The following is a 54,545-nucleotide window of genomic DNA, read 5'->3' on the forward strand; positions in this document are numbered from 1 at the left end:
TAGAGCTCGCAGGGGAGACCCCACGAGGAAAATCCAAGTCAAGTAGAGCGGAATTCAGTTGTCGGAACGCAGCCCGAGTCGCGCTCGAGTCGGGCCGCGTCGGGAGGGCTCAGCGGACGTAGCCGTCGCCCTCGTTGCGCCGGCGCAGGAAGGCCGGGACTTCGCGGTCGCTGCCGTTGCCGATGTCGCTGCGGCTCCAGCCGCCGCTCATGCCAGCGCCGCCGCTGGTCATGCTGGCGCCGGGTCCAGCCCCGCGCTGGTAGTGCCCGGACTCCTGGGGCTGCGCGGTGCCGTGGGGAATGGGTTGGCCCTGGGTGGGCATGGGCGCGTGGCCGCCGTGCTGGGCGTGGCCGCCGTGCTGGGCGTGGCCGCCCATGTGTCCGCGCCCGTGGCCGTGACCGCCGGCGACGGGGGCCTGCTGAGAGGCGTGGGGCTGACCGCCGAACATGGGGTTGATCTTGGGCGGCGCGGCGGGCTTTTGCTGCTGCTTGCGCTGCAAGCTGGCGCCGAGCACCGGCGGGCAGTTGGACGACTGCGGGGCGTGGCCGCGCTGTTGCTGCTGGCCCTGGCCCATGTTCATGCCGCCCATGCCGGGCAAGACCATGTTGAGCTGCTGGGACTGGCGGCGGGCCCGGTTGGCGTGGGCCGCGATGGCGTTGCCGAGCAGCTCCTCCTCGGGCTCGTGCTGGTCGAAGCCGGTGGCGATGACGGTGATCCGCAGGGCCTCGCCCATGTTCGGATCGACGACGGCGCCGAAGATGATGTTGCAGTCCTCGTGGGCCGCTTCCATGATCAGCGAGGCGGCCTCCTCGACCTCGTGCAGGCGCAGGTTGGGCCCGGAGGTGATGTTCATCAGGATGCCCTTGGCGCCCTGGATGGTGACGTCCTCGAGCAGCGGGCTGTTGATGGCCTGCTGCGCCGCGGCGACGGCACGGCCCTCGTCGGCGCCGACGCCCATGCCCATGAGCGCGCGGCCCTGGCTGGCCATGATCGTGCGCACGTCGGCGAAGTCGACGTTGATGATGCCCGGGATGGTGATGAGATCCGAGACGCCCTGGGTGGCGTGCTGGAGCACCTCGTCCGCGAGGCAAAAGGCGTCCATCAGCGTGCTGTTCGCCGAGGTGACGTGCAGCAAGCGATCGTTGGGGATGGTGATGAGCGTGTCGACGGCCTGCTCGAGGCGCTCGATGCCCATCTCGGCGAACTTCATGCGCCGGCGGCCCTCGAAGGAGAAGGGCTTGGTGACGACGCCGACGGTCAGCGCTCCGCACTCGCGGGCGACCTGGGCGATGATCGGGGCCGCGCCCGTGCCGGTGCCGCCGCCCATGCCGGCGGTGACGAAGACCATGTCGGCGCCCTCGAGCAGTTCGCCGATCTCGTTGACGCTCTCGAGCGCTGCCTCGCGCCCGCGCTCGGGGTTGGCACCGGCGCCGAGGCCTCGGGTGACGCGGCGCCCGAGCTGCAGGCAGGTCGGCGCCTGGTTGCGCTCGAGGGCCTGCACGTCGGTGTTCGCGGCGATGAAGTCGACGCCGGGGACCTTGGACGCGATCATCGTGTTGACCGCGTTGCCGCCAGCACCGCCCACGCCGATCACCTTGATCTTGGCCTGGTCGTTGAAGGCGTCGTCGAGTTCGAAGTGAGCCATTTTTGGTTCCTCTGTGGGGTTTGGGGTGGGTTCCGCGCAGCTCGCGGGGAGGGTCGGTGTTCAGGCTTTATCGGGTCCGGATCTGCGGCGCAAAAAAGCGGACAAAACCGAAACGAGCTGCGAACGCCGCTATCCTACATGCACCTACCTGTCGCCGTTGACAGTCAGCCACCTGGCCCAGGAGGCGGTTTTGCGGGACCCGCACTGCTTGGCTCGCATGCGGAACCAACCGATCCGTTCCCGAAAATGCGGATGTCTTCTCCCACATCCGAAATGCACGGCGCCGTGAATGAAAGCGCTTACGGCTCGGCACTTCCTGGATGTCATGGCTGCCACGCACAACTTCTTCGACACCCTCGATCAGGTCATCAGCGACGGCGCAGAGCGGAGGCTCGGCCAGCTCCACACCTCGAACGAGCGCCTCGACGGGCGGCAGATTCGGGTCGAAGGCCAGGACCTCATCCACTTCGGTTCGTGCAGCTACCTCGCCCTCGAGCGGCACCCCGCTCTGACGGCGGGGGTCGTCGACGCGGTCCAGCGCTACGGCACGCAGTTCTCCTCGTCGCGGACCTTCATGTCCCTGGGCCTCTACGAGGAGCTCGAGACCCTGCTCGGCGAGATGTTCAACCGTCCCGTGATCGCCACGGCGACGACGACCCTCGGGCACCAGTCCTCGCTGCCAGTCATCGTCGGGGACGACGACGCCGTCATCCTCGACCAGCAGGTCCACGCCAGCGTCCAGACCGCGGCGCAGCTGCTCAAGGCCCGCGGGGTCGAGACCCACGTGGTCCGCCACAACCGCATGGACGCCCTCGAGCGCAAGCTTCTCCAGCTCAAGGCCAAGAAGCGGCACATCTGGTACCTCGCCGACGGCGTCTACTCGATGTACGGCGACTGCGCGCCGATGGCCAAGCTGCTCGAGCTGCTCGATCGCCACGAGCAGTTCCACTGCTACATCGACGACGCCCACGGCGTCGGCTGGGCCGGCAAGTTCGGGCGCGGCTACGCCCTGAGCCAGATGCCGCTGGGCCCCGACGGGCAACCCCGCGAGCAGCACGAGCGCATGGTCGTCGCGGTCTCGCTCAACAAGTCCTTCGCGGCCGCCGGCGGGGCCCTGGTCCTGCCCAACGAGGCCATGCGCCAGCGCATCCGCAACTGCGGGCCCACGCTGATCTTCTCCGGGCCCATCCAGCCGCCCATGCTCGGGGCCGCCGTCGCCTCGGCCAAGCTCCACCTGTCCGAGGCGCTGCCGGTGATGCAGGCCGAGCTCGCCGACAAGGTCGCCTATTGCCAGCAGACCATGGACGAGCTCGGGCTCCCGCAGATCGGCGTGTCCGGGGCCCCGCTCTTCTTCGTCCCCGCCGGCTTGCCGCGCATCGTCTACAACATCGTCCACCGCATGAAGGCCGAGGGCTTTTACTGCAACACGGGCGTGTTCCCGGCCGTGCCCATGCGCAACGGCGGGGTGCGCTTCACCATCAACCGCGAGCTGTCCAAGGCCGACATCCGGTCCATGCTCGAGCGCCTGCGCCACCACTACCCCCTGGCCCTGGCCGAGGAGGGGCAGACTGAGGAGCGCTTCAAGAAGGACTTTCGCTTCTGCGGCCTCGACCGGACCCTGCAAGCGCCCATCGAGCGCGTCGAGGAGCCGACCGCCAACGCCTTGAAGATCCGCAGCTTCGACAGCATCGCCGAGCTGACCCCCGACCAGCAGGGGCGCTGGGACCAGCGCTTCGCCGACCGCGGGCCCATGAGCGTGGCGACCTTGCTCGAGCTCGAGCAGGCCTTCGCCAACCCCGACGCGCCCCGCGAGCACCTCGACTTTCGCTACGTCGAGATCGAGGACGAGCAGGGCGCGCTGGTGCTCGCGGCCCACTACGTCGTCGGCCTGGTCAAGGAGGACATGTTCGCCAAGGTCGAGGTGTCCGAGAAGGTCGAGGCGATCCGCGCTGGCGGGGACCCAGACTTCCTCGTGTCCAAGGCCGTGGTCCTGGGCTCGCCGCTGAGCGTGGGCGAGCACCTCTTCCTCGACCGCGAGCACCCCCGCTGGGCCGAGGCCCTGTCGGAGCTGACGGGCCTGCTGCAGACCGTCAAGGAGGAGTGCGGCGCGACCCAGGTGTTCCTGCGCGACTTCCCCCGCGGCGCGGACAAGGCCCTCGAGCGGCGCATGCTCGAGCTGGGCTACTTCGAGTTCGGCCTGCCCGACATGATGGTCATCGACGACCTGCGCTGGGCCGACCGCCAGGACTACCTCTCGCGGCTGAGCTCCAAGTACCGCTACAACGTGCGCAAGGAGGCCATCGCCCACGAAGAGCGCTTCGAGGTCCTGGTCGGCGATGAGGATCCCGCCGCGCCCCTCGACGAGGCCGAGCTGCGCCGCTGCTACGAGCTCTACTGCCAGGTCCACGCCGGCGGCCTGCAGATCAACGTGTTCCGCTTGCCTTACGCCGTGTTCGCGGCCATGGCGCGCCACGCAGACTTCGACGTGCTGCGCTTTCGGCTCACGGACGAGCCCCAGCGCGGGACCGTGGCGGTGATGTTCAGCTACGTCGGGCCCACGCGCTACTCGGCGCTCATCGTCGGCTTCGACAAGGCCATCGTGCGCAGCCACAAGGTCTACAAGCAGGCCCTGTTCCGCACCGTCGAGCGGGCCCACGCCCTCGGCTCGGCCTCGCTCAACCTCGCGTTCACGGCGGAGCTCGAGAAGAAGAAGCTCGGCGCCCGGCCCAGGCCGACCTGCGCCTACGTGATGCTCGACGACACCTTCTCGGCGAGCGTGCTCGAGGCCGTCTAGCCTAGCCCTGGATTCCGATCGCCCTGCCCATGGCCGCCACCGCGGTCGTGGGCAGTTCGCGTTGCAGCCACAGCTCGAGGGCGCGGACGCCCTGCCACAAGAGCATGGGCAGGCCGTCTTGGCCGGGGAGCCCGCGCGCGCGCGCCTGGGCGAGCAGGCCGTGTTCGGGCGCGGGGTAGACGATGTCGACGACGCGGGCGTCCGCCGTCAGCGCGTCGAGCTCCAGGGGCACCGGGAAGTCCGCGGGGCCCTCGGCGAGGCCGACGATGGTGGTGTTGACCAGCAGCTGGGCGTCGAGCTCGAGGGCCGCCCAGCTCGTCGGTTGGATGCGATCGGCGAAGCTCGGGAAGCGCTCGGCGAGGCCCTCGGGCCTGCGGCTGACCCAGCGCAGCTCGAGCTGCGGGGCGTGGGCGAGGAGGGCGTCGACGATGGCCCGGGAGGCGCCGCCGGAGCCGAGCACGACGGCGCGGCGCAGCTGATCGAGGGGCGGACCGGGGAGCTGGGCGAGGCCGGCGACAAAGCCCACCCCGTCGGTGTTGTGGCCGACGACGCCGAGCTCGGGGTCGAAGCGCAGGGTGTTGACGGCTCCGACGCGCGCGGCCTCGGGGGCGAGCTGGTCGCAGATCGCCAAAGCGGCGCGCTTGTGCGGGACGGTCAGGTTGACGCCGCCGAAGCCGAGGGCCGCGGCGCCGCGGATCGCCGCCTCGAGCTGCCCGGGCACGACGTGGAAGGGCAGGTAGCGGTGCGGCAGACCGAGGGTGGCGAAGGCCGCCCCGTGCATGGCCGGCGAGCGCGAGTGGGCGATGGGGTCTCCGAACACGCCGAAGGCCTGGGGCAGGATCTCGCTCATGGGTCGACCGCCCCAGCCTTGGAGCGGACCTCGACGGACAGCTGGCCCTCGCTCAGGCGCAGCGAGACGGCGTCGCCGACCTCGACCTCGCTGGCCTTGCGGATCACCCGGCCGCCCTCGTCCCGGGCCAGGGCGTAGCCGCGGCCGAGCACCGCCAGGGGCGAGAGGGCGTCGAGCTTGCCGGCGGCCCGAGCCAGGCGCGGGCGCAGCTCGGCGGTCATCGAGCGCCCGGCCCGGATCAATCGGCGCTCGAGCTCGTGGAGGGCGCGGCGCTGCTGGGCGACGCGGACCCGGGGATCGACGGCGGCGAGGCGCTCGGCGAGGGCCCGGTGGCGGCGGCGGTCGGCCTCGAGGGCGCCGCGAACCTCGACGAGCAAGCGCGCGTGGCTGTGCTCGAGCTGGCCGCGCTGCTCCCGGACCCAGCTCCGACCCCAGCGCTCGAGCCGGCGCGAGCCCCCGTGCAAGCGCGCGCCCAGGTCCACGGTCCGCCGCTCGATGTTGCGGACCATGCGGCGCTGGTACTCGTCGAAGCGGGCCGCGAGCTCGCGGCGATCGGGGACGACGAGCTCGCCCGCCTGCGAGGGCGTGGCGGCCCGGCGATCGGCGACCAGATCGCACACGGTCACGTCGACCTCGTGGCCCACGGCCGAGACCACGGGCACCGGGCAGTCGACCACGGCCCGCGCCAGGCCCTCGTGGTTGAAGGCCCACAGGTCCTCCATGGAGCCCCCGCCCCGGCCCAGGATGATCACCTCGATGTCTCGCGCCTCGGCAGCCCGGGCCAGCAGGCGCAACGCGGCGATGAGCTCGTAGGGCGCCTCGGGGCCCTGGACCTTGGCCGGGGAGAGCAAGATGGGCGTGGGCATGCGCCGACGGACGACCTTGATGATGTCGTGCACGGCCGCGCCGTTGGGGCTGGTGACCACGCCGATGCCCCGGGGCCACGCAGGCAGCGGCCGCTTGCGAGCCTCGGCGAACAGGCCCTCGTCGTGGAGCTTGCGCTTGAGCTGCTCGAGGGCCAGGGCGAGCTCGCCGACGCCCACCGGCTCGGCCCGCTCGGCGTAGAGCTGAAAGCGTCCCTGGGCGGCGTAGATGCCCATGCGGCCGAACACGCGCAGGCGCTGCCCCTCTTGCAGGCGAAAGCGGAGCCGACGAACGCTGGTCGCCCACATCGCCGTGGGCAAGGCCCCCCGACCGTCCTTGAGGGTGAAGTAGGCGTGGCCGCTGCGCGGGAGCACGAGGTTGGAGACCTCGCCCTCGACCCACAGCCCGGCGATGTGTTGCTCGAGGGTTCGGTGGGCGAGCTCGACGGCCTCGGACACGGCGAACACCCGCGGGCGTCGGCCGCCCCCGCGCTCGCCTCCGCCCGAGCTGCCCGGACCGCCGCGACCCCCGGGGGCGCCCGGTCGCTTACCGAAGGGGATGCCGCGCCTGGCCATGGCCCGCGGTTGTATCACCCGCGGCGGCGGCGGCGAAGCAGACCGCGCCCGTGGCGTGCGACAATCCCGGGTCTCCATGCCCCGAGCCGACCACGCCCTCGCCCTCGAGCAGGCCCTGCGCGTCGACCCCAACGACGCGGCGACCTGGCAAGTCTACGCCGACGCCCTCAACGATCGCGGCGACCCCCGCGGGCAGCTGATCGCCCTCCACCACCGCCGCCTCGCCGCGCCCCACGACCCCGTGGTGGCCGCGGCCTTCGCCGAGCAGCTCGCCCGCGTCGAGGCCAGGCTCGCCGAGCGGCCGCTGCCGGTCTTCGACGGGCCCCACGAAGTCGACGGGGACGACGACGTCGTCGACTGGAGCGACGTCGAGATCCGCCCGGTCCAGCTCGAGCAGCGCCACGGCTTCGTCCTGAGCCTGTCGATGGCCCTGACCCCGGTGAACCTCCAGGCCCTCGCCGAGCTCCTCGCCCACCCGGCCGCCACGCTGCTCGGGACCCTGCGCATCCACGACCCCAGCTCACACCTCGCCCAGCCCGAGGACTACGACTACGACGAGGAGTGGTTGCCCCAGGCCCTCGCCCTCGACCGCCTCGACAGCCTGTGTCGCCTCGACCTGCGCAGGCTGGCGCGCCTGGCCGTCGAGTATTCGCCCCTGGGCAAGTCGGCGATCGCGCGCCTGGCCCAGACCGAGAGCCTGGCCAACTTGCGCGCCCTCGACCTGCGCTACGCGTGCATCGGCGACGCGGGCCTCGAGCGCCTCGCTACCGCCGATGCCCTGAGCGCCGTCGACGACTGGAGCCTGCAGCGCAACCGCGTCGGCGCCCGGGGTCTCCGGGCCCTGCTCGGCGCGGGCCCGAGCGACGCCCGTGCGCCCCTGCGCCGCCTCGACCTGCGCGACAACCCCCTCGGCCCCGAAGGCGCGGCCGTGATCGCCGACTCCCCGCGCGTCGCCAAGCTCGAGCGCCTGCTCGCCTACCAGCGCGACCTCGGCCCCGCGGGCGCCCAGGCCCTCGGTCGCGCGAGCCAGCTCCCCGTCGCCATCCGCCGGCTGTGGGCCGGCGTCGCCCATGGCCTCGCCCCCGCCTCTGCCCCTGTCTGAGATCCGCCATGACCGATCCGACGCTGCCCTCCGTCCGCGACCCCGCCTTCGCCCAGGCCCTGGCCTTCGCCGAGCTGCCCCCCGACCAGCGCCGGCGCGTGGGCGACGAGCTGCGCGACTGGTTCTTCGAGCTGTGCGCGGCCGGGTCCGAGGGCAGCCCCGACCAGCGCGCGCGCCTGCGCAAGGTCGCGGCCGCCGTCGAGCTCGCCCCCGGGGAGCTCGGCTGCATCGACGGCCTGTCCCTCGCGCCCCACCCCACGGCCCGGCACCAGAGCGTGCGCTTCGTCCAGCTCGCCGAGCTCCCCGAGGCCCTGCGGCCCCGCTGCGCCCGGCCCTCGCCCGCCGCCCCCGAGCTCGCGGCCGTGTTCGTCGACCCCGAGGAGTTCAGCTTCCGCAGCTTCGAGAACATCGTCCCCCTCGACGCCCTGCTCGAGCCCCAGCTCGGCGAGCCCATGCGCCTCGCCAAGGTCCGGCGCTGCGGCGCGGCCCGGTCCGCGAGCGCCTACCTCTACCGCCTCCACGCCCCCGACTCGGCCCTCGCCGCGCTCACACGCCTGGACACCCTCGGCCTCTACCGCCCGCCCTTCAACGCCGGCTCCCGGGGCGGCGAGCGCTTCATCTTCCACTCGGCCAGCCTCGCCGCCGCGCTGACCCAGGCCCTGCGCGACGCCCTACCCCCGGCCTGGGCCCAGGGCTTCACCCACCTCAACCCGGTGTTCCGCTGCAACCGCTTCCGGCCCGGGGACGCCCCCTTCACGCGCCACGTCGACACGCCCTACTACGACCCCAACCAGCGCCAGGTCTCGCGCTACACCCTGCTGCTCTACCTGCGCGGGGGCGCCACCGAGGCCGGCCCGGCCACGCTGGACATCGAGGACCCCGCCGGGCCCATCGAGCTGCGCGCGCTCGAGGCCTTCGACTGCGTGCTCTTCCCCCAAGATCGCCCCCACGCGGGCGCCCCCTTCGACGCGGGCGACAAGGTCTTCCTGCGCACCGAGCTGATCTTCGAGCTGCAGGGCGAAGTCGTCGAGCACCGCCAGAGCATCGCCGCGCTGTTCTCCAAGGCCTGCTACCTCGACGGCGAGAGCGTGTTCGCCCCGGAGCTCCAGCGCCACGCCGCGGCGCGCTACGACCGGGCCGCGCGAGCCCACTGGGGCGTGCGCGAGGCCGCCGCGCAGTCGCGCGAGGCCGTCGAGCCCTACGTGCACAAGCGCTTTCGGGGCCTCGAGTTCGTGACCAACGGCCACGACTACTACTTCACCAAGAAGGCCGCGAGCCTGCGCGAGTGCGCGGCCGTGGCGATCCTCGACCTGCTCAACGCGCGGGTCGTGCCGCGCCCCGAAGACACCACCAACGACGAGCGGCTGGGCGACGCCCTGGGCCTCGGCTGCTTCCGCAAGCTGTGCGAGCGCGAGGTCTTCGAACTCGGCGGGGAGACCGACCCGGCCGAGGCCATCGCCGCTCGCCTGGCCGACGCCCGAGCGTGCGCCGAAGCGCCCCTGCTCCCGAGCGACGACGCCCTCCTCGACCCGCTCTTCCCCCCCGCCGAGACCCCCGCCCCCGAGCTGTGCTGCCCCTTCCACACCTGGCCAGCCTGGGACGCCACCCGCCACGACGAGACCATCGACCTCTACGAGCGCGCCCAGGGCTTCGCCCGACGTCGCATCCGCGGGGCGCCCCTGCTCGCCCTTGGCGAACAGCTCTACCTCGACCTGGACCGCTTCGTCGTCGAGGGCGACAAGATCCACGTGCTCAGCGACACCGCCCTGAGCCCGGTCAACTTCGCCGCGTGCTGGAACGACGAGACGCGCCCGCCCAACTACATCGACACCGAGCTGACCCTCGAAGCCCCGCACCTCCTGCTCCCGCCCATCGCGTTCGCGCAGCTGGGCGAGCTCGTCCACCTGAGCCTCGACTTGTTCCGCAACACCTGGATGCTTCGGGCCCGACCCCAGCCCGTCCCCGTCCCGCGGATCCGCAACCTCGGCCAGGAGGACTTCGAAGAAGTCGGCGATCCGAGCGCCCTCGCCAGCCCCTGGATGGAAGCCGCCGGGATCACCCTGAGCGGCACGACACCGTCCCTGCCGACCGGACCTTCCCCCTGGTGGGCCTACTTCGGCAGCGACCACGTCGCCGAGATCGATCCCGAGGCTGCGCTCTTGCGCGAGCTCTACGGCGATCTCCACGAAGCCGAGAGCTGACCTCTGTTTTGCCCCCACAGCCGGCTGGGACCGGGGGCGCTTCGTCGCTCCGCTCCTCCTCTTTGGCTTGGTGGGCAATGAAGTTCGTGCCTTGGAGAAGGCTCGTGGTCGCCCCCCCAAGCGGGGGCGTGGTTTTGCCCCCACAGCCGGCTGGGACCGGGGGCGCTTCGTCGCTCCGCTCCTCCTCTTTGGCTTGGTGGGCAATGGAGTTCGTCCCTTGGAGAAGGCTCGTGGTCGCCCCCCAAGCGGGGGCGTGGATTCGTTGACGGCGTGGCGTCGTCCACGACGGCGAAAGGGGAGGGGCTGTGAATTCATGCGCAGCCCCTTCCCTTCGGGCTGCGCGCAACAGCGAGGCTCGCCTTCGCCCCCTCGCTTTCCGCGCGCAGCTGCGCGCTCGGTCGAGCTTTGGACTCGGGCTGGATCTGCGCCGCGCCAGGGCCGATGATGGGGCCATGGTGAGGATCGTCGAACCCGACTCGTTGGTCGACGGCGACGACTGGTTCATCGCGCACTACCTGCGCACCCAGTGCGTCTACTTTGGTCCGCAAGTCAGCGATCAGAGCTTCGAGAAGTTCATGGCCCAGTTCGAGGCGGACATCGTCGACCGCCCCATGAGCCAGCGGATCGCGGTGCTCTACTACGTCCCCGACATCGCCGCGATGGACTCGCCCCGGCGCCGGCAGATCGCGGGCGTGCTCAAAGAGCAGGAAGAGAAGCTGACCCGGACCACCGCGGCCTTTTGCGTCGCGACCCGCTCGCCCCTGGTCCGCGGGGTGCTCAGCGCCCTGTTTTGGCTCGCCCCTCCCGGCTACCCCAACAAGATCACCAACAGCCCCGACGAGGCGCTGCGCTTTTTGGCCGAGCACCTCAGCGCCGTGAACCCCGAGCGCATCGGGCCCAGCTTCACCCAGCTCCTCGACCGACGCGCTCGCAAGGCTAGCTAGGGAGAGGCCTCGGCCGCCAGCGCGAGGGCCTGCGCCGTCTCGCCGTCGAAGCCGCCGAGGACCTCGAAGGCCGCGGACATGAAGCGCGCCCAGTCGGCGAGGGCCCGGCGCTGCTCCGCGCTCAACCACGTCACCCCGAGCTGGTCGCGCACGCAGCTCGACAAAAAGATCCACAGCTCCGCGTCGTCGGGCTCGCTCAGCATGCGCCGCAGCGCCGCCGGCAGGTAGTAGGCCACGGCCTGCGGCGTCATGTAGCGGAAGTCCTCCATGTGCAGGCCAGCGAGGAGCTGCGCCTCCATCTCGCCCCTGCTCCGACCGAGGAAGTGCTTCACCACGTAGGGCCCATCGATGCCACCAGTGGTCAGCTCTGCCGCCGTGCGCGGCATCGTCGCGCCCCCGAAGGCGGCTTCGATTCGCGCCTCGATCTCGGCCCGCGAGTGCGTCGTACGCTCGACCATGGCTCAGGGCCAGCTCGGCTCGTCCGTGTCGTCGTCGTCGCACACGGTCCGCTCGAGGCTGCAGTCGCCGTAGACCCCGGCCCGCGCGGCGATCAGGCACACGCCGCACTGCGCCGGGTCCTCGGCGCACAGCGGGTCGCAGGCCCGGTCGGCGCAGGAGTAGAGCTCGCCGAGCAGGCGCGTGGTCACGGGCGTGGTGTCGGTGAAGCAGTTCGCGGCGCAGGCCGAGTTTGGATCGCCGCACTCGCCGATGCAGGTCTCGAGCTGCGAGCAGCTCAGCAGCTTGATGGTCCCGGGGGTGACGCACCAGCACGCGTGCTGGAAGGTCTCCGTGGGCGTGCAGGTGAAGTTCATCAGCTGCGAGCCGCACTGCTCGAGGCACGAGATGGTCTCGAGCACCCCGGACTCGGGGTTGCAGTGCTCGAGGGTGTCCTGGTCCGAGCAGTGCTCGTCGAGCAGCGAGCAAGGGCCGCCGTCGTCGCCGGCCTCGTCCTCCGCCTCGTCGTCGCCCCCGTCCGTGCCCTCGTCGGTGCCTCCGTCGTCCGCCCCCTCGTCGACGCTCTCGAGCTCCTGAAAGAAGTCGCAGCCCGTCAACGGAGCGAGCCCGAGCCCCCCCAGGAAGAGGAGGCCGAGGACGGGAGACAGCCGAGCAGAGCGCGCGCGCACGCATCCGCTATGCCCCGGCCGCCGCCGCGCCCCAAAAAACTGTCGAAAGCGTGGCAAGCTCCGCCCATGTCGAGCACGGACGAGCCGAAGCAGGCGGACCTCGAGGCCCGCGTCGTCGAGTTGGAGATTGCCCTGAGCTTCGAGCGCCAGACCCGGGAGGCCCTCGACGAGGTCGTGCGCGAGTTCACCGCCCGCGTCGAGGTCCTCGAGGCCCGGCTGAGCGCGCTCGGCGAGCAGGTCCGCGGAACCGAGACCGACGAGGTCGACGACGGCTCGGGCTACAAGTTCTCGGGCTGATGGTGTGACGCGGGGTCTATGAGACCCGTGACACGTTGATTTCGTGCGCGGGATCTCTTGGAACCTGGGGACGAAGGGCAAGCGGGAGACCAGGGCGCTGGAGCTCCTCCCCGGGCTCGTCTCGGGCCTTCAGCCGGACCTTCTCGTCCTCGCCGAGTCCCCCGAAGATGGCGCGCGGCTCGAGGGCTTCGAGCGCGCCGACCCGATGCCGAGCGCCCGCGGACTCGAGACGCACTACCGCGAGACCGCGCTGAGCGTCCGGGCTCTGGGCCAGGGGAGCCACTACTCGGCCTACGAACTCGCCGCCCCGCGCACGCGCAGCAGCCTCAACCTGGTCACCGTCCACCTTCAATCGCCCCTCCGCGACCGCGGTGAGCAGGCTCGCGCGAGGAAGCGGGCTCAGCGGTGTCGAGAGTTCATCGAGGACCTCGAACATGCTGCCGGGAATACCCGGACGATCATCCTGGGCGACTTCAACATGGATCCCTTCGCTGTGGCGATGCTCGACATCGACGGTCTCAACGCCGTCAGCACGACGACTCGAACGCTCTACAACCCATGCTGGAGTCTCCTCGGCGATCGGCCGGGACCTTCTTCGTGGACAACGACGGTCCGGCAGGTTGCTTCTGGCACGTTCCCGATCAGCTGTTGATCCGCGGAGAGCTGGCCGGTTTTCTCAATCATGTGCGCGTCGTCGATCGCGTGGGCGAGCTAGACTTGGTGAGCGCTCGCGCCCGCAAGCCGGCACTGTCCGACCACCTTCCGCTCGCGTTCGAGCTCGATCCAACAATCTGGAGCAGCCACCCATGATGATTTCAGCGCCCCGCTTTTGGCCCACCAACCCCGGCTCGTCCACGCCCGACGACTCCCCGGGAGACATCCTTCGCGCAGCTGCGGCCGAGCTCGAGGGGCTGACGGCCGGTACGGTCTCCGCCGAGCTCCGCAGCCACCGCGACGGCGAGGACCTGCGCTACGACTTTTACCTGCTCGCTCGGCGCGCGGACTACCACTTCCTGTTGTTCCGAGCCAGCCTCGACCGCATCGGCTATCCCGTGACGCTCTTCGACCGGCCGGGCGACGCCAGCGAGCCCCTGCCCTCGGAGTCGACCTGCCTCACCCCCGAGGCCCTCGAGGGCGAGCTCAAGGCGCTGTTCACCCGCGCGGGCACCAACGCCATCATCGCCCAGCTGCGCAAGCTCTAGTCGTCGTACTCGAACAATGTCGAGATCAGCGGCGTCCGGAACAGCCCGCAGGCGTCGCGTCCAGCCAGGGTCTTCGCCGCCCAGGCCCAGGTGTCGTCCTCGGGCCGACCGCACGACAGCTCCCGGCGGTTCGCGTCGATGAAGCCCGCGTTGCGCCACGGGCCATCCTGCGTATAAGCCCAGCCCTTCGACCACTCGGCGATCACCCGGGCGTGGGGCGCCTCGAAGCGCTCGCTCATCCACGCCTCGAGCTCGGTGTAGAAGGCGTCGGCGTGGGCAGTGCCCGGGAGGGTGAGCACGTCGAGCCACAGGGCGACGTCGAAGCCGTGCTCGCGGGTGTCGGCGTCGGCGGACAGGCCCGAGAGGGTCGGGCGCTGCTCGGGCGGGGCCCCCTCCCAGGCCTCGTCGATGCCGGTGACGCGGATCTCGAGGGGCTGGTTGACGGGGTACTGCCCGCGCCCGGCGTACTCCTCGAGCATCTCGTTGAAGCGCTCGCTAAAGTCGTGGATCGCCTGCTGCATGTCCTCGCGCCGCATGAGCACGGCGTAGCCGTTGGCCGTGACCCGCACCGTGGTGTCCTTGACGTAGAGCAGGGTGTTCTTCGACGGGCCCCAGATGTCCCGGGACACGGGGTAGGCGTCGCGGCCTAGAGGATCCTTGCCGTCGAGGCCCTGGCCGGTGAGCTCGGCCATGAGCTTCCCGAGCTGCACGGCCGTCCCGGGGATCGCCGTGATCAGCTTGAGCAGATCGGTGACGATGTCGGGCATGTTGTCGGAGAAGGGGTAGTTGTTGGGACCGGTGACCTCCCGCGAGGCCTCGGGCTTGGTCTCGGCGACGCTCCAGACCTTGAGCCAGGGCTTGGTCGAAAAGGGGAACCAGATCACCTCGATCCGGCCGCTGCGCTCGAGGAAGTCGGCGCAGCTGCGCCGCGGGATGACGTTCTGCGCCGGGGGCTCGGCGAACAGCTTGGCCGCCGGGATGTTGGTGTAGCTGCGGCAGCGCATGGTGTAGTTGGGCACGGCCTCGAGCACTGCGGAGGTCACGAAGGCGCCGCCGAGGTGGGTCATCAGCGCGCGCGCCTCGGCGGCCTGGCGGCGGACGGTGTGCACGCCGTAGACGCCCGGGTTGTCGGCCTCGGGGTCCGTGCCGACGATCTCGAGCTCGACGATGCGGTTGCTCATCGAGCCGAAGTTGCGGCGGTCCTGGCCCTTCTCCTTGCGGTTGGGGATCGCCGTGCCGTGGCCGTTGATGGCCAGCACCCCGCCCACGCTCAGGTGACCCGGCGCGGGCGTGTGCACGAAGCCCAGGCCCTCGCCCTCGAGGAAGGCGAGCAGCTCGCCCATGGTCGCGCCGGTGCCGACCCGGACCCGGCGCCCGTCGACCATGGCCATGGCGTTGAGGAACTTGGTAGTGTCGACCAGCATCAGCTTGGGGTCGCTGTCGGCCCGCTGGGCGATGGTCAGCGGCGACCAGTTGTGCATGATGCCGCGGGGCCGGACGGAGAAACCCGCGACCTTGGCCCAGTTGCAGACCTGCGCGACCTCCTGGGCGCTCCGCGGGGCGCAGGTCCACGGGTGCGCGGCCGTGATCGTCCCGTCCCAGTTCTCGTAGGGCAGCGGCGCGACGGGGATGTCCGCGGGGAAGGCATCGGGGCGCGGGCCGTCCTCGGCCTCGTCGACGCCGACGAAGCGAACCTCGACATCGAGGGTCGTCCCGCGGACCTCGAACACCGCGGTCCGGCCGTTCATCTCGAAGCGCAGGCGCTCCCCCGCGGCCTCGCGCTCGCCGAGCACCGCCTTGACGACGGGCCAGACCTCGACGCCGGTCGCGAAGGTCGTGGCGGCGAGGTCGATGACCCCCGACCGACCGATGGCAAAATTGTGGGTGCGGTGGGAGCTGCGCTCGGGGTTGGCGACGACGAAATTCATCACGAACCAGCCTCGATTTCGACAACGGATGTTTTGGACGGCGTGCATGGCGAGCGCCCAAAACTAGCACCCACGCCATGGTTCCCTGGGCTCCGAGGCCGGTCGCGCTACCATGACGACATGGCTGCCACGCCCAAACCCAGAGTACCCATCCTCGCCCTCGCCCTCGTGTTTGCGAGCGCCTGCCCGGACACGAGCGAACCCGAGCGAACCGGCGGCGAGACCCCCGGGACGGATGACGAGGCTGGAGACTCGAGCGAGGACTCGACGGGAGAGCCGGAGACGGAGACCGAGACCGAGACCGGGACCGAGACCGGGACTGAAACCGGGACTGAAACTGAAACTGAAACTGAAACTGAAACCGAGACCGAGACCGAAGGCGAGGAGTCGACGGGGCCGGGCCAACCCTGCGGCGAGGACCCCGATCCCTTCCAGGTCGAGACCACCCTCGGCCTCGTCGAGGGCCGCGACGCCGTCGACGGCCAGGGCCTGCGCTACTGGGGCATCCCCTACGCGGCGCCGCCCGTGGGCCCGCTGCGCTTCGCCCCGCCCCAGCCCCCCGAGCCCTGGGACGAGCCCCTCGTCGCGTTCACCCGCGGGCCCAAGTGCGTCCAGCCCCTCGACGCCGAGGGCAGCGGGACCGAGGGCGAGGAGGACTGCCTGCAGCTCAACGTGTGGACGCCCCAGGCCTGCGTGGGCGCGGACCTGCCGGTGATGGTGTTCATCCACGGGGGCGGCAACGCCATCGGCAGCGCCGTCGAGCCGCTCTACGAGGGCACGCCCTTGTCGCACACCCAGGAGGTCGTGGTCGTGACCCTCAACTACCGCCTGGGCGCCCTGGGCAACCTCGCCCACCCGGGCCTCGACGCCGAGAGCCCCGACGGGGTCTCGGGCAACTACGGGCTCCAGGATCAGATCGCGGCCCTCGAGTGGGTGCAGGCCAACATCGCGGCCTTCGGCGGGGACCCGGAGCGCGTGCTGGTGTTCGGCGAGTCCGCGGGCGCCGTCAACACCTGCGCGCTGATCACCACCCCCGCCGCCCAGGGCCTGTTCAGCGCGGCCCTGGTCCAAAGCGGCGCCTGCTCGCCGCCGACCCGGGCGGCCGTCGACCCCAACGCCGAGGAGCTGGCCGCGAGCGCGGGCTGTACGGGCACGCCCGAGGAGGTCGTCGCCTGCCTGCGCGCCCTGCCCCCCGAGGAGCTCGCCTTGCTCGAGCCCACGGGCTATCCGAGCGTCGCCGCCCTCGGCCGCGGCTGGGGCCCCCACGTCGACGGCGTCGTGCTGCCCGCGTCGCCCCTCGAGGCCATGGCCGCCGGCACCCCCGGGACGCCCCTGGTCATCGGCAGCAACCGCGACGAGACCTTCCGGGACGTCCCCCCGGGGCTCACCGAGGCCCAGGTCACCGCGCTGATCGACGCGACCTTCTCCGCGCTCGCGCCCCAGGTCCTCGCCGCCTACCCCTTCGCCGACTACCCCAGCCCTAGCGAGATGTACGCCCAGCTGACCACGGACCTGAAGTTCATCTGCTCGGCCCGCCGGGGCGCCGAGGCCAGCTTCGCCGGCGGCGCGCCGACCTGGCGCTACCAGTTCGCCTACGACGGCTACTTCGTCCCCCCGGACACCCCCGCCTACGCCTTCCACGGCCTCGAGCTCCTCTACCTGTTCGACAACTTCAGCATCTTCGAGGGCATCAACTACCCGAGCCTGCCCTCGGACGTGGCGCTGAGCGAGGCCATGCAGGCTCGGTGGGTCGAGTTCGCGGCGACGGGGGTGTTCGAGGGGCCGGCCTACGACGGCGCGGATCCCTACCTCGACCTCGACGACCCGATCATCGAGGGCGCCGGGCTGCGCACCGAGCAGTGCGACTTTTGGGATGCGCTGCTCTGACGGTGCCGGCAGGACCTGCGCCCCCTTGCGCCTTCGACCGTAGAGATTGCGATCCACGCAGATGCTGCGTCGGACTAGGGTGTCAGTGGCCCATGTCCGACGACACGCTCCCGACCTCCCCCGCCCTCGGCCACGACGACGCTCCTCGCTGGAGGGTGGGCCTCGATCTCCGCCCGCGAAGCCACGGCGCCGCCCGCTTCGCCGCCTGGCTGCACGAGCGCGACCCCTCCATCCACCTCGACGGCGTGCACCTCGTCGACGCGAGCTTGCTCGAGCTCCCCGACTCGGGCGCGCGGGTTCAGCTCGTCGACCGGGCCCGGCGCGCGGCCGAGGCCGCCCTCGAGTCCCTGGGGGTCCGCGAGCACTACCAGCACGTCCACGCCCTCGTGACCACGGACGTCGTCCGGGCCCTCGCCGTCAGCGGCGGACTCAGCACCGTCACCGGGCTCATCGTCGGTCGCCGCGCGGGAGGTGAGGAGCGGGCCCTCGTCCGCCTCGGCCGCATCTGCCGTCGGCTCCTGCGCCGCGCCGAGTCCCCCGTGTTCGTGGTGCCCCCCGACCTCCAGCCCGCGCACCTCGGCGCCGGGCCGATCGTGTGCGCCGTGACACCCGAGCCCGCGAGCCTGGCCGCGGCCCGCTACGCGATGCAGCTCGGCAAAGCCATCGATCGCCCCGTCGTCTACATCCAAGCCATCGCCCTGAGCGTCCCCATGGGCCTGCCCTACGTGCCCGAGAGCGCCTGGGTCGACCTGCACGAGCAACACATGGGCCGCAGCCAGGAGACGCTGGCCCAGTGGTGCGACAAAAATGGCCTCGAGGGCGAACAGAAGGTGATCTCTGGGCCCGTGGTCTACGAGCTCATCGCCACCGCCCGGCGCCTCGACGGCTGCATGATCGTGTGCGGCTCGCGGCAGCTGAGCACCGCCGAGCGGCTGTGGACGGCGAGCACGGGCATGGGGCTAGCGGCCGGCTCGCACCTCCCGGTGGCGATCGTCCCACCCGAGGAATGAGCCAGGTGGCCCGCCAGGCGACCCGCCAGTGGTGTACCGTCGCCCCGATGGGCAAGCATGGTGTTCACGCTAGTGGCCGGCGCGTCGCGCTGTCCCTCGTCGCGGCCTTCTCCCTCGCCTGCGCCGACTCCGGCGGCGACGAGGGCATGGACGAAGTCGGGATGACCGAAGACAGCGAGGAGTCGACGGCGACGGACAGCTCGGGCTCGAGCTCGGACGAGACGGGCACCGACGCCGAGACCGGCACCGACACCGACACCGACACCGGCGTAGCCTGCACCTACCCCGAGGGGGCCGTCGAGCCCATGGCCCTCGACGCCGTGATGTCGCCCTACAGCTGGCCCGGCGCCGTGCGAGCCGACGGCACCGTGGCCTTCCTCGATCTCGCCAAGGCCCCCTGCGCCGACGACGAGGCCATCGACTGGAGCATCCACGACTTACTCGTGTTCATCTCCATCCCCGCTTGGTGACCGGCCTGCGTTCAGCACGCCGGTTCGGTCGTGCAAGTGGAGCAGCAGATCGTCGACGCGGGCGCCGAGATCATCTGGGTGCTCGAGGCCAACGCCCTCTTCCAACCCGGCACGGCCCAGGCCTGCCGCGACTTCATGGACGCGCAGGGCAGCCAGCTCGGCTGGTGCGTGGGCGACGGGGAGACCATGCCGACGGCGGGCACCTTCGACAATTCGCCCTTCAGCCAGATGCGGGGCTTCGACATCATCGTGCCCCGGGAGTCCATGGTCATCGAGTTCTCGACCAGTCACGGGACGCCAGGCGGTAACGACAACATCTCCGGGTCCGATTTGCTCGCGCAGATCGAAATGATCGCGGAGACACTGTAAATGCGAACAACTGAACACTCACCACGGATCGGGCGGCTCCTCGTCGGCGGTCTGGCCCTGGCCCTCGCTGGCACGGGCTGCACCGACGACGGCGGCGGCGGCGACGAGCTCGCGGCGGACACGGGCACCAGCGCCATGGACACGGAGTCGAGCTCGGACAGCGCCGGGACGACCTCGACGGACACGGAGTCGGACTCGGGCTCGAGCTCCGACGCCGGCACCACCGAGTCCAGCACCGACACCACCACCGACGACGGCACCACCGAGTCCAGCACCGACACCACCACCGACGACGGCACCACCGAGACCACCGGCATGAGCTGCGCCTACCCGGACGGCGCCGTCGAGCCCATGGCCCTCAACGAGGTCCTGTGGCCCTACAGCTGGTCCGAGGCCATCCGCGCCGACGGGACCACGGCCGCCCTCGACCTCGAAGAGGTCCCCTGCGACACGGACGCGGTCATCGACTGGAGCATCCACGACTTACTCGTGTTCATCTCCGTACCCGCTTGGTGACCGGGCTGCGTGCAGCACACCGGTTCGGTCGTGCAAGTTGAGCAGCAGATCGTGGACGCCGGCGCGGAGGTCATCTGGATCCTCGCGCAAGACGGCTTCGGAACCCCCGGCACCGCTCAGAGCTGCCGGAACTTCATGGACAGCCAGGGCAGCGAGCTCGGCTGGTGCGTCGGCGACGGGCAGACCGCCCCGACGGCGGAGGCCTTCATGGACTCGCCCTTCGGCAACGGCAAGGGCTTCGACATGGTCGTCGTGCGCGAGACGATGGAGGTCGTGTTCGTCACCAGCCACGGCATCGGCGGCGGCTTCGAGAACCTCACGGGCGAGGAGCTCCTCGCCGAGATTCAGATGATCGCCGAGAGCCTCTGAGCCTCAGCCCGAGCCCAAGAGCTCGGCCACGCGCCCGCGCAGCACCGGCAGGACCTCAGCCTCGAACCAGGGGTTGTTGGCAAACCACCGGCGGTTGCGCGGGCTCGGGTGCGGCAGCGGCAGGTGCTCGGGCCAGCGCGCGCGCCAGCCCTCGACGACCGAGGTCAGCGTCGCGCGCCGCTCGAGCCCGAGGTGCCAGGCCATCGCGTGGCGCCCGAGCACCAGGGTCAGCGCGACGGCGGGCAAGGCCTCGAGCACGGGCTCGCGCCAACGCTCGGCGCACTCGGGCCGGGGCGGAAGGTCCCCCGACTTGCCGCTGCCCGGGAAGCAAAAGCCCATGGGCACGACGGCGAACTTGCTCGCGTCGTAGAAGGTCGCGCGGTCGACCCCCAGCCAGTCTCGCAGCCGCTCGCCGCTGGGGTCGTCGAAGGGGACGCCCTTGGCGTGGGTGAGCCGGCCTGGGGCCTGACCGGCGATCAAGATCCGCGCGCGCGCGTCGAGCTGCACGATCGGCCGCGGGCCCAGGGGCAAGCCCTCGCACAGAGTGCAGCGGCGGATCTCGGCCAGCAGCTTCGACGGTTCGGACATGGGGCTCGGGTCCGGTCGGGCTCACTCCTCGGGGAGCGCCCAGGAGGCGGAGGCCGCGTCGAGGGGGATCTCCGCGAGGTGCACGCTGAAGTTGCTCAGGGTCTTGAGCGCGAGGCCCACGACGACCTCCAGGGCCTGGGCCCGAGTGTAGCCCGCGGCCTCGAAGGCCGCGAGGGTCTCGGCGCTCGCCTTGCCCCCTCCGCTCACCAGCTCGCCGGCCAAGGCCGCGAGCGCCCCGAGCCGCGGGTCCGCGAGCGGCTCGCCCCGGCGCAGCGCCGCGAGGTCCTCGATCGCCATGCCCGCGCCCTCGGCGAGCATGCTGTGCGCGGCGACGCAGTAGCCGCACGCGTTTTGGCGGCTCGCGGCGATCAGCACGACCTCGCGCTCGACGGGCGACAGGCTCGTGCGCGCGAACAGCTTGGTGAGCTGCACGTAGCTGTCGAGGGCCGGGGGCGCGTGGGCGAGGACCCGGTGGAGGTTGGGCGCGAAGCCCAGCTGCCGCTCGATGGCCTCGAGGGTGGGCTTGACCTCGGCGCAGGCCTGGTCGACGGCCACGGGGAGCAGCGCCCTCGCCCTGTCCTCGGACCCCAGGTTGATGTCGTCATTGATGATGTCGTTCATGTCTACGGTCCATGCTCGGGTCGGCGGCGGCTCCAGGCTCAGCCGCAAGAGGAGTTCGAGAGCGCGTCGGTCTGGACCTCGACCATGTCCGCGCGCGTCGAGAGCACCGCCGGCGCGACGGCGTCGATGTCCGCCTGGCTGATCCCGGCCGCCTGCAGGCCCGCGACGATGTCCTCGATGACCGCGTCGAAGTCCCCGTTGGTGATGCCCAGGCCCGCGTGCGCGCTGACCATGTCCCGACACAGCGCCCCCGTGGAGTCCTCGGCCCCGGCGTAGCTGGCCCCCTCGCACGCGAACAGCTCCTGGACCTGGATGGTCAGGCACTCGACGAGGTGGACCTGGGCCGGCTCGGGGAGGCTCGTGAACATCGCGGAGACGCGGCAGTCGCCGGTCAGCGCCGGCACGATGTGCTCGCTGACCACCCCGCCGACCTCGCCGGGCCCGCCGTAGCGCGAGCAGGCCGAGGTCTCTGCGGCGTGGGTCTCGGCCTCGGTCTGGGCCGAAGCTTCTCCACCCCCCTCGGAGTCTGGAGATGAGGCTGCGCAGGCGCCCGTCAACGCCGCGGCGGCGACGAGCAGGCTGTGGATCGTTCGAGTCGACATACCTTCAATCTAGGCAGCGAACCTGCGCCCACCATGCGCGGGCGTCCGGGAGTCATGACCCTGCGTTCGAAGCGGGCGCCCTCGACGGTCACGCGATCGTCGAGCGGCGCCCCGCCGACGACTCGGGCCGTCTGCGAGACGCCGCTCGGACGTCATGGGCGAGCGCCCCGACTACTCGACGCGGGTCACCGTCCAGGTCGAGGCCGAGCCCTCCCAGCCGTAGTCCTCGGCGGGGAAGTCGGCGCTGCCCTCGTAGACCTCGAACACCTCCATGCTGCCCTCGGCGGTCACGACCCCGTCCTGGGCGAAGGCGCGGCTGAAGAAGCTGAGCACCGCGGGCGCGCCGTCTTGGAGGTTGACGCTGTCGAGGGGGATGGAGTCCGGGGAGTAGTTGTCCTCCTCCGAGCCGATGTCCCACTCGACGCTGGCCAGGTCGACGCTGTCGCCGAGGGCGTGGGGGAGCGGCGCCCCGCCGACGGTGGTCAGCACGTCGTTGGTGGTCACGGGCATGGCCGCGCAGCTCAGCCGCGCCCACGCGGGGCCGGACAGGCTCTCGGTCCGGGTCTCACCGGGCGCGGTCAGCCCCGGCGCGCACTCGAGCACGGCGTAGACGTTGGGGTCCGCGCGCAGCTCCTCCGCGAACACCCCGTTGAAGCCGTCCTCGGCGAAGGTCGCCGCGCCCGTGCTGGGCACCTTGCCGTCGGCGAAGACATCGACCCAGGGGTGGTGCAGGGCGCACAGGCAAGGGCTGAACCACTGCGTGGGCGTGTCGTTGCGCAGCTCGATCTCGAAGCTCCCCTGCCAGTAGCCGAGCTGGGTGAGCGCCCCCTCGTCGACCCCCGGCGGCGGGGGCAGGGGCTCGGGGTCCGCGAAGGCGCGGGGGTCCTCGAAGTCGCGGCTCGTCGCCTCGGGGTCGCAGGCGAGGGTGCCGGTCAGGGTGAGGCCGATGAGAGAGAGGGTCGGAGCGATGGCTTTGTGCATGCTTTTGCATATGCCCTGGGCACGAAACATGACCATTGCCCAGCGTCCGTGCCCCATGCTCGACGCCGGCGGCCTGCCCGAGAGGGCGGGCCCGGTCACTGCAGCCCGCTCCCCTGGGCGGCCTCGTCGGGGGCGGGCTTCCCGGTCCCGCTGCCGGCCCCGTTCGTGGTCCCGCTGCCGGTCCCGTTGCCGGCCCCGTTGGTCCCCGGATCCCCGAAGTGGTCCTCGCAGATGAACACGCAAAAGTCGAAGAAGCCGTCGCAGTCGGCCCCGCAGCTGGGCTCCTGGTAGACGCAGGCGAGGGCGTCCTCGAGCTCGCAGGCGACCTGATCGGCGGCGCAGGACTCGACGCACTCGTCGAGGCCGTCGCTCGGCCCGGCGCGGACCAGATCGAGCTCTTCCCAGCCGTCCGGGTCGAGCTCGGGGGCCTCGTCGATGCACGCTGCGCTGGACGCCACGAAGAGCGACAACATGAGGGTGGAGGTGACTCGTAACATGCCCCGAGCTACGCAGTGATTTTCTCGGCGGTTACTCGAAACTATGCGCTTTGTGGTCATGGACGCTCGGGCTCGAACTCCGGACGCTCGAGCCTGGTCGAGGCGCGCGAGCCCGGGGAAGGTGGGGGCATGCGACTTCGACGAAGAGCGGCGCTGGCGTGCGCGGGCCTGCTGGCGTGCGCGCCGGAGACCACGGGGCGCGATCCGGCCTTTGGCTGGCTCACCGACGCCGGCGGCGATGAAGCGTCGACGGGGTCCGAGGCTGACGCGGACGCTGATGACGGCGAGGGCTCCGACGAGGGCGAGGGCGAAAGCTCCAGCGAGGGCGAAAGCTCCAGTGAGGAGTCCAGCAAGAGCGAGAGCGAGGGCGAGAGCGCCGACGAGAGCGGGGGCGAGCCCGCCGGCTGCCCCAGCGTCCTGCCCGGCACCCGCGTCGCCCGCGACGACTCGCAGACGGACTTCGCCCAACTCTACGCCGAGAACGTCGACGCCGACCCGAGCAACGACGTCGCCTGGCCCGGCATGTGGGGGGTCTCGGGCGTCCCCCAGCGCCTGTTCGTCGCCCGCGACCACTACAAGGCGCTGCGCTTCGACACCAGCACCGCCGCGCCGGACCAGCTGCGCGGGCGCTTCGAGTGGGGCGAGAGCGGCGTCGGGGGAGTCCCGACCCACGCGACCTTCACGCTGTCGACGACCTGCGGGGAGTTCGAAGCCGTGGACCCGCTGTGCCGCCGCTACTCCCCGGGCAACCGCATCCCCTGGCACCTGCCCGGGGCCTCGAACGTCGAGCTGGGCTCGTGCCCGCTGACGCCGGGGCAGGTCTACTACGTCAACGTCGTGTACGCGGACTGGAGCGGGGAGCTGGGCGAGAGCACCTGCAGCTTCGACACCTGCAACCACCTGATCAACGCCGGCGGCGGCCCGCCTGCCTTCCCCTGAACCGCCGCACTCAGGCGCGCACGCCCGCCCCGTCGCGCTGCCAGCTCGCCCGGTAGCCCCCCGGCCCGACCCCGACGAGGCGCTTGAAGGCCCGGCCGAAGGCGGCCTCGGACAGGTACCCGACGGAGTCGGCGACCTCGGCGACGGAGCGCTCGGACTGGCGCAGCTGCGCCTTGGCCAGCTCGATGCGCCAGCGGGTCAGGTACTGCATGGGCGTCAGCTGGACGCAGGCGGCGAAGCGCTCGGCGAACAGGGTCCGGCTCATGCCGGCGCCCTGGGCCAGGGCCTGCAAGCTCCACTTTTGAGCCGGCCGCTCGTGGATCAGGGTCAGGGCCCGGCCGAGCTGCGGGTCGGCGATGGCGGCGAGCACGTTCTCGGCCGAGTCCTCCTCGCAGCTCTCGACGTAGGCTCGGAGCATGTGGATGAACAGGATCTCGGCCAAGCGGCTGAGCACGGCCTCCCGCCCCGCCCGGTCTCCGCCGGCCTCCTCGCCGATGTAGCGCATGACGTCGTCGAGCCAGCGAAAGTCGTGGCCCGCGTCCGCGCCGAAGTGCAGCACCCTCGGGAGGGCGTCGAGGAGCGGGTGGAGCACGCCCGGGGGGAACGCGAAGTGTCCGCAGACCAGGGTCGTCCGCGCCCCAGGCCCGCCGTAGCGAAAGGGCCCGGCGCCGGTCCAGCCGCTCGCGGCCAGGGCCGCCTCGAGCTCGACCACGGAGCGCGCGGGGGCGTCGACGAGGTGGTGGCGCGCCCCGTGGGGCACCAGGGCCAGCTCTCCCCGACGCAGGCGCACGCCCTCGCCCTCGCCCAGCTCGAGGGTGCACTCGCCCTCCAGCGCGATGTGGAAGCGAGCCGCGCCCTCGTTGCGAGGCACCGCGAGGCCAAAGGGCGAGCCGAGCTCGGCCCGGAAGTAGAGGGTCCCGTGCAGCGGGATGACCCGCAGGATGTCGCTGAGGAGGTCCATGGCGAGCTGGCGAACCCTTGGATCCTAGCCCGCCCCCACCTACCGAGCGTCCGCATTTCCTGCCCGAGCGTTCACGACCCGGCTGGCATGGCGTGGCGTGGCTACCCGACCGAGCTCGTCTGCCCCAGCTCCCCCGCCGCCTCCTCCTCGGGCTGCAGCGGGACGAAGGGCCAGGCCAGCTCCGTCGCGTGGGACTGCGGGCGCAGCCCTTCGATGCCAAAGGCCTCGGGGTAGCGCCTGGTGATGCGCGCGGTCCCAAACAGCACGTCCCAGAAAAAGAGCAGGTTGCCGTAGTTGCCCTTGTAGTGGGTGACGCCGTCGTCCGCGTGCAGCCCGTGGTGCATGGCGTGGGTCGAGGGCGTCGAGAGCACCCGCTCGACCACCCACATCACCGGCCGCAGCGCCCGAACCCGGTACAGCGGCGCGTCCCAGCGCAGGCTCGAGTGGGCGCCGATGATCACCGTGAGCTTGACGATGATGTAGACGGCGTAGACGCTGCCAAAGCCGAGGTGGACCAGGGCCCCGGCGATCCACAGCCCGGGCATCAGCGCGTAGTACAGTAGGTTGTTGCGGTAGACGATCGAGACGCTCATGTAGGGCGCGCTGTGGTGCGCCCGGTGCAGGGTGTAGAGCCAGGGGACGCTGTGGCAGGCGCGGTGCCACCAGTACTGGGTGAGGTCGTCGCCGAGCAGCAGCATCGCGACCATCGCCCACGCGGGAAGGTGGGCGAGGGCGTCGCGGCTCCCGGGCGTCACGGCGTCGAGGAGCAAGCTCGCGGCCACCGTGACGAGGGGGCCGACCACGAAGCCCACCGCGCCCCCCGAGACCACGTCGAAGGCGAGCTGGGAGCCCGTGCGGCCGCGGACCCGATCGGCCAGCACCTCGGCGATGGCGAAGCTCAGGCCCACCCCCACGATGACAGCTCGGTAGTTCAACGCCACGCCTCAGCTTGGGCCGGCCAAGCCATGCCTACAAGTGGTATTTTGTCACCAAAACATGAATAACAAGAATACTTTGGCTGGGTTCGAGCTCCGCCACCTCCGCCACCTGCTCGCCCTCGACGCCCACGGCACGCTCCAGGCCGCGGCCCGGGCCATCCACCTCAGCCAGTCCGCGCTCACCAAGTCCATCGCGTCCCTCGAGGACGGCCTCGGGACCCCGCTGTTCGACCGCAGCGGCCGGCGCCTCGCCCCCAACGCCCTGCACGCCAAGGTCCTCGCCCGCGCGCGGGCCCTGGTCCGCGCCGCCGACGATCTCCAGCGCGAGGCTGCGCTGTTCCGCGACGGGCAGCTCGAGGAGATTCGCCTGGGCGTGGGTCCCGTCGTCGCCCTGGGCCCCATGCCCGACGTGCTCGCGCGCTTTCGAGAGCGCTTCCCGACGGTGCGCCTGGTGATCCAGGTCGGCTCGACCACCGAGCTCGCCCCGGCCCTGGTCGAGGGCGAGCTCCACTTGATCGTCTCCGATCGGGAGCAGCAAGTCGTCGACGACGCGGAGCTCGAGGTCGAGGCCCTGGGCCCCGATCCCCTCGCGGGCGCCGTGCGTCCCGAGCACCCCTTGCTCGGCTCCGAGACCCCGACGCTCGCCCACCTCCTCGCCTACCCCCGCGCCGGCGCCACCCCGCCCGCTCGCATGCGGCGCTTCGCCGAGGACCAGCTCGCGCCCCTGCTCGGCACCGCACCCACGGCGGACATCCGCTGCGACAACTACGAGGTGCTCGTGAGCCTCGCCGAGACCTCGGACATGATCGTGCTCGGCCCGCGCTCGGTGCTCGATCGCTACGCCGCCATGGGCCGCCTGGTCGTGCTCCCGGTGGTCTACCCGAGCCCGCCCTCGGAGCCGGCGGTGATGCTCGCCGCAGGCCGCCCCACCGCCCCGGCCGTGCGCAGCCTCGCCAACCTCTTCCTCGGGCGCGACGCGACCGCCTGACGCGGCCTTGTCGTCACCCATGAGCCGCGTATCATGCTGCCCGCCGTGCCCCGCCGCCTCCCGCAGCTCCTCCTCAGCCTCGCCCTGCTCGCGGGCGCGAGCGGTGGTTGCGGTCCAAGCGACGAGGAGCTCATGGCCTACGGCCCCAACCTCGTGTGGCAGGCCTGCGACATGGGCATGGTGCTCGACGAGGACGGCGAGTGTCAGGGCGTGGCCGAGCTCTACGAGTGGGAGGAGGCCATCGACGCGTGCTTGATGCTCTCCGCCGAGGACCCCGGCAACTTCCGCCTGCCCACGGAGATCGAGCTGCGCGGCGAGCTGCTGCGCCACCCCGAGCTCACCCCCGCGCGGCGGTGGATCGACACCTGGGACCTCGACGCCGAAGAGCCCGGCCCCGAGGTCCTCGACCCGGCCGGCTTCAAGCGCCGGCAAAAGCCCGAGAGCAAGCGACGCGTCCGCTGCGTCCACGACGGGCCGCGCTGAGCCTGCGAGCGGGCTAAGCCTCAGACTCCAGCCGCTCCCGGATCGCTTCGAGCTCGTGGACGACCTCGATGTCCTTGCGCCGTCCAGCGCGACGCTTGACCTCGATGAGCGCGCTGAGTTCGATGACCCGGCAAGGATGGCCAAAGGCCTCCCACCGACAGCTCCGGCCTGGTCGCATGGCGCGGGTCGTGTGGTCTCAGAGCCTCGAGCAGCCGCTCGAGGTTGGGGACAGAGAACTCCATGATGACGTCCAGGTCGAGGGTCATCCGTGCGGAGCCGTGCATGACCGCAGCCACACCTCCGACGATCGCAAACTCGAGCCCACTCGCGCACAGCCCCATCGAAACGAGTCGTACACCGACTCTCCGCCAGCCTCGTTTGCTCGAGCGTGCTCGGCCTCTCCCTCGCGCTCTCGCTGCTCGCGGCCTCCCCGGCCGGCGACCTGTCCTCCGACGACGTCCCCTACCCTCGCCCCGCTCGAAGGACGCCGACCGTGACCGAGGACGCCCTCGCGCGCCGCCTCGAGCAGGCTCACCGCGCCCGAGCCAGAGCGGCCGAGCGCCTGTTCGAAGAGCCCGGCCGGCGCTTTCGAAAGTGCCGCAGCTGCACCTCCGCAGAGATCCGCGCCGAGCAGATCGCGTTCCTGACCGAGCTCCTCGCCGAGCTCGACGTCGATCACCCCGACGTCCCCGACCTGCTGTTTCGCCTCGCGGACCACCACCGCGAGGCCAAGGCCGAGCACGAGCAGCAGGCCGCGCTCGCCCGAGAGCGCCTCGACGCCCTCGACGAGACGCCTTGACCCAACCAAAAACGAGAGCGCCCCGACAGGGACGCTCTCGTCGTGCAGGCAGACGGCTCAGGGCAGGATCTGCGCGAGCTCGTCGACGATCGGGGCGCCCCAACCGGTCGGCACGTCCCAGCCGGCGCCCGCGGCCCAGTCGTCCGTGGCGCCCGTGGTGATGTCGCGGAAGCCCTGGCTCTGGGCCTGCGTCGAGTAGTAGAGCTTCGGGTTGAAGAAGCCCAGGGGCTCCATGCCGTTGTCCTCGCGGTACTCGTTCATGACCGCGGCCATGCCCGAGAAGGTCGGCGTGGCGAAGCTGGTGCCGCCGTAGAGCTCCCAGTCGCCGACCCAGTAGATCCAGTAGGCCGAGCCGATGAAGGGCGCGGCGGCGAGGGCCAGGTCCACGGTCATGGCGTTGGTTGCGAGGTCACCCGCGACCTCGACCTGCCACGGGGGCATGGGGAAGGACAGGGTCTCGCCCGAGCCCGACTCGCTCCACGCGACCTCGTCCTGGACCACGCCCTGGTTGGTCGAGTAGACCCGCGTGCCGCCGACGGCGGTCATGTAGGGGCTCGATCCGGGCGTGTCGGTCTCGCCCGAGTTGCCGCCGGCGCTGAGCAGGGTCAGGCCCTGGGCCGAGCCGATCGCCGCCGAGACGTCGTAGGACTCGCGCACGAGCTTGGGCTCGGCGTCCTCGCGGTGCGCCAGCGAGGTGGTCAGCACCTTGGCCCCGTCGACGGGCATGCGGTACATGGCCTCGTTGAAGGCCCACAGCGACGAGGTGTTGCGGGTGTCCGGCGCGGCGTACTGGATGATCTCGGCGCCCGGCGCCATGGCCCCGGCCCACGCGGGGTTGAGGGTCGCCTCGATGCCGCGGAACACCGCGGGCTCGAGCATCTCGACCACGATGGGGTTGGGGCGCACGATGCCGAAGCTCTGCCAGAAGGTCTGCATCCACTTGGTGTGCGGGCGCGAGCCGGTCATCACCGCGATGGCCTGGCCCGAGCCGTCGTAGCCCATGTCGTAGAGCGGCGTGACGTCGTAGATGTTGGCCACGCGCTCGGGGTGCAGGCCCCAGCTGAGGTTGTCCGGCGGATCGGCGATGATGTCCCCGATCTCGTTGGGCAGCGAGCCCTCCTCCGCCGGCAGGTCACAGGTGATGACGCCGGGGCTGATGCCGGCGACGAAGGCCGGCAGGGTCATCGAGTCCGTCGTGCAGTAGACGATGAAGGGCGGCTGGCCGATCTGCGGGTTCGTGCGCTCGCAAAGGCGCAGCTCGGTGTCGAAGGCCTCGTTGAACTGGCCGACGAGCCCCGAGAAGTGGGTGTACATGCCCGAGGTGGTGACCCAGTTGACGCTGAGCCCCTCGAACTCGAGCCAGGCCTCGAGCAGCTCGACGGTGTCCTGCTCTGGCAGGTGGTGCTCGACGAGCTCGTCCCAGGTCAGGTACTGGCCGTAGATGCTGCTGAGCGGATCGCTGACGTCGAACAAGAAGGCGTCGAGGCCCTCGCGGTCGCGCACGTCGAGGGCCATCAGCGCCCGGAAGGAGTCGTTGGGATCGGCCGGGCCCAGGTCCGTGTAGACGCCCGGGAGGGGCTGAGGCACGCCGTCGGGGTTGGGCACGGGCTCCCACTCCTCCTCGGGGATCTCGTCGAGGGGGCTGCCGCCGGTGTCGGTCTCGGTGTCCGTGGTGTCGTCTTCGGTGGTGGTCTCTTCCGTGGAGCCCTCGGTGGTCTCCTCCGTCGACTCCTCGGTGGTCTCCTCCGTCGACTCCTCCGTCGTGTCGGTGGTGTCCTCGGTGGCCTCGTCCGTGCTCGAGTCCGAGCTGCCGGCTTCGTCGGGGTCGGTGTCCGTGGAGCCGACCTCATCCGCCGCGGTGTCGCTCTCCCCGTCCTCGTCGGCGCTGGCCGAAGCGCTCACCGTGTCGTCGCCAGTGCAGCCGAGAGGAAGAATGCTCAGAGCCAACAGGCCCATCGATACGCAAGTGAAACGCTTCATGTCTTCGCCGCCATAGTCCACTTCGCGCCGCCCAAGTGCGGTCTGCCAAGTAGGTGACTACCTCTACATCAATTTCTCGAAATGTCCGCCTAGTCAAGTGGCGTCGCGTACGCACTGTGACCTCTACCTTGGCACAGGGACGCCCGTACAGCGGATTTGGCATAATTCGCGCTAAATCGCGCATCAGCCGGCCGCCAAGCCGAACTGTGCGTCTGACTGCATGGGTCGAAGTCACCACCCTCCGACCGAGAGGGCATCGCCCCCTCGGTCCATTGCGAGTAAGGTGCCGACCGAATCGAATCGGGACGATCGGGCGATCAATTCATGGCTGGCAACACCTTCGGCGAACGCTTCCGCGTCACGACCTTCGGCGAGTCCCACGGCGGGGGTTTGGGCGCGATCATCGACGGATGCCCCGCAGGGCACCGTTTTCCGGCCGAGGCCATCGCGGCGCAATTGGCGAGGCGGCGCCCCGGGCAATCCGCATTGACGACCCAGCGCAAGGAAGCCGACGCGTGCGAGCTGCTGTCGGGCGTGGACCCCGAGACGGGTATGACCCTGGGAACACCCATCGCGTTTCTGGTCCGCAACAAGGACTACAAGAGTGGCCACTATGCAGATCTCGCCCAGCTGTATCGCCCCAGCCACGCAGATTTCACCTACGACGCCCGCTTTGGTCGGCGAGCCGTCGCGGGCGGCGGGCGCTCATCGGCGCGGGAGACGGTCGCCCGCGTGGCGGCGGGGGCCCTGGCTGAAGACTTGCTCCGTGCCCGCCTCGGTGTCGAGGTGATCGCGTGGGTCGAGCGCATCGCCGAGCTGAGCCTGAACCGGAACAGCGTCAACGAGTCCACCGTCGATCGCGCGCAGGTCGATCAAAGCCCGGTCCGCTGCCCCGACCCCGAGGCGGCGACGGCCATGGAGGCCGCGATTCGAGCCGCCCGCAAGGACGGGGACTCGCTCGGCGGCGTGGTCCGCTGCGTGGTCCGTAACGTCCCCCCGGGCCTGGGCGAACCGGTCTTCGACAAGCTCACCGCCGAGCTCGCCCACGCCATGATGAGCCTCCCGGCGACCCGGGGCTTCGAAGTGGGTGAGGGCTTCGCGGCCACGACCATGCGCGGCTCGACCCACAACGATCCCTTCCGCGTCCGCGACGGCCAGGTCCGCGCGGCCACCAACCACAGCGGCGGCATCCAAGGCGGCATCAGCAACGGCGAGACCATCCGCTTCGCCGTGGCCTTCAAACCCACGGCGACGATCTTCAAGACCCAGCAGACCGCCACCCGCGACGGCCGCGAGATCGACTTCGTGCCCAGCAAGGGCCGCCACGATCCCTGCGTGCTGCCGCGGGCCGTGCCCATGGTCGAGGCCATGGCCGCGCTCGTCGTCCTCGACCACAGCCTGCGCCGCCTGGGCGCGCGCGCCGACGAGCTCAGCTGGCGCAGCGGCCCGGCCCTCGACGTGCTCGAAGCCAGCGAGGACACTCCCCCGTCGTGAGCGGCGAACCCAAACCAGCCCGGCCCCAGCTGCGCCTGATGCCGGCCCCGGAGGACCGCGAGGCCGTCGTCGACGCCGAGGTGGTCTCGAGCGCGCCCGCGTCGAGCAAGGGTCGCCGCCTCGCCCCCGGCGCGCCCGAGTCCCCGGGCACCGTGCCCTTTGGTCTGAGCCAGCTGCTGCGCGTCGGCGAGCCCGTGGTCTGGTGGAACGCGAAAGAAGCCATCGCCTGGCGACCGGTGGCCTGGGTGCTCGCCGCTGGCCTCGTCGTCCTGGCCCTGGCCACCGCGTTCGCGCCCCAGCTGTGGTCCCAGCCCCTCGAGGAGCTGTGGAAGCCGCTCGTGCCCACCCTCGCGCCGGCGGCCTTGCTGCTCGCCCGCGAGTGGTACAGCCGCCGCTACGTCATGGTCACCGACAACTCGGTGATCACCCTGGACATGCTCGGCAAGGGCGAGCGCCTGGCCTTCCGCAACATCCGCCGCGTCCGCAGCGACCTGCTCACCGGCGGCATCTTGCTCGAGGGCGCCGCCCACAAGCTGCGCATCCCTCCCCTGCTCGCCGAGGACACCCGGGCGGCCATCGCCACCCAGCGGCGCAACGTGATCCGCGGGCAGGAGGAGCAGGCCGACGACCCCATGGGCTGGCTGCCCTGAACCTCCCATGCCCCGCGATGGGGCGAACTCGGTCGGCGCCAACGCCCCACCCGGCCCCGGGCGGGGAGCCAGGCCCGACCCCGCTCCAGCTTGTCAGCGCGGGGTCACGTCGACTTCAATGGGCGCGCGGATTCGGGCCGATGGGGCCTGCGCCTGCGCGCTCGCCTTCGACGCGGTCACCGAAGGCGAGTCTCACCCCGATGACCGCGACGATCCGGAGTATCCGAGCATGGACATCCAGTCTTTCCACCAATCCTGCATCGAGGCTGAAGGAGGCGACGCGCTCACCCGCGCCCTGCGTGGCATCTGCGAGCACCGCCACGCGGCCGAGCCCGTCGGCTCCCGCACCTGCGAGAGCGTGGGCTGGGAGCCGTGGAGCGGAGACCCGCGCAGCACCGTCGAGGCCATGGGCTGGCAGCAGTGGACCCCAGACCTGCGCAACGCCCTCGAGGCCGTCGAGGGCTGGCAGCCCTGGAGCCCGTCCCCGGCCCTCGAAAGCTGAGCGCGCGATGGCGCTGCAGGCGATTCGATCCCTCCTCCTCGCCATGCCCGAGGCCGTGAGCTACCCGGACATGCGCGCGTTCATCGATCGCTCCGTCGCGCCCTCGAGCCTGCCGTGCTGGGACTACGCGCCCCTCGCGTGCGCCGCGGTCGGGGCTCCCCCCACCGCGGCGCTGCCCGCCGCCGCGGCGATCTTCGCCCAGCTCGCGGCCATCCACCTCGTCGACGATCTGCTCGACGAGGATCCCCGCGGCCTCCACCACCCGATCGGTGTCGGTCGCGCGGCCAACCTCGCGCTGGGCTTTTCGGCGGCCAGCCACCGCGCCCTCGCCGAGGCCGAGCTGCCAGCGGGCGTCGAGGCCGAGCTCCAGGGCCGCCTCGCGGTCATGGCCATGGCCACGGCGAAGGCCCAGGCCGAGGACCTCGCGAGCTGCGCCGACGAGGAGGCCTACTGGCGCATCGTCGACATGAAGACCCCGCCCTTGTTCGGCTGCGCCCTCGCCCTCGGCGCGCGCTGTGGCGGGGCCACGCGCGAGCTCGCCGACGCCATCGCCGAGCTCGGGCTGCCCCTGGGTCGGCTGATCCAGATCGGCGATGACCTCGGCGACGCCCTCGCTACCCCGGCGAGCCCCGACTGGTCCCGACCGCGCAACAACCTGGTGCTGCACTACGCGCTGACGGCCCCCCACCCCCAGCGCGAGCGCTTCGCGGACCTCGTCGAGGCGTCGAGCGACCCCGAGGCCCTGCGCGAGGCCCAGGCCCTGGTGTTCGCCTGCGGGGCGGCGTCCTACTGCGTCTACCGCATGCTCGAGGCCCGCGCCGACGCCCAGCGGCGCATCGACGCGCTCGCCCTCGCCGACGCGAGCCCCCTGACCCAGCTGCTCGAGCGCCTGTGCGCGCCCGTGCGGGGCTTGCTGCGCCAAAGCGGCGCCGACCCGGACGAAGCCATCGCGGCCTTCGAAGCTCGAGCGCGGCGGCCCTAACCCAGCTTCGCGCCGAGCCAGGCGTCGAAGTCCGGGTGGGCGGCGCGGGCTGCCTGGACGACGCGCGCAGGATCGGGCGCGGGCTCGATGCCACGCGCCGTGAAGAAGGCCTCCGCCGCCTCTCCCTCGAGCTCGTCGAGCTCGGGTTCGAAGCCCCGCGGAGTGATGCGCGAAAACCCGTGGGCCGCGATGGCCAGGAACTCGTCGAGGCCGTTGGCGATCACCCCGTTCCCGTCGCCCTCGTCGTCGAGGTAGACGATCGGCGCGTCGAGCATCGGGCGGCCGTCGTGGGACCAAAAGCCGTACAGGCAGCCGCTGCTGCCCTGCAACCAGATGAACAGCTGCTCGCGCATCGCCGCCGCGCTCTCGGGCGTCCCGGCCCAAGTCTCGAGGCTGTCCTCGCCGGGCTCTGCGAAGTTGCAGTCGTCGAAGGGGTAGATGCGGTCGTCGTCGACAAAGGCGAAGACCGCCGCGCGAGCGATCGCCGCAGGCACGGCATGGGGCGCGAACACCCTCTCGAGGTAGGCGTTGATGTCGTTCATGGCGGGCGCTCGTGCAAGATAGCTCCCCCGCGGCGGTGGGGGTCCTGCTACGATATCCAGGTGTTCTCCCGTTATTTTGACAGCGCGCGTGTTCCCGCCTCCCTCGCCCTGCTGAGCGCCGCGACCTTGTCGCTCTCGCTCGCCGCGTGCGGAGACAGCAGCGCCGAGGAAGGCAACGACGAGGTCGACGAGTCCGCGGACACGGACGCCGGCAGCGACTCGAGCGACGCGAGCACGGGCGAGGAGGGCAGCTCCGGCAGCGGCTCGGAGACGGCCGAGACCACCGCGGACGACACGACCACCGCCGACACCACGACCACCGAGGGCTCGACCGACGCGGGCACCGAGACCGCGGACGACACGACCACCGCCGACACCTCGACCGACACGAGCACCGAGGAGGACACGACCGAGGAGGACACCGGCATCAAGCTCGACGTCGCCGACGAGGGCTGCCAGCCGCCCCTGGGCGGCAACATCCAGTCCTTCATCTGGATCGCCAACTCCAACGAGGGCACGGTGTCCAAGATCGACACCCAGGCCCTCGTCGAGGTCGGCCGCTACCAGGTGCTGCCCGGCGGCGGCGGCTCGCCCTCGCGGACCTCGGTCAACCAGCAGGGCGACATGGCCGTGGCCGCGCGCACCGGCGGGGTCACCAAGATCATCGGCAACTCGATGACCTGCCCCGACACCAACGGCACCCCCGGCGTGCAGACCTCGGCCGGGCCCAACGACGTGGTCGCCTGGGACGACGAGGAGTGCCGGGCCTGGCACGCGCCCATGCCCTACACCAACATGCGCGCCGTCGCCTGGACCGCGAGCGTGTGGGACGACAACAACTGCCTGTGGGAGACGCCGCAGCTGTGGGTCGGCGGCAACACCTCGGCCGACGGCTCCGTCGAGGTCCGCCTCCTCGACGGCGACGACGGCACGACGATCCAGACCGTCGCCATCCCGGAGCTCAGCCTGCCCCTGGGCCACGGCGCCTACGGGGCCGTGGTCGACAGCGAGGACAACCTGTGGCTCGCGCAGATCTACGAGAACCAGATGGTCCGCGTCGACCGCGAGGACTTCAGCTACGAGCTCTACGACGAGCCCGAGCACGTCTACGGCATCGCCATCGACAGCGACGACCGGGTGTTCCTGTGCAACCGCCACGTCATGCGCTTCGACGCCATGAGCTCGGTCTTCGACACCAGCCTCATCGAGGACTGGCAGGGCTTTTACGGCCACACCGGCGGCTGCATGATCGACGACCAGGGCCGGCTGTGGAAGGGCATCGACGACGCCCTCTACGCCGTCGACACCGACACCCTCGAGATCGTCGACACCATCGCCATGCCCGAGGGGCTGATGTGGGGGATCGCCATCGACTTCCACGGCTACGTATGGTCCATCCCCAAGGGCGGCGACACGGCCTACCGCGTCGACCCGGACACCCACGACATCGAGTCCGTGGGTGGTTTGGTCGGGGCCTACACCTACAGCGACATGACCGGCTTCAGCCTCGAGCAGGTCAACCCGCAGTAGGGCGGCCGCGCGAGGGTCAGTCGTCCGAGCGCCCCGGGAAGCCGTCGCGCACGAACCGGTAGCCGCCGCAGCGGGTCTCCCCGCACTTCCCCTCGCCTTCGATCTGGGCCCCGCACGCGCCCTCGCCTTCCCCCTACTCCGTCCCCGCCCCTTCCTCGGGCTGGCTCGTCGAGCGTGCCTGCCCCTTCACGCACGCGCTCGACAGCGGCGCGGACGCGAGCACGGACAGGGCCGCGCAGATCGACGGGAGGCGAGCGCGGCGGGCCATGCCCCAGCATAGCCCGCCAGCGCGCGCTCTGGGCTCCGCTCAATCTTCCTCGCCACCCGCGAAGCCGTGGCCGAGGATCGCAAACACGGGCGCGAGGATCATCGCGGCGATGGTCGTCCCGGCTCGCACGGCGTAGGCGTCGAGGGCGAACAGCTGCGGGCTGAGCAACAGCCCCGAGCCCACGAGCACGGCGAGCGTCGCGAAGATCAGCCGCTTGGCCGAGAGCGGGCGTCCGGCCGAGAGCCACACGCCCAGGGCCGAGCCGAGCAGCCAGCACACCGTGCCCACGGCCACCAGGGGCCCGAGGGCGTCGAAGCCGGGGTCGAGGGCGTAGTTGGTCAGTCCGGCCCCGATCGCCGTGAGCACGATGGCGATCAAGATGCCCGCGCCCCAGTCCAGGAGCCACGAGATGGCGCGCTTGTGGTCGCGGGGGCCGTAGCCAGGAGGGAGCTTGGAGGGGGGCACGGGTCGGGAAGCGAAGCGTCAGCTCGCGCGTTGGAGTGGGCCGGTCGCCGTCTTGTTCCCGCCATCCTACAGCCGCCGCCCCCGAGCGTGGCCCACTTGGGCGGGTCGAGGGGCCCTCGAGCGCCCGCGTGGGCGCGAGATCTGCCGCGACAGCCGTGCTAGCGTGGCAGGACCGCCCTCGGGCACGGACCCCCACCCCAGCACGATGACGGCGACGAACGCGACGAGCACGCCCCGCCAGCGGCCCCCTGGGCGACCTCCTCGGCAGGTCCGTGTCCGGCGACGCTCCCTCGCCGGGTGTGCGGCCCTCGGGGCCTTCGTGGTCGCCAGCTGGGCCCCAGGCCAGCGCCCCGCCCGGGCCTCGACCGTCGCCGAGCAGCGCGCGCGCCTGCCCCCGCCGGCGACCTGCCAAGACCCCGTCGCCGGCGTGTGGAAGTCCCACAGCTACGACAAGATCTACCTCGACTGGACCATCTTCACCCTCGAGATGCGCCGCGTCGCCGAGGGCAGCGAAGAGTTCGAGGGCACGATCACCAACCAAAGCTGGATCGCCGAGGCCCACGAGAGCTCCCCGCCGGCCTGCCGCGGCGACCTGCACTACGTCATCTCCATGGACGCCCAGGGCAACGTCCACGACCAGACCGTCAACTTCGGGGGCGTGGGCAACTACCGCGTCGACGACGTGCCCTGCGGCACCTGGGACATGGGCTACAACCTCGACCACTTCACCGGGGTCATCGACCCGGAGATCCTCGAGTTCCAGACCGTCAACAACGACGGCGGCCGGGCGGTGAACGAGCCGGTGGTGTTCCGCCGGGTCGCCTGCCTCGACGGCGACGAGGTCGACACGGCGCCCCGGGTGGCCGTGGTCCCGCCGCCCTTTTACCCGCCCGAGGAAGAAGGAGGGGGCTGTGGCTTCCGCAGCTGAGGCCAAGACCAAACCCCGCGCGCTGGCCAAGCGGGCGCGCTGGCCCAAGCTGGCCCGCGGGCTCCGGCGCGCGGGTGAGCTCGCGACCCGGGCCATGGGCCCGATCCCGCTGACGCCCCTGGGCGTGCTCGTGCTCGGCGGCTGCGCGTGGGCCTTCTTCGGCTTCGGCCTCGGCCGCCTCGACCTCGTGCTCTTGGTCCTCGGCGCCGCGGGCCTGGGCGTCGGCGCCGTCGCCATGCTGACCACCATCCTCGCCGCGGTGCTGACCTGGCGCTGGCACCGACGCACCGATCGCTCCGGCGGCGCGCCCGGAGACGAGGGCGAGCAGGGCGCGCGCAGCATCGACGTCGAGTGCGGCTACGCCGTCGCCACGGGCTTTTGGCTGCCGCGCCTGCGCGGCTGCCTTCTGGACATCCGCTGGCCTGGCTCGAGCCCGAGGCCGAGGTCCGCGTCGAGGCTCAAGGCGGGCGGCTGCGCGAGAAGGTGCTCGCGGCCCGCCGCGGCCAGGTCGCCAAGGTCGTCCGCGAGCTCGAGGTCGGCGACATCTTCGGCCTGACCCAGATCCGCCTGCGCCTGACCGAGCACCGCAAGGTCCGCTTCGTGCCCTCCGTCGGTCGCCTCGACCGCGTCGAGGTCGTCCGCGGCATGGCCGGCGGCGAGGACATCTCCCACCCCGAGGGCCCCATGGAGGGCGAGCTCTACGACCTGCGCCACTACGCCCCCGGCGACCCGATCCGCTTCGTGCTGTGGAAGGTGTTCGCGCGCACCCGCCAGCTCGTCGTGCGCTCCCCCGAGCGCGCGCTGAGCCCGATCCGCCAGACCTGCGCCTACCTCGTGGCCGGGCCCGCCGACGAGCCCGCGGCCGGGGCCGCGCGCCTGGCCATCGAGCGCGGCGCCCTGGGCAGCGAGTGGGTGCTCGGCGCCGACGGCAGCCACGACGACGCCACGCGCAAGGACCAGGCCGTCGATCTGCTCGCCCGCTCGGCGACGGTCAGCGGCACCGAGCGCGGCGGCCGGGGGCTGGGCGAGTTCTTGCGGCGGCGCAGCCAGGGCGGCATGGGTCGAGCCGTCGTGTTCGTCCCCGGCCGGCCTGGGCCGTGGCTCGACGCCGTCGTCAACCAGTGCGCGGGACACGACGGCGCCTGTGGCCGCGGAGGCCTGCGCGGGCAGATCGAATTCGTCGTCGGCACCGACGGCATCGAGCGCGCCCGGCCGCGCAACTGGCTGGCCCGCCTGGCCCTGCGCGAGCGCAAGCCCCAGCTCCGGCGCCAGGCGCAGACCAAAGCCCCCGCCGAGGACGAGCGCGTCGAGACCCAAGACCGCGTGACCACCGAAGAGCTCGCCAAGGTCGTGGCCGCCCTGTCCAAGGTCGGCCGGGTCGTCGTCGTCGACCGCCAGGCCGGGCGCGTGTTCGCGGGCGGGCAGCTCACGGCCATGGCCGAAGATCGAAGGCGAGCGGCGTAGGACATCCCATGGCGAAGCGTTGGCGACAGCAAGACTGGGAGCGGGAGCTCGAGCGCCTCGAGCAGCAGGCCTCGGGCAAGCGCGCCCCCGCCAAGCCGCCCCGGACCTTCGGCGAGCGGGTGCTCGGCGTCGTCCGCCTCGCCCGCCACCCGATCCGCGCCGGCGCCATGGCCATGGCCGGCCTCGCCCTGGCCTGGGGCATGGCCACGGGCTCGGGCCTGGTCGCGGTCATGCTCGGAGCCGTCGCTGGCGTCGCCCTCGGTGAGCTGCTCGCGCGGACCTCGAGCCGACTGATCACCGTGCTCCTCGGCCTCGCGGCGGGCTGCGCCCTCGCGTGGTGGGCCGCCGACCGCATCACCCACTGGCGCATCATCCCCGCCCTCGTCGGCCCCGGCGCGGCCCTCAACCTCAGCTCCCTGCTGCGCTTTTTCGTGATCAGCCTGACCGCCGTGGGCGGGCTGCGGACCCTCGCGGCGCGCCACCCCGCCCTCGTCGGGCTCGAGGTCGCGGCCGTCGGCGCGAGCGTGGCCGCGATGTTCGCGACCCACCGCGACGGCGTCATCGCCCGACCCCTGTGGCTGTCCGACTGGGCGTGGCAGCACGGCTACGATCCCGCCGACGTGCTCTTGAGCGTGGGCGCGGTCGCGGTCCTGGTCCTCGCCGGCCTGCTCATCGCCGAGTCCGAGCGCCGCGTCAGCCTGGCCTCGCTGGCCGGCATCGCCGTGGTCGTCTTCCTCGAGCTCAGCCTCTTGTCCCTCGAGGGCCTGCCCGAGCCCCAAGCCAACAGCGACCTGGGCCTGACGGAGTCGCAGATGGGCGACCCTCCCAAGCCCACCGAGGGCGGCGGCCGCGGACCCGGAGCTGAGGAGCCCGACCCCGACGACGCCCAGGGCGGCCAGGGTCAAAAGCCCGACAAATCCGAGCAACAAGGCGGCGGTGGCGGCCAGCAACAGCAGCAAGAGCAAGGCGGCGGCCAGGGCCAGCAGCAGCAAGAGCAGCAGGGCGGCCAGCAGCAACAAGAGCAGGGCGGCGGCCAGGGTCAGCAGCAAGAGCAGCAGCAGGGCGGCGAACAGCAGCAGCAACAGGGCGAGCAGCAGCAGGGCGAGCAGCAACAGGGCGGCCAGCAGCAGCAGGGCGAGCAACAACAGGGCGAGCAGCAGCAGCAACAAGAGCAGCAAGGCGGCGGCGGACAGTCCGAGCAGGAGGACCAGTCCGAGCAGCCCCAGCTCGACGGCGAGTTCTCCGAGGGCACCGCGCCCGCGCCCATGGCCGTGGTCCTGCTCGGCGACGACTACAGCCCGCCGATGCAGTCCTACTACTTCCGCCAGGACGCCTGGTCCCACTTCAACGGCTCACGCCTCCTCGCCCCGCGCCGCCCGGACGTCGACCGCGACATCGTGCGCCGCTTCCCCGCGCGGCCCGTGGACGTCGCCGAGCTGCCCCCCAGCGAGGCCCTCGCCGACGAGCTGCTGACCCAGGTCCACACCGAGGTCGTGCTCCTCGCCAAGCACGCCCAGCCCTTCGCGCTCGAGTCCGCGACCGCGATGAAGCCCGAGCCCAACCCCAACCCGGCGCGCTTTTTGAGGGCCTACAGCGTCGTCTCCCTAGCCCCTGCTTGGGAGCCAGAGCAGCTCGCCGGGCGCGACGCGGGCAACCCCGAGTGGACCGACGCGCAGCTCGAGTTCTACACCCGGCCGTCCGACGACCCGCGCTTTGGCGAGCTCGCCCAGGAGATCATCGCCGAGCTGCCCGAGTCCCGCCGCGGCGATCCCTTCGTCGAGGCCCTCGCCGTCAAGCTGTGGATGGACGAGCAGCTGACCTACTCCACGGCCGAGCGCCACGCGGGCGTGCCCGACCCCACCGCCGACTTCCTGTTCGGCAACCGCATCGGCTACTGCGTGCACTTTGCCCACGCCGCGGTGTTCATGTGGCGCAGCCTCGGCATCCCGGCCCGCGTGGGCACGGGCTACATGGTCACCGAGGATCAGCGCCGCGGCTCGACCATCGTGATCCGGGGCGGAGACGCCCACGCCTGGCCGGAGCTCTACCTCGACGGCGTCGGCTGGGTGATCCTCGACATCTCGGCGGCCGAGAACCTCGACCCGCCGGGGCAGCCCATCGCCGAGGACCTCACCGATCTGCTCGGCGACATGGCCCGCAACGAGACCGACGAAGAGGGCGAGCGCGCCGAGGGCCCCGTCGAGCGGCGCAGCTTCGGCCGCGACCTGGGCCTGGCCGTGCTCAACTTCATCGTGCTCTTCCTGGCCTGGCTCTACCTGGTCAAGATCTGGCGCCGCGTCGCGCCCCGCTTCGCCCGGCAGCGCAAGCTGCCCGCGGTCAGCTACCGCGCCGTCGTCGATCGGCTCACCGACGCCGGCCTGACCCGGGCCTACGGCGAGACCCGCGAGGCCTTCGCCCGCCGCGTCGCCAAGCAGGTCCCGAGCCTCGCCGGGCTGACCTCCATGCACGTCGCCGCGCGCTTTGGGGACCCGCGCCGGGAACTCGGCGAGCGCCCCGAGTTCGACCCCCAAGTCTGGGAGAAGGGCCTGCGCGACATTCGCGCCGAGCTCCCGCTGTCCATTCCGCGCTGGCGACGCGTGCTTGGAGTGTTGGACCCGACGACGGCTCTTCGGGCGCGCTAACGAGCTACAAAGAGGCTCAGCCCGGCACCAGCAGCCCAGCCCCCGCGATGGTCTGGGCCACGTAGTCCGCCGGCGAGGTCGCGCCGTCCTCGGCGATCATCCACCACTGCTTGCGCAAGCTGCTCAGCAAGTTGGTCCGCTGCTCCTCGGTCATGTCGGGCAAGCGCTTCAACCAGTAGCGGACCTTCTTGGCGTCGAGCTGGGGGGCCCGCTCGATGGCGGCGACGAGGGTCGGGAACTGCTCGCGCAAAGCCGGATCGATCTTCGCGGCCGCCCCGGGCTCCGAGGGCTTCGGCGTGAACCGGCGCAGGATCTCGGCGTAGCCCTCGAGCGCCTCGGCGGACATCAGGCCCATGGCCAGGGTCCAGCTCGGGTCGCTCGCGCTCTGGAGCTCGATGAGCACGACGAGCTCCTTGGCGAGCTCGAGCTGGCCCTCGGCGACGAACACGGGCGCGGCGTAGGCCTGGACGCAGCGCCGACCGCAGGCCTCGCCCACGCCCGCGCTGCACATGGCCTCGGCGACCTCGTCGGCGCGCTCGCCCTGGCCCGCGGCGCAGTAGCTGGCGGCGAAGGTCGAGACCACGGACGCGGTCGGGGCGAGGACGAGGGCCTCGTCGGCCCAGCCCAGGGCCCGCTCGTCGCAACTTCCAGCGGCGCAGGCCAACCAGGCCGCGGACGCGCACCCGCGCACGTCGTGGTCGGCGCAGGCAGCCTGGGCCACGGCGCTCGAGCTCGGCGCGTCGGCGACGGGGCAGGCGAGGAATTCCCCGGCTTCGCAGCTGGCCTTGGCCTCCTCGGGCGAGGCGCCCAGGCGCAGGCCGCAGGCCGTGGGCGAGCCGAGCTCGCAGGCGCGCCCGAGCAGGATCTGGGCCTGCTCGAGGTCCGCGTGGGTCCGCCCGAGCTCGGTGCAGGCCACGGCGCAGCCCGACTCGCACTCGCGCTCGAGGCCGCCGCGCGCCTCGGCGTAGCTCGACGCCAAGCTCTCGAGGTCGGCGCTCGACTGGCTCAGGCGCTGGTCTCGAAAGGCCGCGATCATGGTGGGCGCGCACGCGCTGGGCTTGGACGAGCCGCCCTCGCCCGCGCCCTCCCCCGGGCTCGCCGAGCCTGGCCCCGGATCACAAGCGAGGCTGCCGACGAGACCCAGAGCGAGGAGGGGGAGTGCGCGTCGACCCATGACCCTTCTTACCAGCATGGAGCCACGGACTGCTACGGCCGTGAACGCGCACGCTCGAACTCACTCACCCTCTCGGCGTCAGGGCTGGCAGGCCGGTTGGTTCTTGGCCAGCAGCGGCTGGCAGTCCAGGGGCGTCTCGAGGCCGACGCAGTCGAGGGCCGAGAGGCAGGCCATGTACTCCTCGAAGGCCGCCCCACAGGCCTCGCCATACTGGGCGTAGTAGCCAAAGCTGAGGTTGCACTCGTCGAGGGACTCCCCGAAGTACTGGCTCCCGTAGCACTCGGAGACGAGCTCGGCGTAGGGCGGGCAGGCGTCGCTGTACGCGGGCTCGTCGGTGTCGGCCACACCCACGCCGTCGTTGTCGTCGCTCGAGCCGTCCCCCGTCGAACCGGTCGATCCCGTGCCCATGTCGGTCCCGCCAGTGGACCCCATGTCGGCCCCGCCGGTCGTGCCCATGTCGGTCCCGCCCGTGCCCATGTCGGTCCCGCCCGTCCCCGCGTCGGTCCCCATGTCCGTGGACCCCCCCGTCCCCGCGTCGGTCCCCGCGTCCGTGCTGCCCTCGGCCTCGTCGGCCGTGCCCACCTCGGCGCCCTCGTTGCCGGGGGTCGGGATCGGGGGCAGCTCGTCCTCGGAGCAGGCGAGGCTCAAGGGCGCGGCCAGGAGAAAGAGCAGGTTTCGCGTCGAGGGATCCATGGCGATCGCGCCGAAATGGCGGGGTCATGGTAGCAGGCGCCGGGAATCGAGCGGTGACCCCGTGCGTGTGTGAGGAGGCGCCCCAGCCCGCGGGAACGCCCCGCTCGCGGATTTGCCTGGATGTTCGTCCGGGTGCCCCCTCCGCCCCCACCTGCTACTTTCCCCGAGCAGCCACCGCTCGCCCCAAGGCACTCTCGCATGGCCGCGACCATCACCGTGACGACCGCCGACCTCTCCCCCGCTCCCTCCGTGGCCCCAGCGGCCAACCTCGACGCACCCGACTCGGGCCTGGGTACTGGTGCTGGTGCTGGTGCTGGCGCTGGCGTCGGTCCCGATGCCCACCGCGAGCTCGACCAGAGCGAGCACATCACCCACACCCTCGCACCCCCCATCGACACGGTCGAGGGCGCCGTGTCCGTGGTCCAGCGCCTGCGCGATCGCCTGCGCCTGGCCGTGCGCGGACGCGACGAGGTCATCGAGATGATCATCGTCGCGCTCTTGGCCGACGGCCACGTGCTGCTCGAGGACTACCCCGGCTCGGGCAAGACGACCCTGGCCAAGGCCCTGGGCGACTGCATCATCGACGACCAGCCCCACGACGGCATCGTGACCATCCGGCGCATCCAGTTCACGCCGGACCTGCTGCCCAGCGACGTCACGGGCACGACCATCTTCGACCCCAATACCAACCGCTTCTTCTTCCGCCCGGGCCCGATCTTCGCCCACGTCGTGCTCGCCGACGAGATCAACCGGACCTCGCCCAAGGTCCAGTCGGCCCTGCTCGAGGCCATGGCGGAGAAGCAGGTCACCGTCGACAACCGCACCCGTCAGCTCGACGAGCTGTTCTTCGTCATCGCGACCCAAAACCCGCTGGATCTGGCCGGCACCTTCCCCCTGCCCAGCGCCCAGCTCGATCGTTTCCTGTTCAAGATCGTCATGCGCCACATCGACCGGGCCTCGGAGCTCGACGTGCTGGCGAGCATCAAGAGCCGGCGCTCGGGCGCCGGGAAGGACCTGCCCCGGGTCACGCGCACGGAGATCGTCCACGCCCGCGAGGTCGTCGAGGATCAGGTCTTCGTCGCCGACGCCATCCGCGAGGCCCTGGTCGACATCGCCAACGCCACGCGCCAGCACGAGCAGGTGCTCCAGGGCGTGTCGACGCGCTCGCTGGTCCTGATGATCCCCGCGCTCCAGGCCCGGGCGCTCACCCAGCAGCGCACCTACGTCAGCGCCGACGACGTCGACGTGCTCAGCACCCTGGTGTTCGGCCACCGCCTCGAGCTCGCCCCCGGGGCCGAGGGCATGGCCGCGGTCATCCACGAGTGCAAGGCCGACGCCCTCGAGCGCCTGGCCCGGCTCAGCCTCCAACGGTAAATGGATGCGTCGTGAAGCCCGCCACGCCCCGCGTCTCCGACGACCGCGCCCGGCTCCGGGCCGGCCGCGTCTCGGTGGCCGTGGCCGCGGCGCTGGTGCTCATCGGCGCGCTGCGCTTTGCGACCGACACCCTCCACGAGCTCGACCCCGAGTACTGGCGGGCGCTCGAGGGCGGGCCGCTGCGCTACCTGGTCCGGGCGCCCAGCGACGGCAGCCTGGCCGGGGAGCTCAACGCACAATTTTTCAAGTTGTTGGCCATGCCCGCCGGGCTGGGCCTGGTGTGGCTCGGCTACCGCTTTGGCTCGGGCACCCTCGAGACCAAGGCGGCGCAGTTTCGCGATCCGGTGATCCGCGCGGTGTGGCTGGGCAGCTTCCTCGCGGGCTTCACCCTCATCGAGCTCGAGAAGCAGTTCCACATGCTCGGCATGGGCACGATGATGCTCGAGGGGGAGCGGGCGTGGCTCAACCATGTGATCCACGTGGTCGGCTTTGGCCTGGCGTGGATGCTCGGCTCGGTGCTCGCCTTCGAGCCCCTGCGCCAGGGCGAGCTGGAGCTCGAGCGCGAGCTGGACGCCCTGGTCTCCCAAGCGGAGGCGAAGCCATGATCCGCGTCGTCCGAGCGCTCGGAGGCCAGCCGTGAAGGCGTGGCGCGCCCGCTGGGAGCTCCGCCGCCAGGCCGCCCTCGCGCGCCTGTTCGGCGTCGAGCGAGGCGCCCGGGAGCTCCGCCGCGCCCGCTTCGTCGGCGCGGGCTTGGGCGCGCTGGTCGGCTCCGTCGGCCTCGGCGCCCTGGTCCTCGCCGCCCCGCCCAGCGGCGGCCCTGCACCTGGCGCGCCCGTGGCCCTGGGCGCCGCGAAGGACTTCCAGCGCACGCCGGCCGAGGACGAGGTCTGGGTGCTCTACCACGAGGACAAGCTGCTCACCGCCCGGCGCAAGGTCGAGGCGCTGCTCGAGGACGACCCCGACTCCATCGTCGGCCACTACATCCTCGGCCAGGTGCTGCGCCGCGCCGAGGCCTCCCTGCCCCGGGCCATGCGCGAGCTCGGCAAGGCCCGCGAGCTCTACGAGCGCAAACACAGCCCCAACGTCACCAACGTCCAGAGCACCCCCTGGCTGCTCCACCGCGACATCCTCTACGCCGCCCAGGCCTGCGCCGGCGAGCTCGAGCGCCACGAGTACCAGCTCGACCTGCTCGACTACCACGACTCCCTCTACGACCCGCGGCTGACGGCCGAGCACGCCTGGCCGCTGATGCTCAGCGGCGAGTTCGAGGAGGCGCGCGAGTACGCCGAGAAGGCGACCAAGAGCCGCGACGCCTTCCAGCGCTCCCTGGGCCGCAACGCCCTGTGCGCCATCGAGGGCGAGGCCGGCACCCGGACCGAGCGCTTCGCCGCCTGCCTCGAGGCCTACGATCACGCCGCCGAGGTGGCCAAGGGCGACGACCCCTTCTCGCGCCCCGACGAGCTCAGCTCGACCACGGTCCACGCCTACAACGCCGCGCTCGCGGCCATGAGCGTGCTGCGACCCGACGAGGCCGAGCGCCTGGCCAAGGCCGGCGCGGCGCGCATCGAGTTCACCCCCGCCAACCCCTGGCGCCTGCTGGTCCGCTTCTACACCGACCAGGGCCGGGGCAGCGACGCCGTCGAGGCCCTGCGCGAGATGCAGGCGTGGCGGCGCAAGCAGCCGCCCAACCTGCGCGAGCAGGCCCGGGGCGAGACCGACGCTGCGTTCGCGACCCTGCTGCTCGTCGCGGGCGAGACCGAGACCGGGCTGCGGGTCATCGACCGGGCCATCGCCAACCCCGACCGCCGCGGGTTGACGACCTCGTCCAAGGAGCAGACCCTCGGCGCCCACGCCCTGCTGCGCGTCGCCCTGCGTCGCAGCCACGCCGAGGCCGAGGCCGAGCGCGCCGTGTGGTCGGGGACCGCCGAGGCCCTCGACATCCGCACCGAACAGGCCCGCCGGCGCATGCAGGACTGGGCCGACGCCGAGCGCATCCGCGGGGTGCTCCACGACGACGACGTGCTGCGCCGGACCTTCCGGCCCTACGTCGCGGGCGGCCTCGAGCCCGTGCCCACCTGGCTGCTCGGCGACCTCGTCGACATCCTCGGCCCCGGGGTCGTGTCCGTGGTCCTCGACGACGTGCGCGCGGTCGAGGCCGGGGGCAAGGTCGGCGAGCCCCTGTCGGCGACGGGCGGCGGCGCCCTCGAGCCCTACCTCGACGCCCTCGAGGCCGAGATCGCCCTGGCCCGCGGGCGCGAGCGCGAGGCCCTGAGCCGGGCCGAGTCCGCCCTCGAGAGCCTGCCCGAGTTCGAGTCCCTGCTGCGCGCTCGGGTCGAGGCCGTCGCCGCCGAGGCGGCCCTCGAGCTCGGCAAGGAGCGCGAGGCCCTCGGCCTGCTCGCCTCGGCCATGCAGCGCGACGCGGGCATCATCCGCCGCCGCGGCCTGGCCCTGCCCGCGACCCTCGACATCGAAGCCAGCGGCCCCGTGGCCCAGCGCGTCGTCGACCTGCTCGACGACTCGCCCCGCTTCGACTGGGGCGGCGCCGGGAACTCGCCGGGCTTTCGCGTGGCCGTGCAGGGCTCCGAGCGCAGCGTCGAGGTCTGCCTGCTCGCCCCCGAGGGCGGCGTGCTCAGCTGCGCCAGCACCCCGCCCGAGCCCGGCACCGAGGCGGGCGAAGGCGCCGGCCCGGTCCGCGAGGTCGATGCCGACGGCGAAGCCATCGAGCTCGACGACGACGACTACGCGGCGCTTACCGTCGAGGCCTTCCACCGCCAGGCCTTCGCCATGGCCGTGGGCCTGTCCAACGTCGACCTGGGCTCCCTCGACGGCACCGCGACCATCGCCGAAGAGGCCGCCCGCGAGCGCATGCACGGCCTCCTCGACCAGATGGCGGCGGACGAAAACTAAGCGCCGGCTCCGTGACTTTGGCGCGATCGTTCAAGCGCCGCTTCGGCCCAGGATTTACCTTCGATCTCGGCCGATGCCACGCACACCCGCACCGACGACGCCCGCGCAGGGCACGATGACGAGCCAGGCCCTCACGGCCGTGGTTCGCTCGGCCGCCGCCGCGCGCTTTCCAAGCCTGGATCTCGACGGCCTCGACCGCTTCGACAAGGTCTCCCTGCTCGAGGCCGTGGCCGAGGCCGCCGGGTGGCCCGCCGTCGTCGCCCTCGGCCGGGAGCTCCGCGCCCTCGAGCAGCAGCCGGTCATCCGCGCGCTGCTCCAGACCCCCGAGCCCGAGGCGATCGTCGAGCGCTGGCTCCGGCTCGAGCGCTTTGGTCACTCCCGCAACCGCACCGAGCTCCTGGCCTGCGAGCGCAGCGGCGAGCTCGTGCGCCTGACCCTGCGCCACGTCGCCGTGGACGGCGGCGCCATCGTGGCGGTCAACGATCTCTTCGTCTGGGGGCTGTTCGTCGCCCTCATGGAGAGCGCCGGCTTCGAGGACATCGAGGCCGCCCTGCCCACCGCGGACGCGGCGGCCCCCTTCGTCGTCCACGGCCCGAGCCCGGCTCCCCGCGACGCCGCGCTCCCGAGCGACACCCACACCCTCGCGCTCCAGCTCCGCGCGCCCGCGCAGCCTCTGCCCATCGAGGTTGCAAACGACGAGTCCGCGCCGGATGCCGCCCATGCCCGGCTGGCGGCCCTGCTGCGCCGCGACCTGCTCGCCTCGTGGACGGTCCAGGACGCGGCCCGAGCCCTCGGGATGTCGGCGCGCTCGCTCCAGCGCGCGCTCCAGGGCGAGGGCACGCGCTTTTCGAAGGTCGTGCACCAGACCCGCGTCGACGCGGCCCAGACCCTGCTCACCTCGACGCCGCTCGAGCTGTCCGAGATCGCGTTTTGCGTCGGCTTTGCCGACCAGGCCCACTTCGCGCGCACCTTCCGGAGCCTGTGCGACGTGCCGCCCTCGGCCTACCGCGAGGTCGCAGCCGCGACCACTGGGGTCGAGGCGCGCGGAGGTCCGCGATGAAGCTCGACGGACTCCACGTGCTGATCACCGGCGGGACCGCGGGCATCGGCCTGGCCCTCGCCGAGCGCCTGCTGCGAGAAGGCGCGCGCGTGTCCGTGTGTGGCCGCTCCGAGGCCCGAGCCAAGGCGGCCGCCGAGCGCCTCGGACCCGAGGCGGCGGCGATGACCTGCGACCTGTCCGACCCGGCCCAACACCCGCGCCTGCTCGCGGACGCGGCCGCGGCCAACGGCCCCATCGACGTGCTCGTCAACAACGCCGGCGTTCAGCAGCGCATGGACTTCACCGACCCGCAGCAGCGCCGCGCCATCGCCGACGAGGTCACCATCAACCTCACCGCGCCCATGCTGCTCACCGAGGCCCTGCTGCCCCAGCTGCGCGGCCGCCCCAACGCCGCGATCGTCCAGGTCACCAGCGGCCTGGCCCTCTCGCCCAAGGCCAGCGCCCCGGTCTACTGCGCGACCAAGGCCGGGCTGCGGGCGTTCACCCGGACGCTGCGCTGGCAGCTCGCGGACGCGGCTCCGGGCGTCCGCGTGGTCGAGGTCCTGCCGCCCCTGGTCGACACCGCGATGACCCGCGGGCGCGGGCGCGGCAAGCTGAGCCCGGCCGCCGTCGCCGAGGCGATCGTCCGCGGGCTGCGGGCGGAGCGAAGCGAGATCCACGTCGGCAAGTCGACGCTGCTGCGCGCCCTCGTGCGTCTGTCGCCGTGGCTCGCCAGCCTGGTCACGCGCCGAATGTGAGCCCCGCCGAGTACCGCGTGTCCGAAGTCCGTGCCGGCTTGGAGCGGCACTGGAAGCCGGATCGACAGCACCGATTCGAAGCACCCTGAACCGCGCTCCCTTTAGCCGTCGCGGACGACGCCACAGCCTCCCTGCCCCACGTCCACGACGCAAGGACTGTCAACGAATCACGCCCCCGCTCGCGGGGGCGACCCCATGCCCACTCAAAGGCACGAACCCCATTGCCCCACGACCACAGCGGAGGAGCGGACAGCGACGAAGCGTCCCCGGTCCCGAGACGCTTGCGGGGGCAAAACAGCTCTCAGGCGCCCGCGAGCATCCGGTCCACGGTCTCCTCGAGGCACGCGGCGAGGCGCTCGGGGGTCACCGGCGTCGCCCTGGCGAGCAGGTAGGCCCCCTCGATCGAGGTCATCACCAGCGTCCCGACCTCGAACAGGCGCTCGTGCGGCGCGTCGCTCGAGGACCCGAGCAGCTCGACCAAGGCCTCGAGGCTGTGGGCGTAGTGGGCGTCGAGGCGCTCGCGAACCCCCGCCTCGACGCGGGCGAGGGCGAACAACTCGCGAAACGCAGGAGCCGTCGCGCGGACGGCCTCGTCGCACAGCGAGACCCGAAGGACCGCGCCGAGCGTCACCCCGCCGGCCTGCTCGAGGCCCTGACGCATGGACGCCGAGCACAGCTCGAGGTGGTGCTCGGTGATCCCCACGAGCAGCTGCTCCCGGGACTTGAAGTGGTACTGGACGTTGCTGAGCGACAGCCCGGTGCGTGTCGCGACCTGGCGCATCGTCAGCCCGGTCGAGCCGCGCTCGCGCAGCAGCTCGAGCGCGGCCGCGGCGATCCGCGCGCGCGTGTCTTGGCCTCGTCGGCTCATGGTCCCCCGAGAGAGTAGGTCACTCGACCTTGACAGACTAGGTCGGTCGACCTACTCATTTAGGGTCAATCGACCTAATCGACAAAAACCCCTCTGAGAGTGCCCATGAGCCCTTCAAACACCACTATGCGCGGTCTCGCGCTCGACCTTCGCGCCCACCCTCACGTCCGCATGCGCGACGACCTCAGCTTCCCCTCGCCCAAGGCCGGCGAGGTCCGAGTCCGCGTGACCCACTCGACCATCAACGGCCACGAGTTCGCGCTCGCCAGGGAGCCGCTGCTCCGTCTGCTGGCCTGGCTGCGCCGCGCCCCCGGAGAGGTCCGCACCGGGCTCGAGTTCGCGGGCATCGTCGACACCGACGGGCTCGAGTTCAAAGCGGGCGACGCGGTCATGGGCTACGTCGACATGATCGCCGGGTGGCGCCCCCACGCCGAGTACGTCGCCATCCCCGAGGCCTACCTCGCGCCGGCGCCCGCCGGCATGCCCCTGGCCCAAGCCTCGACCCTACCCATGAGCGGGCTGACGGCCCTCGTCGCCCTCCGCGAGGTGGCCCGCGTGCAGCCGGGCCAGCGCGTGCTGATCGTCGGAGCCTCCGGCGGCGTCGGGGTGATGGCCATCCAGATCGCGCGCATCCTGGGCGCCGAGGTCACCGCCCTCGCCTCTTCCCGCCACCACGCGAGCCTCGCCAAGCTCGGCGCTGCGCGCTGCGTCGACTACCGCGAGACCCCCATATCGGCGCTCCAGGGCTCATTCGACGCGATCTTGGACTTCTCGAGCACCCTGCGTCTGGCCGAGCTCGCCCACTTGCTCACGCCCGAGGGCGTGTTCATCCCAGCCGACCCGATCCGCAACCTCGGCGACGTGCTCCGCTCACGGCGGGCGCGCTGGCTCATGGTCGACAGGGGCGACGGCCCGCGCCTGCGCGAGCTCGGAGCCTGGGTCGAGGCGGGCGAGCTCGTCTCGGTGGTCAGCGAGACCTTCGCCTTTGGCGACTGGGAGCAGGCCGTCGCGCGCAGCCACGAGCGCGGCCGCCTCGGACGGACCGTGCTCGAGCTGGCCAACGCCTGAGTCGCGGACATGGGGCAGGGAGGGCGTGGCGTCGTCCGCGACGGCTAAAGTGGACAGGGAGCACCACGCCATCGCCAACTAACCCGCGACCACGAAGGCCGCGGTGATCTCGTTGGTCCCGCAGGCGTCCACGGCCCGGCCGACCCACAGCCACTGATCGACGGCGAGCTGCTGGGCGTTCCCGTCAAACACGGTCACCCCGGCGCCCTCGATGCTGACGCGCTTCTCCATCCCGCAGCCGCCGTTGGTGACCTCGCAGTCCGTGTCGACGATGGAGGGCGTCCACGGGAGCACCATGTTGGCCTCGAACAAGCTCGAGCCCTCGACGAACACGAAGTCCAGCGAGGCCGTGTCGATGCGCAAGGTGTGGGTGCCGCCCTGGTTCACCGAGGTGACCTCGACGAAGCTCCCGCCGACGTCCGGCACGCCCAGCCCGGGCGTCATGGTGATCGAGCCGCCCTCGAGGTTGCCGCCGCAAAAGCCAAAGGTCAGCTCGACCTGCGCGTCGCTGATGTCGGTGTTGAGCAGGCAGTTGAAGGTGTCGGTGCCGTTGGGGACGCCGCCGGCCCACTCGAGGTCGATGGCGACGTCCACGGTGGGATCGGCCGCGGTGCAGTCGGGGCTGCCCGGCAAGCAGATGCCGCCCATGCACACCAAGCCGGGGAAGCAGTCGTCGGTCGGGCCGCAGGGGCAGCCCTCGGTCGCGACGGGGCACTCCTCGGTCTCCGAGCTCGAGTCCTCCGCGCTGCCCGTCGTGTCGGTGTCCGTGTCGGTGGACTCGCCGCTGTCGGTGTCCGTCGAGGAGTCGCCGTTCGAGCTCGACTCGCCGCTCGAGTCCGTGCCCGACTCGTCCTCGCTCTCGCCCGCGCTCTCGCTGCCCTCGCCGACCTCGTCCGTGCCCTCGCCGTCCGCGATGTAAAAGGGGTTCGGGACCCTCGAGCAGGACAGGCTCGACGCCCCGAGGAGGCCCGCGAGCGCGAGGACGGAGAGCGGACGGCGGCTCACTTGTTCACCAGCTTCAGCCCGTGGGGCTTGGTCATCTCGACGCGGTAGCTGCCGTCTTCCTCGTCGAGGTGGATGCGCCCGGCCTTGACCCAGTCGTCGTCGGGCTTTTGGCGCATGTAGACGGTGTGGCGGCCGAGCGTCAGCTTGACCCGCGAGCGCGGCTCGAGGGTCAGCACGCGGCCGTTGATCTTGACGTAGACGAAGAAGAACTCGTTGGCGACGAACTCGACGGGGACGCGGACCTTGGCGGCGTCGTCGGAGCGCACGGGCCCGGGCGCGACGGCCGAGTCCTCGTCTTCGATGGCCGGCTCGTCCTCGACGACCGGCTCGTCCGCGGGCGCGGGCTCCTCCGGGGCAGGCTCGGCGGGCTCCTCCGGGGCAGGCTCGGCGGGCGCGGGCTGCGTCGGCGCCGGGCTGGGCTCGACGGGCGCGGCCGGCATCGTGGGCGCCTCGTCTTTGGCCGGCGCCTCGTCGGCGGGCCCGTTGATCAACATGGCCGCGATCGCGATGCCGAGGCCGCCGACACCGAGCACGCCCAGGCCGATGAACACCGGCAGGCGCCACTGCGGGCTCGACGAGCGCGCGGGAGCGGGCGGCGGCGCGACCTCGCCGTGGGTCGCCACCATCCCCGCGTTGGTCACGGGCGCGACCATGGCCCCGTTGGTCTGCGGCTGGCTCTGCCCGTCCGGGAGGGTCTCGGCCGCCTCCCGCTGGCCCATGAGCTCGGCGTTGGAGGGCGAGGTCGCCTGCGACCAGCCCTCCCAGGTGTGCGGGCCCGACTGCGAGCCGGCGGCGGGGTGCATGCCGCTGCCGACGCTGTGCAGGCCGGAGGGGTTGGTGCTCAGGGCCGCGTAGGCGCTGGTCGCCGGACCCGGGCCGGCGTTGGTCCCCGAGGGCACCGCCCGCGCCGAGCCCGGCGGGATGAAGCGCTGGACCAGCTGCTGCAGCAGGCCCGAGGCGTTGACGTAGCCCGGCCACGAAAAGAGCAGCTGCAGGGCTTGCTGCGCGCTCTGGGTCCGCTGGGCCTCGTCGGCCGCGAGCATGCCCAGGCGCAGGTGCTCGAGCTGCGCGGGCACGCAGCTGGGGTCGATCTTGAGCGGCGGAATCTCGCCCTCGAGGACCATCGAAAACAGCTTCTCTTGCTCGATCTTCGCCCGGAAGGGCCGGCCGTCGATGAGCTCGTGGAGCATCGCCCCGACGGCGAAGATGTCGACGGTGGGCTTGCGGGTCGCCCGGCGGAACTGCTCGGGCGGCATGTACTGCAGCTTGCCCTTGACGAAGTTGCCCGTGGTCTCCTCCGTCGAGAAGCGGGCGATGCCGAAGTCCATCAGCTTGACCTGACCGTCGGTGGTCAGCATCACGTTCTGCGGCGAGACGTCGCGGTGGATCACCGTCGAGCCGGCCTCGTTGCGCAGCGAGTGGGCGTACTCGAGGGCGCGCAGGACCTCGCCGATGACGTAGGCCGAGACCTCGAGGGGGAGCTTTTGTCCGCGCTTGCCCAGGCCGCGCTCGAGCTGGGCGAGGGTCATGCCCTCGAGCAACTCCATGACCATGAAGCAAGGTCCGCCCTCGGGATCGGGCGTGGCCTCGGCGTGGTAGGTGCGCGTGATGTTGGGGTGCTGCAACATCAGCGAGAGCCGGGCCTCGGCCAGGAACATGTCGCGGTAG

General features: G+C 71.7%; 55 protein-coding genes and 1 pseudogene (1 of these 56 running past the window's edge). 32 read left to right on the forward strand and 24 right to left on the reverse strand.

Annotated features, from left to right (window positions below; translation table 11 throughout):
• Nucleotides 1-109: 109 nt before the first annotated feature.
• Nucleotides 110-1,645, reverse strand: coding sequence for a cell division protein FtsZ (gene ftsZ / locus PPSIR1_RS51085; RefSeq protein WP_006974232.1), 1,536 nt, complete (start codon nucleotides 1,643-1,645; stop codon nucleotides 110-112).
• Between the two features lie 325 nt (nucleotides 1,646-1,970).
• Between ftsZ and PPSIR1_RS43855 the strand changes: the two genes are divergently transcribed.
• A complete protein-coding gene (locus tag PPSIR1_RS43855; RefSeq protein WP_006974233.1) occupies nucleotides 1,971-4,439 on the forward strand; it encodes a bifunctional aminotransferase class I/II-fold pyridoxal phosphate-dependent enzyme/GNAT family N-acetyltransferase in 2,469 nt (822 codons plus the stop codon).
• Nucleotide 4,440: 1 nt separating this feature from the next.
• Here PPSIR1_RS43855 and PPSIR1_RS26320 read toward each other — a convergent pair whose 3' ends face one another.
• Nucleotides 4,441-5,289, reverse strand: a complete 849-nt coding sequence (locus PPSIR1_RS26320) for a shikimate dehydrogenase family protein (RefSeq protein ID WP_006974234.1) — start codon at nucleotides 5,287-5,289, stop codon at nucleotides 4,441-4,443.
• Nucleotides 5,286-6,728, reverse strand: a complete 1,443-nt coding sequence (xseA, locus tag PPSIR1_RS26325) for an exodeoxyribonuclease VII large subunit (RefSeq protein ID WP_198154613.1) — start codon at nucleotides 6,726-6,728, stop codon at nucleotides 5,286-5,288. Before xseA ends, PPSIR1_RS26320 begins: the two co-directional genes overlap by 4 nt.
• Nucleotides 6,729-6,804: 76 nt before the next feature.
• On the opposite strand from xseA, the gene PPSIR1_RS26330 reads away from it, so the two are divergent.
• The 3 genes from PPSIR1_RS26330 (at nucleotide 6,805) to PPSIR1_RS26340 (ending at nucleotide 10,975) form a co-directional block, all read left to right on the forward strand.
• The gene (locus PPSIR1_RS26330; RefSeq protein WP_006974236.1) at nucleotides 6,805-7,830 is read left to right on the forward strand and encodes a leucine-rich repeat domain-containing protein; all 1,026 of its coding nucleotides are present in this window, start codon (nucleotides 6,805-6,807) and stop codon (nucleotides 7,828-7,830) included.
• Nucleotides 7,831-7,838: 8 nt separating this feature from the next.
• Complete coding sequence (locus tag PPSIR1_RS26335; RefSeq protein WP_006974237.1) at nucleotides 7,839-10,031, forward strand: hypothetical protein; 2,193 nt, start codon at nucleotides 7,839-7,841, stop codon at nucleotides 10,029-10,031.
• A 452-nt stretch (nucleotides 10,032-10,483) separates the two neighbouring features.
• Nucleotides 10,484-10,975 carry a hypothetical protein gene (locus tag PPSIR1_RS26340; RefSeq protein ID WP_006974238.1) on the forward strand — a complete coding sequence of 164 codons (492 nt, stop codon included), beginning with the start codon at nucleotides 10,484-10,486 and terminating at the stop codon, nucleotides 10,973-10,975.
• Here PPSIR1_RS26340 and PPSIR1_RS26345 read toward each other — a convergent pair.
• Nucleotides 10,972-11,433 carry a hypothetical protein gene (locus tag PPSIR1_RS26345; RefSeq protein WP_006974239.1) on the reverse strand — a complete coding sequence of 154 codons (462 nt, stop codon included), beginning with the start codon at nucleotides 11,431-11,433 and terminating at the stop codon, nucleotides 10,972-10,974. The two genes, PPSIR1_RS26340 and PPSIR1_RS26345, sit on opposite strands and share 4 nt — an antisense overlap.
• Nucleotides 11,434-11,436: 3 nt before the next feature.
• Nucleotides 11,437-12,099, reverse strand: coding sequence for a hypothetical protein (locus PPSIR1_RS26350; protein WP_006974240.1), 663 nt, complete (start codon nucleotides 12,097-12,099; stop codon nucleotides 11,437-11,439).
• A 66-nt stretch (nucleotides 12,100-12,165) separates the two neighbouring features.
• On the opposite strand from PPSIR1_RS26350, the gene PPSIR1_RS26355 reads away from it, so the two are divergent.
• From PPSIR1_RS26355 to PPSIR1_RS26365, 3 genes are all read left to right on the forward strand, one after another.
• Nucleotides 12,166-12,396 carry a SlyX family protein gene (locus PPSIR1_RS26355; protein WP_006974241.1) on the forward strand — a complete coding sequence of 77 codons (231 nt, stop codon included), beginning with the start codon at nucleotides 12,166-12,168 and terminating at the stop codon, nucleotides 12,394-12,396.
• 43 nt (nucleotides 12,397-12,439) lie between these two features.
• Nucleotides 12,440-13,048: an endonuclease/exonuclease/phosphatase family protein gene (locus PPSIR1_RS26360; RefSeq protein ID WP_006974242.1), complete on the forward strand. Its 609-nt coding sequence runs from the start codon at nucleotides 12,440-12,442 to the stop codon at nucleotides 13,046-13,048.
• A gap of 154 nt (nucleotides 13,049-13,202) precedes the next feature.
• A complete protein-coding gene (locus tag PPSIR1_RS26365) occupies nucleotides 13,203-13,598 on the forward strand; it encodes a hypothetical protein (RefSeq protein ID WP_006974243.1) in 396 nt (131 codons plus the stop codon).
• On the opposite strand, the gene PPSIR1_RS26370 is transcribed toward PPSIR1_RS26365, so the two are convergent.
• A complete protein-coding gene (locus PPSIR1_RS26370; protein WP_006974244.1) occupies nucleotides 13,595-15,526 on the reverse strand; it encodes a cholesterol oxidase substrate-binding domain-containing protein in 1,932 nt (643 codons plus the stop codon). The genes PPSIR1_RS26365 and PPSIR1_RS26370 overlap by 4 nt on opposite strands.
• Nucleotides 15,527-15,646: 120 nt before the next feature.
• On the opposite strand from PPSIR1_RS26370, the gene PPSIR1_RS26375 reads away from it, so the two are divergent.
• From PPSIR1_RS26375 to PPSIR1_RS26400, 6 genes are all read left to right on the forward strand, one after another.
• Entirely contained in the window at nucleotides 15,647-17,413 is a 1,767-nt protein-coding gene (locus PPSIR1_RS26375; RefSeq protein ID WP_086001715.1) for a carboxylesterase/lipase family protein, read from the forward strand.
• Between the two features lie 92 nt (nucleotides 17,414-17,505).
• The gene (locus PPSIR1_RS26380; RefSeq protein ID WP_006974246.1) at nucleotides 17,506-18,423 is read left to right on the forward strand and encodes a universal stress protein; all 918 of its coding nucleotides are present in this window, start codon (nucleotides 17,506-17,508) and stop codon (nucleotides 18,421-18,423) included.
• Nucleotides 18,424-18,470: 47 nt separating this feature from the next.
• Nucleotides 18,471-18,893, forward strand: a complete 423-nt coding sequence (locus PPSIR1_RS26385) for a hypothetical protein (RefSeq protein ID WP_157596007.1) — start codon at nucleotides 18,471-18,473, stop codon at nucleotides 18,891-18,893.
• A 30-nt stretch (nucleotides 18,894-18,923) separates the two neighbouring features.
• Nucleotides 18,924-19,262 (forward strand): hypothetical protein, encoded by a 339-nt coding sequence (locus PPSIR1_RS26390; protein WP_157596008.1) that lies wholly within the window; start codon nucleotides 18,924-18,926, stop codon nucleotides 19,260-19,262.
• Nucleotides 19,263-19,778 (forward strand): hypothetical protein, encoded by a 516-nt coding sequence (locus PPSIR1_RS26395; RefSeq protein WP_006974249.1) that lies wholly within the window; start codon nucleotides 19,263-19,265, stop codon nucleotides 19,776-19,778.
• A gap of 30 nt (nucleotides 19,779-19,808) precedes the next feature.
• Nucleotides 19,809-20,147 carry a hypothetical protein gene (locus PPSIR1_RS26400; protein WP_157596009.1) on the forward strand — a complete coding sequence of 113 codons (339 nt, stop codon included), beginning with the start codon at nucleotides 19,809-19,811 and terminating at the stop codon, nucleotides 20,145-20,147.
• 3 nt (nucleotides 20,148-20,150) lie between these two features.
• Here PPSIR1_RS26400 and PPSIR1_RS26405 read toward each other — a convergent pair whose 3' ends face one another.
• The 5 genes from PPSIR1_RS26405 to PPSIR1_RS26425 form a co-directional block, all read right to left on the reverse strand.
• On the reverse strand, nucleotides 20,151-20,735 hold the full coding sequence (locus tag PPSIR1_RS26405) for a uracil-DNA glycosylase family protein (RefSeq protein ID WP_006974251.1): 585 nt from the start codon (nucleotides 20,733-20,735) through the stop codon (nucleotides 20,151-20,153).
• 21 nt (nucleotides 20,736-20,756) lie between these two features.
• Nucleotides 20,757-21,356, reverse strand: coding sequence for a carboxymuconolactone decarboxylase family protein (locus tag PPSIR1_RS26410; protein ID WP_006974252.1), 600 nt, complete (start codon nucleotides 21,354-21,356; stop codon nucleotides 20,757-20,759).
• Between the two features lie 38 nt (nucleotides 21,357-21,394).
• Entirely contained in the window at nucleotides 21,395-21,958 is a 564-nt protein-coding gene (locus tag PPSIR1_RS43860; protein WP_006974253.1) for a globin family protein, read from the reverse strand.
• A 171-nt stretch (nucleotides 21,959-22,129) separates the two neighbouring features.
• Nucleotides 22,130-22,939, reverse strand: coding sequence for a spondin domain-containing protein (locus tag PPSIR1_RS26420; RefSeq protein ID WP_006974254.1), 810 nt, complete (start codon nucleotides 22,937-22,939; stop codon nucleotides 22,130-22,132).
• 95 nt (nucleotides 22,940-23,034) lie between these two features.
• Nucleotides 23,035-23,412: a hypothetical protein gene (locus tag PPSIR1_RS26425; RefSeq protein WP_006974255.1), complete on the reverse strand. Its 378-nt coding sequence runs from the start codon at nucleotides 23,410-23,412 to the stop codon at nucleotides 23,035-23,037.
• A 153-nt stretch (nucleotides 23,413-23,565) separates the two neighbouring features.
• Between PPSIR1_RS26425 and PPSIR1_RS26430 the strand changes: the two genes are divergently transcribed.
• Nucleotides 23,566-24,375: a hypothetical protein gene (locus PPSIR1_RS26430; protein ID WP_006974256.1), complete on the forward strand. Its 810-nt coding sequence runs from the start codon at nucleotides 23,566-23,568 to the stop codon at nucleotides 24,373-24,375.
• 10 nt (nucleotides 24,376-24,385) lie between these two features.
• On the opposite strand, the gene PPSIR1_RS26435 is transcribed toward PPSIR1_RS26430, so the two are convergent.
• Nucleotides 24,386-25,336, reverse strand: coding sequence for an AraC family transcriptional regulator (locus PPSIR1_RS26435; protein ID WP_006974257.1), 951 nt, complete (start codon nucleotides 25,334-25,336; stop codon nucleotides 24,386-24,388).
• 101 nt (nucleotides 25,337-25,437) lie between these two features.
• On the reverse strand, nucleotides 25,438-26,277 hold the full coding sequence (locus tag PPSIR1_RS26440; protein ID WP_045116786.1) for a sterol desaturase family protein: 840 nt from the start codon (nucleotides 26,275-26,277) through the stop codon (nucleotides 25,438-25,440).
• A gap of 55 nt (nucleotides 26,278-26,332) precedes the next feature.
• Here PPSIR1_RS26440 and PPSIR1_RS26445 point away from each other — a divergent pair, with 55 nt between their 5' ends.
• Both PPSIR1_RS26445 and PPSIR1_RS26450 read left to right on the forward strand, forming a co-directional pair.
• Nucleotides 26,333-27,262 carry a LysR family transcriptional regulator gene (locus tag PPSIR1_RS26445; RefSeq protein WP_086001716.1) on the forward strand — a complete coding sequence of 310 codons (930 nt, stop codon included), beginning with the start codon at nucleotides 26,333-26,335 and terminating at the stop codon, nucleotides 27,260-27,262.
• 45 nt (nucleotides 27,263-27,307) lie between these two features.
• Entirely contained in the window at nucleotides 27,308-27,745 is a 438-nt protein-coding gene (locus tag PPSIR1_RS26450) for a hypothetical protein (protein ID WP_157596010.1), read from the forward strand.
• A 13-nt stretch (nucleotides 27,746-27,758) separates the two neighbouring features.
• On the opposite strand, the gene PPSIR1_RS48300 is transcribed toward PPSIR1_RS26450, so the two are convergent.
• The gene (locus PPSIR1_RS48300) at nucleotides 27,759-27,923 is read right to left on the reverse strand and encodes a hypothetical protein (protein WP_006974261.1); all 165 of its coding nucleotides are present in this window, start codon (nucleotides 27,921-27,923) and stop codon (nucleotides 27,759-27,761) included.
• 210 nt (nucleotides 27,924-28,133) lie between these two features.
• On the opposite strand from PPSIR1_RS48300, the gene PPSIR1_RS26455 reads away from it, so the two are divergent.
• Nucleotides 28,134-28,544 (forward strand): hypothetical protein, encoded by a 411-nt coding sequence (locus PPSIR1_RS26455; RefSeq protein WP_006974262.1) that lies wholly within the window; start codon nucleotides 28,134-28,136, stop codon nucleotides 28,542-28,544.
• Nucleotides 28,545-28,601: 57 nt separating this feature from the next.
• Here the strand turns inward: PPSIR1_RS26455 and PPSIR1_RS26460 are convergent, their stop codons facing one another.
• Nucleotides 28,602-30,446 (reverse strand): S53 family peptidase, encoded by a 1,845-nt coding sequence (locus PPSIR1_RS26460; protein ID WP_006974263.1) that lies wholly within the window; start codon nucleotides 30,444-30,446, stop codon nucleotides 28,602-28,604.
• Nucleotides 30,447-30,848: 402 nt separating this feature from the next.
• Here PPSIR1_RS26460 and aroC point away from each other — a divergent pair, with 402 nt between their 5' ends.
• The 4 genes from aroC to PPSIR1_RS48310 all read left to right on the forward strand — a co-directional run bounded on the left by aroC (nucleotide 30,849) and on the right by PPSIR1_RS48310 (nucleotide 34,152).
• Nucleotides 30,849-32,018 (forward strand): chorismate synthase, encoded by a 1,170-nt coding sequence (aroC, locus tag PPSIR1_RS26465; RefSeq protein WP_045116787.1) that lies wholly within the window; start codon nucleotides 30,849-30,851, stop codon nucleotides 32,016-32,018.
• Complete coding sequence (locus tag PPSIR1_RS26470; protein ID WP_006974265.1) at nucleotides 32,015-32,668, forward strand: hypothetical protein; 654 nt, start codon at nucleotides 32,015-32,017, stop codon at nucleotides 32,666-32,668. The genes aroC and PPSIR1_RS26470 overlap by 4 nt, the downstream gene beginning before the upstream one ends.
• A gap of 118 nt (nucleotides 32,669-32,786) precedes the next feature.
• A complete protein-coding gene (locus PPSIR1_RS48305; protein ID WP_006974266.1) occupies nucleotides 32,787-33,170 on the forward strand; it encodes a hypothetical protein in 384 nt (127 codons plus the stop codon).
• A 43-nt stretch (nucleotides 33,171-33,213) separates the two neighbouring features.
• Nucleotides 33,214-34,152, forward strand: a complete 939-nt coding sequence (locus PPSIR1_RS48310; protein WP_157596011.1) for a polyprenyl synthetase family protein — start codon at nucleotides 33,214-33,216, stop codon at nucleotides 34,150-34,152.
• On the opposite strand, the gene PPSIR1_RS26485 is transcribed toward PPSIR1_RS48310, so the two are convergent.
• Complete coding sequence (locus PPSIR1_RS26485; protein ID WP_006974268.1) at nucleotides 34,149-34,694, reverse strand: hypothetical protein; 546 nt, start codon at nucleotides 34,692-34,694, stop codon at nucleotides 34,149-34,151. The two genes, PPSIR1_RS48310 and PPSIR1_RS26485, sit on opposite strands and share 4 nt — an antisense overlap.
• Nucleotides 34,695-34,754: 60 nt before the next feature.
• Between PPSIR1_RS26485 and PPSIR1_RS26490 the strand changes: the two genes are divergently transcribed.
• On the forward strand, nucleotides 34,755-36,224 hold the full coding sequence (locus PPSIR1_RS26490; RefSeq protein WP_157596012.1) for an NHL repeat-containing protein: 1,470 nt from the start codon (nucleotides 34,755-34,757) through the stop codon (nucleotides 36,222-36,224).
• Between the two features lie 16 nt (nucleotides 36,225-36,240).
• On the opposite strand, the pseudogene PPSIR1_RS51455 reads toward PPSIR1_RS26490, so the two are convergent.
• From PPSIR1_RS51455 to PPSIR1_RS26495, 3 genes and pseudogenes are all read right to left on the reverse strand, one after another.
• Nucleotides 36,241-36,345, reverse strand: a pseudogene (locus PPSIR1_RS51455) (hypothetical protein); the annotation flags it as partial.
• 12 nt (nucleotides 36,346-36,357) lie between these two features.
• Nucleotides 36,358-36,492: a hypothetical protein gene (locus PPSIR1_RS50845; protein ID WP_006974270.1), complete on the reverse strand. Its 135-nt coding sequence runs from the start codon at nucleotides 36,490-36,492 to the stop codon at nucleotides 36,358-36,360.
• A gap of 39 nt (nucleotides 36,493-36,531) precedes the next feature.
• A complete protein-coding gene (locus tag PPSIR1_RS26495; RefSeq protein ID WP_006974271.1) occupies nucleotides 36,532-36,957 on the reverse strand; it encodes a hypothetical protein in 426 nt (141 codons plus the stop codon).
• Nucleotides 36,958-37,120: 163 nt separating this feature from the next.
• On the opposite strand from PPSIR1_RS26495, the gene PPSIR1_RS26500 reads away from it, so the two are divergent.
• From PPSIR1_RS26500 to PPSIR1_RS26510, 4 genes are read left to right on the forward strand one after another with little or no spacing between them, the layout of a single operon-like run.
• Complete coding sequence (locus PPSIR1_RS26500) at nucleotides 37,121-37,885, forward strand: hypothetical protein (protein WP_232296553.1); 765 nt, start codon at nucleotides 37,121-37,123, stop codon at nucleotides 37,883-37,885.
• A complete protein-coding gene (locus PPSIR1_RS26505; RefSeq protein WP_006974273.1) occupies nucleotides 37,869-38,441 on the forward strand; it encodes a hypothetical protein in 573 nt (190 codons plus the stop codon). Before PPSIR1_RS26500 ends, PPSIR1_RS26505 begins: the two co-directional genes overlap by 17 nt.
• Nucleotides 38,369-39,349, forward strand: coding sequence for a DUF58 domain-containing protein (locus PPSIR1_RS43865; protein ID WP_006974274.1), 981 nt, complete (start codon nucleotides 38,369-38,371; stop codon nucleotides 39,347-39,349). The genes PPSIR1_RS26505 and PPSIR1_RS43865 overlap by 73 nt, the downstream gene beginning before the upstream one ends.
• 8 nt (nucleotides 39,350-39,357) lie before the next feature.
• Complete coding sequence (locus PPSIR1_RS26510) at nucleotides 39,358-41,991, forward strand: DUF4129 domain-containing transglutaminase family protein (RefSeq protein WP_006974275.1); 2,634 nt, start codon at nucleotides 39,358-39,360, stop codon at nucleotides 41,989-41,991.
• A 16-nt stretch (nucleotides 41,992-42,007) separates the two neighbouring features.
• On the opposite strand, the gene PPSIR1_RS26515 is transcribed toward PPSIR1_RS26510, so the two are convergent.
• Together PPSIR1_RS26515 and PPSIR1_RS26520 are read right to left on the reverse strand one after the other, a co-directional pair.
• Nucleotides 42,008-43,165, reverse strand: coding sequence for a hypothetical protein (locus PPSIR1_RS26515; RefSeq protein ID WP_157596014.1), 1,158 nt, complete (start codon nucleotides 43,163-43,165; stop codon nucleotides 42,008-42,010).
• Between the two features lie 78 nt (nucleotides 43,166-43,243).
• Entirely contained in the window at nucleotides 43,244-43,858 is a 615-nt protein-coding gene (locus PPSIR1_RS26520; RefSeq protein WP_006974277.1) for a hypothetical protein, read from the reverse strand.
• A 198-nt stretch (nucleotides 43,859-44,056) separates the two neighbouring features.
• Between PPSIR1_RS26520 and PPSIR1_RS26525 the strand changes: the two genes are divergently transcribed.
• The 5 genes from PPSIR1_RS26525 to PPSIR1_RS26545 all read left to right on the forward strand — a co-directional run bounded on the left by PPSIR1_RS26525 (nucleotide 44,057) and on the right by PPSIR1_RS26545 (nucleotide 49,936).
• The gene (locus PPSIR1_RS26525; protein WP_006974278.1) at nucleotides 44,057-45,232 is read left to right on the forward strand and encodes an AAA family ATPase; all 1,176 of its coding nucleotides are present in this window, start codon (nucleotides 44,057-44,059) and stop codon (nucleotides 45,230-45,232) included.
• 11 nt (nucleotides 45,233-45,243) lie between these two features.
• Nucleotides 45,244-45,837: a hypothetical protein gene (locus PPSIR1_RS26530; RefSeq protein WP_006974279.1), complete on the forward strand. Its 594-nt coding sequence runs from the start codon at nucleotides 45,244-45,246 to the stop codon at nucleotides 45,835-45,837.
• Between the two features lie 31 nt (nucleotides 45,838-45,868).
• Nucleotides 45,869-48,139, forward strand: coding sequence for a hypothetical protein (locus PPSIR1_RS26535; RefSeq protein ID WP_006974280.1), 2,271 nt, complete (start codon nucleotides 45,869-45,871; stop codon nucleotides 48,137-48,139).
• Nucleotides 48,140-48,212: 73 nt separating this feature from the next.
• Nucleotides 48,213-49,199, forward strand: a complete 987-nt coding sequence (locus tag PPSIR1_RS26540) for a helix-turn-helix transcriptional regulator (RefSeq protein WP_045116789.1) — start codon at nucleotides 48,213-48,215, stop codon at nucleotides 49,197-49,199.
• Nucleotides 49,196-49,936, forward strand: a complete 741-nt coding sequence (locus PPSIR1_RS26545; RefSeq protein WP_006974282.1) for an SDR family oxidoreductase — start codon at nucleotides 49,196-49,198, stop codon at nucleotides 49,934-49,936. The genes PPSIR1_RS26540 and PPSIR1_RS26545 overlap by 4 nt, the downstream gene beginning before the upstream one ends.
• A gap of 301 nt (nucleotides 49,937-50,237) precedes the next feature.
• Here PPSIR1_RS26545 and PPSIR1_RS43870 read toward each other — a convergent pair whose 3' ends face one another.
• The gene (locus tag PPSIR1_RS43870) at nucleotides 50,238-50,804 is read right to left on the reverse strand and encodes a TetR/AcrR family transcriptional regulator (protein ID WP_006974283.1); all 567 of its coding nucleotides are present in this window, start codon (nucleotides 50,802-50,804) and stop codon (nucleotides 50,238-50,240) included.
• A gap of 171 nt (nucleotides 50,805-50,975) precedes the next feature.
• Here PPSIR1_RS43870 and PPSIR1_RS26555 point away from each other — a divergent pair, with 171 nt between their 5' ends.
• On the forward strand, nucleotides 50,976-51,872 hold the full coding sequence (locus PPSIR1_RS26555) for an NADP-dependent oxidoreductase (protein WP_053335427.1): 897 nt from the start codon (nucleotides 50,976-50,978) through the stop codon (nucleotides 51,870-51,872).
• A gap of 78 nt (nucleotides 51,873-51,950) precedes the next feature.
• Here the strand turns inward: PPSIR1_RS26555 and PPSIR1_RS26560 are convergent, their stop codons facing one another.
• The gene (locus PPSIR1_RS26560; RefSeq protein WP_006974285.1) at nucleotides 51,951-52,877 is read right to left on the reverse strand and encodes a hypothetical protein; all 927 of its coding nucleotides are present in this window, start codon (nucleotides 52,875-52,877) and stop codon (nucleotides 51,951-51,953) included.
• On the reverse strand, nucleotides 52,874-54,545 hold the 3' portion of the coding sequence (locus tag PPSIR1_RS26565; protein WP_157596015.1) for a serine/threonine-protein kinase. The gene runs 188 nt beyond the window's last position; the window shows 1,672 of its 1,860 coding nt (coding positions 189-1,860); its start codon lies beyond the right edge, outside the window; it ends in the stop codon at nucleotides 52,874-52,876. Before PPSIR1_RS26565 ends, PPSIR1_RS26560 begins: the two co-directional genes overlap by 4 nt.

The organism is Plesiocystis pacifica SIR-1 (genome assembly GCF_000170895.1).
GTDB lineage: Bacteria > Myxococcota_A > Polyangia > Nannocystales > Nannocystaceae > Plesiocystis > Plesiocystis pacifica.

Excerpts from the sequence above, each read along its gene's own strand:
- ftsZ (WP_006974232.1), bottom strand. The coding sequence starts at position 1,645 with ATGGCTCACTTCGAACTCGACGACGCCTTCAACGACCAGGCCAAGATC.
- PPSIR1_RS43855 (WP_006974233.1), top strand. The coding sequence starts at position 1,971 with ATGGCTGCCACGCACAACTTCTTCGACACCCTCGATCAGGTCATCAGC.
- PPSIR1_RS26320 (WP_006974234.1), bottom strand. The coding sequence starts at position 5,289 with ATGAGCGAGATCCTGCCCCAGGCCTTCGGCGTGTTCGGAGACCCCATC.
- xseA (WP_198154613.1), bottom strand. The coding sequence starts at position 6,728 with ATGGCCAGGCGCGGCATCCCCTTCGGTAAGCGACCGGGCGCCCCCGGG.
- PPSIR1_RS26330 (WP_006974236.1), top strand. The coding sequence starts at position 6,805 with ATGCCCCGAGCCGACCACGCCCTCGCCCTCGAGCAGGCCCTGCGCGTC.
- PPSIR1_RS26335 (WP_006974237.1), top strand. The coding sequence starts at position 7,839 with ATGACCGATCCGACGCTGCCCTCCGTCCGCGACCCCGCCTTCGCCCAG.
- PPSIR1_RS26340 (WP_006974238.1), top strand. The coding sequence starts at position 10,484 with ATGGTGAGGATCGTCGAACCCGACTCGTTGGTCGACGGCGACGACTGG.
- PPSIR1_RS26345 (WP_006974239.1), bottom strand. The coding sequence starts at position 11,433 with ATGGTCGAGCGTACGACGCACTCGCGGGCCGAGATCGAGGCGCGAATC.
- PPSIR1_RS26355 (WP_006974241.1), top strand. The coding sequence starts at position 12,166 with ATGTCGAGCACGGACGAGCCGAAGCAGGCGGACCTCGAGGCCCGCGTC.
- PPSIR1_RS26365 (WP_006974243.1), top strand. The coding sequence starts at position 13,203 with ATGATGATTTCAGCGCCCCGCTTTTGGCCCACCAACCCCGGCTCGTCC.
- PPSIR1_RS26370 (WP_006974244.1), bottom strand. The coding sequence starts at position 15,526 with ATGAATTTCGTCGTCGCCAACCCCGAGCGCAGCTCCCACCGCACCCAC.
- PPSIR1_RS26375 (WP_086001715.1), top strand. The coding sequence starts at position 15,647 with ATGGCTGCCACGCCCAAACCCAGAGTACCCATCCTCGCCCTCGCCCTC.
- PPSIR1_RS26380 (WP_006974246.1), top strand. The coding sequence starts at position 17,506 with ATGTCCGACGACACGCTCCCGACCTCCCCCGCCCTCGGCCACGACGAC.
- PPSIR1_RS26385 (WP_157596007.1), top strand. The coding sequence starts at position 18,471 with ATGGGCAAGCATGGTGTTCACGCTAGTGGCCGGCGCGTCGCGCTGTCC.
- PPSIR1_RS26395 (WP_006974249.1), top strand. The coding sequence starts at position 19,263 with ATGCGAACAACTGAACACTCACCACGGATCGGGCGGCTCCTCGTCGGC.
- PPSIR1_RS26405 (WP_006974251.1), bottom strand. The coding sequence starts at position 20,735 with ATGTCCGAACCGTCGAAGCTGCTGGCCGAGATCCGCCGCTGCACTCTG.
- PPSIR1_RS26410 (WP_006974252.1), bottom strand. The coding sequence starts at position 21,356 with ATGAACGACATCATCAATGACGACATCAACCTGGGGTCCGAGGACAGG.
- PPSIR1_RS43860 (WP_006974253.1), bottom strand. The coding sequence starts at position 21,958 with ATGTCGACTCGAACGATCCACAGCCTGCTCGTCGCCGCCGCGGCGTTG.
- PPSIR1_RS26420 (WP_006974254.1), bottom strand. The coding sequence starts at position 22,939 with ATGCACAAAGCCATCGCTCCGACCCTCTCTCTCATCGGCCTCACCCTG.
- PPSIR1_RS26425 (WP_006974255.1), bottom strand. The coding sequence starts at position 23,412 with ATGTTGTCGCTCTTCGTGGCGTCCAGCGCAGCGTGCATCGACGAGGCC.
- PPSIR1_RS26430 (WP_006974256.1), top strand. The coding sequence starts at position 23,566 with ATGCGACTTCGACGAAGAGCGGCGCTGGCGTGCGCGGGCCTGCTGGCG.
- PPSIR1_RS26435 (WP_006974257.1), bottom strand. The coding sequence starts at position 25,336 with ATGGACCTCCTCAGCGACATCCTGCGGGTCATCCCGCTGCACGGGACC.
- PPSIR1_RS26445 (WP_086001716.1), top strand. The coding sequence starts at position 26,333 with ATGAATAACAAGAATACTTTGGCTGGGTTCGAGCTCCGCCACCTCCGC.
- PPSIR1_RS48300 (WP_006974261.1), bottom strand. The coding sequence starts at position 27,923 with ATGCGACCAGGCCGGAGCTGTCGGTGGGAGGCCTTTGGCCATCCTTGC.
- aroC (WP_045116787.1), top strand. The coding sequence starts at position 30,849 with ATGGCTGGCAACACCTTCGGCGAACGCTTCCGCGTCACGACCTTCGGC.
- PPSIR1_RS48305 (WP_006974266.1), top strand. The coding sequence starts at position 32,787 with ATGGGCGCGCGGATTCGGGCCGATGGGGCCTGCGCCTGCGCGCTCGCC.
- PPSIR1_RS48310 (WP_157596011.1), top strand. The coding sequence starts at position 33,214 with ATGCCCGAGGCCGTGAGCTACCCGGACATGCGCGCGTTCATCGATCGC.
- PPSIR1_RS26485 (WP_006974268.1), bottom strand. The coding sequence starts at position 34,694 with ATGAACGACATCAACGCCTACCTCGAGAGGGTGTTCGCGCCCCATGCC.
- PPSIR1_RS50845 (WP_006974270.1), bottom strand. The coding sequence starts at position 36,492 with ATGGCCCGCCGCGCTCGCCTCCCGTCGATCTGCGCGGCCCTGTCCGTG.
- PPSIR1_RS26510 (WP_006974275.1), top strand. The coding sequence starts at position 39,358 with ATGGCGAAGCGTTGGCGACAGCAAGACTGGGAGCGGGAGCTCGAGCGC.
- PPSIR1_RS26515 (WP_157596014.1), bottom strand. The coding sequence starts at position 43,165 with ATGGGTCGACGCGCACTCCCCCTCCTCGCTCTGGGTCTCGTCGGCAGC.
- PPSIR1_RS26520 (WP_006974277.1), bottom strand. The coding sequence starts at position 43,858 with ATGGATCCCTCGACGCGAAACCTGCTCTTTCTCCTGGCCGCGCCCTTG.
- PPSIR1_RS26525 (WP_006974278.1), top strand. The coding sequence starts at position 44,057 with ATGGCCGCGACCATCACCGTGACGACCGCCGACCTCTCCCCCGCTCCC.
- PPSIR1_RS26540 (WP_045116789.1), top strand. The coding sequence starts at position 48,213 with ATGCCACGCACACCCGCACCGACGACGCCCGCGCAGGGCACGATGACG.
- PPSIR1_RS26545 (WP_006974282.1), top strand. The coding sequence starts at position 49,196 with ATGAAGCTCGACGGACTCCACGTGCTGATCACCGGCGGGACCGCGGGC.
- PPSIR1_RS43870 (WP_006974283.1), bottom strand. The coding sequence starts at position 50,804 with ATGAGCCGACGAGGCCAAGACACGCGCGCGCGGATCGCCGCGGCCGCG.
- PPSIR1_RS26555 (WP_053335427.1), top strand. The coding sequence starts at position 50,976 with ATGCGCGACGACCTCAGCTTCCCCTCGCCCAAGGCCGGCGAGGTCCGA.